Origin of the sequence: Lentilactobacillus senioris DSM 24302 = JCM 17472 (genome assembly GCF_001436555.1) — a bacterium.
Taxonomy (GTDB): Bacteria; Bacillota; Bacilli; order Lactobacillales; family Lactobacillaceae; genus Lentilactobacillus; species Lentilactobacillus senioris.
The window spans coordinates 1-57,671 of sequence record NZ_AYZR01000007.1 but is presented as its reverse complement, the minus strand read 5'-3'; the positions used below and the strand labels follow the sequence as shown (position 1 = coordinate 57,671).

Sequence of the window (57,671 nt, the reverse complement as noted above, 5' to 3'; positions counted from 1 at the left end):
AAGGTCACCGATATGTTTGGTTGGGATGACTACGAAACAGTTAAAGTAGTGACTGGTAAAGACTTAGAATATATTGTGGCTCAACATCCATTGGATGAATCCCGAGAACTATTAACTATGCTTGGTGATTACGTTACCTTAGATGCCGGAACTGGCTTAGTTCATACTGCTCCTGGATTTGGGGAAGATGACTTCCGGGTTGGAAAACAATACGGCCTAGATATTTTTGTACCAGTTGACGATAAGGGCTACATGACTGAAGAAGCGGGTCCTGATTTTGCTGGTGTCTTTTATGAAGACGCTAACCAAATCGCTTTGGATAAATTAAAAGAAGCTGGATTGTTACTTCACTACATGCCTTACGAACACAGTTATCCATTTGATTGGCGAACTAAAAAACCAATCATTTTCCGGGCAACTCCACAATGGTTTGCTTCAGTGGATAAAATTAAGGAACCAATTTTAGAGGCCTTAAAAGACGTTAAATTCCATCCAGAATGGGGTAACCGTCGTTTAGCTAATATGATTAAAGGTCGTGGCGATTGGGTTATTTCACGGCAACGGGTTTGGGGTGTACCACTACCAATTTTCTATGCAGAAGATGGTACTGCTATTATTACTCCAGAAACCATTGAACACGTGGCTAATTTATTTGCAGAACACGGTTCAGACATTTGGTTTGAAAAAGATGCTAAGGACTTATTACCAGCTGGATTCACTAGTGAACATTCTCCTAATGGTGAATTTACTAAAGAAAACGACATTATGGATGTGTGGTTTGATTCTGGTACTTCTCACCAAGGCGTATTAGCTCAACGAGATTACCTCACTTACCCAGCTGATCTAAACCTAGAAGGTTCTGATCAATACCGTGGCTGGTTCAACTCTAGTTTAATTACCAGTGTTGCTGTATCTAACCATGCTCCTTACAAGGAAATTATTTCCCAAGGATTTACGTTAGATGGTAACGGCCATAAGATGAGTAAGTCCCTTGGTAATACCATTGCTCCTGAAGATGTGATCAAGCAAATGGGTGCTGAAATCGTCCGGTTATGGGTTACTTCAGTTGATACTTCCGCTGACGTTCGGGTTTCTATGGAAAGCTTCAAGAAGGTTTCTGATATGTACAAGAAGATCAGAAATACAATGCGTTACTTGCTAGCTAATACTTCTGACTTTGATGCTAAAACTAACGCAATTGATTTTGCTGATTTAGAAGCTGCTGATCAATACATGTTAGTTCGGTTAAACCAATTTATTGAAACTGCCACTGATTTATACGATCATTACAATTTCTTAGAATTGAATAAGCGGTTAATGAGCTTTATTTCTAACGATTTATCTGCCTTCTACTTGGATTTTGCTAAGGACGTGGTTTACATTGATAGTACTGACGGTCATAAACGTCGTTCTATGCAAACAGTTATGTACGCAATTGCGGTAGCTTTAACTAAGTTAATGACACCAATTTTGCCACATACCACTGAAGAAATTTGGACGTTCTTAAATGAACCAGAAGAATTTGTACAATTAGCTGAAATGCCTAAGGTTAACCATTTTGCCGATGAAGCTATGATCTTAAGCAAGTGGGATCAATTCTTAGAATTACGAGTTAACGTTTTAAAGGCGTTAGAAGAAGCTCGGGATGCTAAGTTGATCGGTAAATCTTCTGAAGCAGCATTAACATTGTATGTTTCTGACGAAACAAAGGCATTGTTAGACAGTTTACACACTGATTTAGCTACCATTTTGATGGTTTCTGAATTAACTATTGCACCAATTGCTGACGCTAGTGATGATAGCGAACGCTTTGACGATAATTTAGCTGTTTTAGTTGCTAGAGCTACCGGAGAAGTGTGCGAACGGTGTCGTTTAGTTCGTAAAGATATTGCTGCTGATCCTGATTATCCAACTCTATGTGCCTCATGTGCTCATATTGTTAGATCAGAATTTCCAGAAACTGCTACTGAAGGTTTTGAAGAATAATTAATATAAAGTAAATGACTCTCATGGATTTCCATGGGAGTCATTTCGATAGGAGAAGTAATGTTAACTGGAACGGTAAAATCATATAGTAACCAAAACGCCTTTGGCTTTATTGAACAAGACAATGGTAATAAAGATCTTTTCTTTTTTAAAACGGGGTTGCTAGATCATCATATTGTAGAACCTGGTCAGCGGGTAGAATATGTAATTGTGGAAGGGCAAAAGGGTCCTCAAGCTGCTAAAATTAGTTATATAGATTAAGGTTTACTAGCGATAATTGCATTGACCTAGCAAGACCGTTAAAATGAATTTAATTAGTAAAATTATGGATGGAAACTTATGAACTTAGAAGAACGTGTCTTAAAATCTGAATCAATTTATAATGGAGCCATTATCAGTGTAGAACGCGAATTAGTGGAGCTACCTGATAAGCAAACTGCCCATCGAGAAATTGTCCACCACGCGGATGCCGTGGGAATTTTGGCAATTACTAACGATAATAAAATTATCTTAGAGAAACAATGGCGAGAACCAGTTAGAAAGCCAACAATTGAAATTCCTGCTGGAAAATTAGATCGACGGGATGGTAATTTTGTTGATGCGGTAAAACGAGAACTTAACGAAGAAATTCGCTACGAGGCTAATAACGTAGAACGAATTACAGGTTTTTATTCTTCAGTTGGTTTTAGTGATGAATATATGGAACTATATTTAGCAACGGATTTACACCCCGTTGGCCAAGAGTTACCCCGGGATAAGGGTGAATTTTTAGAAATTCAAGAAAAAACCTTGGAAGAAGCAATGGCAATGGTTGATAGTGGCGAAATTGAAGACGCTAAAACAATCATGGCAATTTGGTATTGGCAGCTGAAAACAATTAAGTAGGTGAGATAAATGCCAGAGACTGATTCTGATAACACCCCGAAGACAAGAGAAGAATATCGTAAGCAACAGCAACAACAAGAAGCGGAATTTGCTCAGCGAGATAAAAAACGAGTAGAAGCGGAACGTGAATATGCTAAAACGCATAGAAGAGCTGGTAGTCCCTCAGAGCAGACCGCTACTGACACAGCGGACTATAAAACTCCGCAGTGGCGTAAAACTAGATCGCGTTTAATTTGGGCAATTGGCATTTTAACGGTGTTATTGATTGGTGTATATTTAATCTTGTTTTTTGTAAATTAAGGAGAGATAGCGTGACTTATGGAATTATTTGCGCAATGGACGAAGAAATTGCGATTTTAAAAGCGAATTTAAAAAATGAAGCAACTACTAAAATAGGACCTATTGAATTTTTTAAGGGTCAAATTGCTAATTCAGATGTTGTTTTGGTTAAATCTGGAATTGGTAAAGTCCAAGCAGGAATTACGGCTGCTTTAATGCTAACTAATTTTAAAATTGATTATCTTGTAAATACCGGTTCAGCTGGTGGAATTGGCACCGACCTTAAAATTGGAGACGTAGTAATTTCTACCGAAACTGCCTATCACGATGTTGACGTGACTGCTGCGGGTTATGAAATTGGTCAACTCCCTAATTGTCCTGCTCGTTTCCCAGCTTCTAGAGATTTAGAAGCACAAATCACTAAGGCAGCTGAAGCAGCTAACTTAGAAACTCATTCCGGCTTAATCGTTTCTGGGGACCAATTTGTGGCTAGCAAAGAAGTCATTGACCACATTAAGGATAACTTCAGTGATGCCTTATGTGTAGAAATGGAAGGCGCAGCAATTGGTCAAGTAGCATATGATTTTGATGTTCCGTACGTAGTGATTCGGGCAATGTCTGATGTTGGTGATGAAGATGCCAACACCAATTTTGATGAATTTATCATCGAAGCAGGTAAACGCTCTGCGGAAATGATGATGAATGTTTTTCAGTCAAATTAGTAATTGGAGTGAAGTATTTTGAAGGAAATTTATTTAGATAATGCGGCTACCACACCTATTTCCCAGTCCGTCTATGAAGAAATGATGGATAAATACAAAAACGTTTATGGTAATGCGTCAACGCTTTATGGATTGGGACGAGAAGCCCATACTCTAATGGAAAATTCAAGGGAAGTAATTGCTAAAAGCATCAATGCTGATGTAGATGATATTATTTTTACTAGTGGGGGAACTGAAGGTGATAATACCGCAATCGTTCAATCCGCGCTAGCTCGACAAAGTTTAGGTAAGCACATTATTACTACGGCTATTGAACACGAAGCCGTGTTAAAACCATTGGAATACTTGGAAGGCTTAGGGTTTGAAGTTACCTACTTACCAGTTGATGAACATGGTAATATGTCTATTGATGATTTCAAGGCTGCTCTACGAGATGATACCATTTTGGTTACCATTATGAGTGGTAACAATGAAGTGGGGACGGTAATGCCAATTCATGAGATTGGTGAAATTTTGGCTGATCATCAGGCCTGGTTTCACACGGATGCGGTTCAAGCATATGGTCTTAAAGACATTGATGTTCAACATGATCACATTGATTTATTATCTACTTCGGCTCATAAAATTAACGGTCCCAAAATGATTGGATTCCTTTATAAGCGAAATGGGATTAACTTCACCAGTTTTGTAAAGGGTGGCGACCAAGAAACTAAGCGGCGGGCCGGAACCGAAAACGTTCCAGCCATTGCTGGTTTTGCTCGTGCAGTAGCTGATATTACTCCAGAGGTAAAGCAAGAACGACAAGCTAAGTATTTTGAATTCAAACAATATTTAGTAGAACAGCTAACTGCGCGAGGAATTGATTTTGAGATTAACGGTGAATTAAATCCTGATGGGCTCAATCATGTTTTTAATATTTGGCTAAAGGATATCTCGACTTACGTGATGCAAACCAACTTAGATTTAGCTGGAATCGCAGTGTCGGGTGGTTCTGCATGTACTGCTGGTAGTATTGAGCCATCTCATGTTTTAACAGCAATGTTTGGTGAAGACAGTCCCCGAATTAGCGAATCTATTCGAATTAGTTTTGGGATTGAAAATACTAAGGAAGACTTAGATAGATTGGTTGATGCGATTGATAAAACCGTTCAACGACTAAAGCGCAAGGAGGCTTAATCATGGCATTTTCTAAGGAAGTTAAGTTAACAGGAGACAAGCATAACTATGCAATTAGCCCAGCCATTAAACGTTATGCACTAACTGACGTGGGCTTTATAGTAACTAAGGCGGGAAATTTTGCCTTAGAACGTAGCTTAAGTGGTAGTTCACCTTATGAAAAAGGTTACAAGTTAAAGGTAACGGTTGCTAAAGACTTTTCAGGGTTTAAATTAGCAATTACGACGGCTAATGGTTTGCAGTCAGTTAATATTTTTAACGACCCTAGTAAATCCGACAACGTAACTCAATATAACTTTATTATGGATAACTTGGTGAGTCGTGATATTTTAGTTAGAGATGACCAAGGTAAATAGTAATGATGACTAATTGTCTTTTTTGCAATTTTGCGGTATTATATTAATTACTGGAAATTGCGACCTTCACTCGTAGATTCTCCAGAATCTAATTGAAATGATGGTGATTTTATGCAAGACAACAGTCAAACTCGAGTTGTCGTTGGCATGAGTGGCGGAGTTGATTCTTCCGTTGTAGCATACCAACTAAAGCAACAGGGTTACGATGTTGTTGGAGTTTTCATGAAGAATTGGGATGATACCGATGAGAACGGAGTTTGTACCGCAACCGAAGATTATAAAGACGTTGCTAAGGTAGCTACTCAAATCGGGATTCCATATTATTCAGTTAACTTCGAAAAGGAGTACTGGGACCGAGTCTTTACTTATTTCTTGGATGAGTATAAGAAGGGTAGAACTCCTGATCCAGATGTAATTTGTAATAAAGAAATCAAGTTTAAGGCCTTTTTAGACTACGCACTTGATTTAGGAGCTGATTACATCGCTACTGGGCATTACGCTCAACTTACTCGGGATGAAAATGGTCATAACCATTTACTTCGTTCCGTTGATTTGAATAAGGATCAAACTTATTTCTTGAGTCAACTTTCTGCCGATCAACTAGATCGCGTTATGTTCCCAATCGGTAACATGACTAAGCCAGAAGTTCGCCAAATTGCGAAGAAGGCTGGCTTAGCAACTGCTGAAAAGAAAGATTCCGTGGGAATTTGCTTTATTGGCGAAAAGAACTTTAAAGAATTTCTAGGCCACTACTTACCAGCTACTCCAGGTAAGATGATGACTGTTGATGGTGAAGTTAAGGGCCAGCATGCTGGTTTGATGTACTACACTATTGGTCAGCGTCGTGGTTTAGGAATTGGTGGTGACGGTGTCGATAATCAGCCTTGGTTTGTTATCGGTAAAGATTTGAAGCAAAATATCCTTTACGTTGGTAAGGGTTATGAAAATGATTTGCTTTATGCTGATTATTTGGACGCTTCTGACATTTACTGGGTTAACAATCTAGATAAGGGTAATGATTTTCATTGCACTGCTAAGTTTAGATACCGGCAAGTTGATAGTGGCGTTACCGTTCACATTAGTGATGATGGTAAGTCAGTTCGGGTTGTCTTTGATGATCCTGTTCGAGCAATCACTCCTGGTCAAGCAGTTGTCTTCTATGATGGTAAGGAATGCTTAGGTTCTGCCATTATCGATGCGGCTTATAAGCAAGATAAGGTACTTCAATACGTATAAAACTAAAGGACGGCTATTGAGCCGTCCTTTTTTGATAAAGTTTTGAATTTTAATTGGCAAACTGTCATAATATTGTAGTAAGAAATAAAGCGAGGGTGACGTTTTGGTTAATTTATATTTTATTAGACACGGAAAAACGGAATGGAATCTTGAAAGTCGCTACCAGGGAGCGGGTGGGGATTCGCCGTTACTTCCAGAAAGCTATGAAGAAATGGCTCAATTAGCTAGTCACTTAGCTCCGATTGAGTTTGAGCATGCGTATGCTAGTCCAATCAAACGGGCAAGAATTACTGCAGAAACGATTGTAAAGCAACTAGATCAAAATATCCCCCTTAGTTTACTTAGTAGGCTAGAAGAATTTAACTTGGGAAAGATGGAGGGCCAATTATTTACCGAAGTGGCTCAACAGTTTCCCAAGGAATTTGATGATTTTCGTAATCATCCCGAACGCTACGATCCTCACCAAAAAATTGGGGGAGAATCATTTCCAGAATTGATTGCGCGAATGACGCCCGCTATTGAACAAATTGTGGCGGCGGCCAGTCTAGATGCTAATATCTTAATTGTTAGTCATGGGGCAGCTTTAAATGCGGAAATTAATTCTTTACTTGGGGTGCCGTTAGCAGATTTACGTAAACGAGGTGGAATTGCTAACACTAGTACCACTGTGTTACAAACTAATGGTAATGGTCACTATGAATTAGTTAAATGGAACGATACTAGTTATTTACAACGACAACTAACTGATTCAGATACAATTTAGGTGAGAGTATGACTGAAAATAAGACAACCAAACGAGAACAACAAACACAAAAAATGAACCAATTAGTCCATGAATTAGTCCAAAAAATTGATCGAAATCCTGAAGAGCCACAAAATTATTACGATTTGGCAACAGTGTTGGTAGATGGTAATGATTATGAACAGGCCGAAGAACTATTAATGAAGGCTTTAGGCTTATTTGATAATGATGAAGTGACAGTTAAGGATAAACTGATTTATGGTTTAGCCAATGTTTATTATGCTGCTGAGGAATATCCCAAGGCTATTCAATGGTTTGAAAAAATTACTAGTCAACAATTAAAAACGGATGCATATTTGATGTTAGCTCAAAGTTATTTGGCATTAGGAGATAATAAGCGGTCAATGGCTTTTGCACTAACAGCTCAAGGAAAGCAAATAATGAAGCCAGAAATTAGTAACCTAATCGGAGACAATTTATTGGCATTAGGGGACTTTGAACAGGCAGGTAGCTTTTATGATCAAACTTTAGCCGTAGATCCTGATAACGGACCGGCTAATTTTAATCGGGGATTAGTGGCGATGGTTCAGGCAGAACCATATGCTATTTACTTTGATAAGGCTAAGAAAACAGATCCCGATTATTTTCAAAAGAGTCAACAAAAGCTCACCGATATTGAAAAGTTTTTGAAAACCAAACAAGAGTAAGGAGGATGCCCGTGGCACAATCGGTAAATTTGTTTCAACAGGCAGATAATAATCAGGCAAAATTTATTGATGGCCAAGTCGCGGCCATCTTTTTTGAGAGTCCGGATAGTTTTTATAAAGTCGCCTTAGTAAAGGTAGACGATACTAATACCGATTGGCAGGAAAGTGAAATTGTAGTTACTGGTAATTTTGGTGAGTTAGTCGAAGAAGCTAACTATCATTTTATTGGCAAAATAGTCGATCATCCTAAATATGGAACTCAGTTTCAGGTTAGTAATTATGCTAAGCAGATGGCAACTACTAGTGCTGGTGTAGTTAAGTACCTATCTGGTGATAATTTTCCTGGGGTGGGGATAAAAACGGCTGAAAAAATTGTTGATTCTCTGGGAATTGATGCTCTTCAACAAATTAATGCTGATAACAAAGTCCTAGATAAAATTGGTATTTCTGCTAAGGTAAAAGCAACTATCGTTTCCAATCTGGATATCGGTAATGATGTCGATCAAATTATTATGGGCTTAAATAGTTACGGCTTCGGTAGTCAATTAGCGGAAAAAATTTATCAAAAATACCACCAGGATGCCATGAAAGTTATCCAGGAAAATCCTTATCAGTTAATGGAAGATATTGACGGAATCAGTTTTAAAAAAGCAGATGCAATTGCTTCAGAATTAGGCATTGAATTTGATTCCGATCAACGATTAGAAGCAGGATTATTATTTGCTTTAACAGAACTTAGTTTAAAAAATGGTGATACGTACGCTACGTCAGAGCCCCTGCTTAATGAAACCCTTAAGATCTTAAATGAGGCTCGTCCAGGGCAAATCTCTGGAGATAAATTAGCGGCAGCACTAGTGGAATTAGCAAAAACTAACCGAGTAGTAGGACAAGAAGAACGAATCTATCTTTCTCGTTTATTTTGGGCGGAAAAGCAAATTGCGGAACATTTACATCGAATTATGGCAAACGTGGAGTTAACCGAGTTTAAGCCGGAGCTTTTGCGAAAGAAAATGAAAACGGTGGAAAAACAAAATGGTATTGATTATGATGAATTCCAAGAAGAAGCGATCGCACAAGCCCTTAAGTCACCGATTTTTATTCTAACTGGGGGACCGGGAACTGGTAAAACCACTATTATTAATGGAATTGTGCATACTTTTGCAAACCTTAATGATTATTCGTTAGACGTTAATGCGTATAAGGATAAACCCTTTCCGATCGTGTTAGCGGCGCCAACCGGAAGAGCAGCTAAACACATGAGTGAGTCGACGGGGTTACCTGCTAGTACCATTCACCGGTTGCTAGGGCTTAACGGTCAAGAAGATGCTGATTTTAGTGGTGTTAAGGATATTGATGGTCAATTATTGATTATTGATGAAATGTCAATGGTGGATACGGATCTCTTCAAAACCCTATTAAAGGCGGTTCCTAATCACATGCAAGTTATTTTAGTAGGAGATCAGGACCAACTGCCATCAGTGGGACCGGGACAAGTATTTCATGATTTGATTAGTTCCAATACTTTACCCAAAATTGAATTAGAACGTATTTACCGTCAAGATGAAGGATCTTCTATCACTGAGTTAGCTCATGATATTCATAACGGAATTTTACCAGCTGACTTTACTGAGAATCAGGCTGACCGATCATTTATTGCCTGCAACGAAAATCAAATATTGTCAGTGGTTAAACAAGTGGTTTCCCATGCTCACGATAAGGGATTTGAGTTAATGGATACTCAGGTTTTAGCACCAATGTATCGTGGCACCGCTGGTATCAATGCCATCAATGATACAATTCAAAACGTATTAAATCCGAATCCCCAAAATGAAGTAACGGTGAAAGATCATCTATATCGAATTGGGGATAAGGTATTACAGCTGATCAATAGTCCGGAAGAAAATGTCTTTAATGGTGATCTAGGGATTATTACCGGAATTGAAAAGCAAAAGGGGCAGACACAACCTACTAAAATTGTGGTTGATTTCGATGAAACTCAGGTAATTTATGATCGTAGTAACTGGAATCAGTTTACGTTAGCGTACTGTACTTCCATTCATAAGGCCCAAGGAAGCGAGTTTAAATTAGTGATTTTGCCATTGGTAAGACGCTATTCTAAAATGCTTAAGAGAAATCTATTGTATACTGCTGTAACCCGTGCCAGTGATTTCTTAATTATGGTAGGAGACCCAGTAGCTTATCAGATGTGCGTAGAAAATAATTCTGTTAACCGAAAAACAACCCTCATTCAGCGTTTAGCGGAAGTGTTAGAACCAGCAGAATCAAGCGCTATTGATTCTAAAAATGATGGAGATATTGCTCCTGATGAAGTTAAGCAACCAACCGTATTGACCGCTGAGCTGATTCAAACCGAACAAATTGATCCTATGATTGGGATGCAAAAAGTGAAACCGAATGATTTTATGAAATAATGATAAAATAGTAAGTGTAATGGTGTTAAGACCCCATTTTATGGTATTATTTTGATAATAAATATTTGTGGAGGACAAAATGGCCGAACTAAAATCTAGCCCGAATTTAAAAATTTTTTCCCTTAATTCTAACCGTCCCTTAGCTGAAAAAATCAGCAAAGCAGTGGGAGTGGAATTAGGAAAGGCAACCATTCAAAAATTTAGTGATGATGAAATTAAGATTAGCGTTGATGAAAGTATTCGTGGAGACGAAGTGTATGTAATTCAATCCGTTTCTGATCCGGTAAATACTAATTTGATGCAATTATTAATTATGGTAGACGCTCTAAGACGTGCCAGTGCCGGAGCTATCAACGTGGTAATTCCTTATTATGGTTATTCTCGGGCCGATCGTAAAGCTCGTTCGCGTGAACCAATCACTGCTAAGTTAATTGCGTCCTTTTTAGAAATGGACGGAGTTGATCGGGTAATTGCCCTTGATCTACATGCTGACCAAATTCAAGGTTTCTTTGATATTCCAGTTGATCACTTAAGAGCAGAGGATCTATTAGCCGGCTACTTTACCGATGCTGGATTTAAGGATGCTGATGATGTGGTAGTTGTCTCTCCTGACCATGCTAGTGTTTCACGTGCCAGAGCATATGCCGAACGATTAGATTCTCCGATTGCGATTATTGATAACCGGGCACCTGAAGATATTCATACTATTCCGGAATCCGTAATTGGTAACGTTAAGGGGAAGCGGGCAATTTTAGTTGATGATATGATTGATACTGGAATTAAGCTCCAAATTTCGGCTGAAACCTTAATTGAAGCCGGAGCAACAGAAGTTTATGCAGTGGCTACACACGCAGTTTTCTCTGGAGATGCGGCTTTAAGACTCCAAGAAGCACCAATTAAGAAAACCGTAGTGACTGATTCAATTGATATTCCAGCTAATAAGCGATTTGACAAATTAGAAATTGTTTCCGTGGATGAATTATTTGGAGAAGCAATTACTTTAATTCATAATCAGCAATCAGTAGGGAAGTTATTTGGCCGGACTAAGTAATTAAATGAACGGAGGAAATAAAATGTATAAAGCAAATGATGATCGTTATGAAAAAGCAACTATTCGTCGAGCAGGAAATACGGGCCTTCAATTACCAGGAATTTCCTTTGGTATGTGGCATAGTTTTGGCGATGACGCCAACTATAGTGATAGTGAACGAGTTATTTTAGATGCATTTGATTCTGGGATATTTAGTTTTGATCTTGCTAATAATTATGGGCCCGGTTCCGGAGCCGCTGAAAGAATGTTTGGTGAGGTTTATAAAGCTAACTTAAAGCCTTACAGAAACGAATTAGTGATTACTACTAAAGCCGGTTACCATATGTGGCCTGGACCTTATGGTTCATTCTCTGGTCGTAAAACGTTGATGAACGCTATCGACGTTAGCTTGGAACGTATGAACCTTGATTATGTTGATATCTTCTATAGTCATCGATTTGATCCTAATACTAGTTTGGAAGAAACTGCAGTGGCCTTAGATGATATTGTTAAGTCAGGTAAGGCATTGTATGTTGGGATTTCTAACTACAATAAGGAACAAACCGCAGAAATGATCAAGTACTTTAAGGAATTGCATACTCCATTTGCAGTCAACCAGTTATCTTACAACATGCTTAACCGGGATGTTAAAGAAGACGGTGTGGTAGACTTACTTAGAGAAGAACAGAAAGCTGTTGTTGCTTATGGACCTTTAGCTGAAGGACTATTAACTAACAAATACCTCAATGATTTACCAGCAGACATGAAGTTACATCCAACTAATAGTGGTGTACTAAGTGGTGGTGCCAACGATTTAAAGGCTAAGTTAAATCAATTAAATGATATTGCCCAAAATCGTGGCCAATCTTTGGCCCAAATGGCCACTGCCTGGTTATTAAATGATCCTACTGTGGTAAGTGTAGTTACTGGAGCTTCCAAGGTAGAACATCTTCAAGACAACATTAAAGCAATGGAAAATTTAGATTTTACTTCAGATGAATTAGAAGCAATTGATAAGATTGTACTAGGCTAATTAAATTAGTTCGAACAGAAAAAGACCGTAAAATTGATTTTTTATCAATTGCGGTCTTTTTATTTTGTTATAATGTTAACAAGAATTTCTTTGAACGGAGAATGCCAGATGATAAAAAAAGTAACCATTACTGACCTAGCAAAACGAGCTAACGTTTCTGTTACTACCGTTTCTCAAATCCTAAATGGAAAAGAAGAACGTTTTAGTGACAAGACGGTAGCGAGAGTAAAAGAACTTCAAAAAGAAATGGGTTATGTCCCAGACTTTAATGCTCAAAGCCTGATTCGTAGATCCGGACAAACTATTGGAGTATTGGTTCCTAACTTAAATAACCCCTTTTTTGCGGAATTTAATCGTGGAATTGAAGCTTATGGGATGAGCCAGGGATACACCCCCTTAATTTTTGGCTCTGATGATAGTCCTGAGATCGCTGGTCATTATATGTTAGAAGCCATCCGAAGAGCTGCTGATGGAATGATTATTGCTTCAGCGGTGGAAGATGTTAACCAAATTGATCACATGTTACAACAAAATGGCTTACCATACCTATTGATTGACAGAAGTCGTCCCGAAAAAGGTGACGAAGTTGATATGCAAAATGAGCAGGGTGGTAAAATGGTCGCTGATTATTTACACCAAATGGGACATCAAAAAGTGGCAGTAGTAATAACTTCTGAATTAACTCTTAATTTAGAACACCGTTTAGCAGGCTTCATGGAACGAATGACGGAGTTACAAATTCCAGTTCCGGAAGAATTAATTTTTACGACTCAATTGTCTAAGCAGGGTGGTGTTGATATTAGCGCAGCTATTTGGGAAGCTAAGCCAACAGTGGTGTTTGCAATTAACGATGAAATTGCCATTGGCCTTAACCGCGGCTTTAATGATATGGGATTACAAGTCCCAGAAGATATTTCTATTATGGGCTATGATAATATTGACATGGCTGAATATACGATTCCAGCACTAACTACAATTAATCAACCAGCATTTGAAATGGGAGAAACGGCGGCCCAATTAATTATTGAGCGAATTAAAAACCGAGATAAAGCGCCACAGCACGTCACGTTGCCAATTAATTTGGTTGAACGGCAAAGTGTTCGAAAAATTAAATAAGAAGAGGGATTGTAACTTTTTCACGATTCTGATAAAATTTTAGGTGAAAGGTTTTAATTAAACGTTTTCAATACTAAAGATGAATACAAAAGAGGAATAATTTCTATGAAAAATAAAGTCGTTGTTTTAGGAAGTTTAAACGTTGACACTACTTTACACGTTGCTAACATGCCTCAACCTGGCGAAACCATCTCAGCTCAAAGTAAAACTAGCTCTCCAGGTGGTAAGGGAGCAAACCAAGCGGTTGCTGCTGCCCGTTCAAATGCAGATACTTGTTTTATTGGACAAGTTGGCGATGACCAATCCGGCCAAATGATGATTAAAGCTTTAAAGGATAACGGAATTGATACTGCTCACATTAACATAGTTGAAGACCAAGGTACTGGATCTGCCGTAATTTTATTAGATGAAAACGGCCAAAATAGTATTATGGTATATGGTGGTGCTAACCAAAGTATGGGCAGTGCTGTAATTAAGCAAGCTGAAGAACTTATCAAGTCAGCTAACTTTATTGTGGCTCAATTTGAAACTCCTCAAGAACGGACTTTAGAAGCTTTTAAGATTGCTAAGGAAAATGGTGTAGTTACCGTATTGAACCCAGCGCCTGCTGCAACCATTATGCCAGAATTATTAGCTGTTACTGACTTAGTTATTCCTAATGAAACTGAAAGTGCTACTCTTACTGGTATTGAAGTTACTGATGAAGCTTCTATGGATGCTAATGCCGCTAAATTCCAAAAAATGGGCGTTAAGAACCTAATTATTACCGTTGGGGATAAAGGTGCCTACTATTCAACAGAAGCTGCTCACGGCTTTGTACCAGCATTTAAAGTAGACGCTGTTGATACCACTGCTGCTGGTGATACTTTCATCGGTGCTCTTTGCTCACAATTGAGTGGTGATTTAAGCAACATTGCTGAAGCTTTGACTTACGCTCAAAAGGCCTCATCCATCACAGTTCAATCAATGGGAGCTTTACCTTCTATTCCTACTACTGACCAAATTAATGCTACTTACAAAAATTAGAAACTATTAGTTGCATTCTGAGAAACAATTTGATAGAATTCTTGTCGTTAGTTAGTTCTACAAAATAGAATTAACAAAAATCAATGGAAGTGTTATCTTTTAGGTGAGAAAACTTCATTTTACTTAAGGGAGCAAATGACAATGAGTAATAAAACAGAAATTTTGGAAGAATACGTTGCAGCTACCGATAAACTTAATGATTTGAAGTCTAAAGAGGCTCAATCGGCATGTCCGGCGACTGATGAAACCATCGTTATTCAACCACAATTTGGCGATGAGATGAACGAATTGACTAGAAAATGTGCTCAATTAAATATGATTTTGGAAGCCATGGAGGCTTCTGAAGACTAATAAAAAAGGACTAACTTTTCATTAAGTTAGTCCTTTTTTGTTAGTTAAAAATTAGGTGATAGCAAGGCAATAGAAACGCTACTTTTGATTTGGTTACGACCCTTAAGAATGTCCAACCATTTAGTTGGAAAGGATACCGGAGCATATAATAATGATGCTAGCATAGCTGTAATTGAGCCAATGGTATCGGCATCGTTTCCTAGATTAACTGCTTTTTTTACCGCGGCATAAAACTGCTCTGAGTTCATTAAGCACCAAAAAACTGAATCTAACGTATCTACTACATAACCAGAACTTTGAATTTTTGATTCTGGCTGCTTATAAAAAGATAATTCTCCCAGGTGAGTAAAGTAGTCAACTTGATCTTTAAACTTTGGTTGGTTTTGATAATATTTTAAAGCTTCTCTAATAGCTGCCAACATAGTGTATTGATTCGGGTTTTGAATTAATCTCACAGTAGCATTGGCCAAAATTCCGGCCGCTACCAGACTACGAGGATGACCATGGGTTAACGAGGAATAGTCATGGACAATTTTAGCCGTTTGGTCATCGAATTTATAGTTTCCAGGAAGAGAAACTATGTAAAATGCGATGGGGACGATACGCATTAAAGCTCCATTGCCATTATCATATTCATCTGTTCCACCACATAGTAATGGGTCCACTCCAGCTGCAAAACGTTCAATAGAACGTTGAGTAGTTCTACCAATATCGAATGACTTGCCATAGGGGGTATAATCTCCGAAATAGTACCATTGAGCAAAGCGAGACATCATATCATAGTAGTTTAACCCCAGAGAAAGACTGATTAAGGCTGCAATGGTTAACGAGGTATCATCCGACCAAGTGCCGGCTGGGACGTTAAAGGTTTTGTACCCCTCCATTTGACTAACGGGGTGTTTTGCAAAAAAGTCCCGGTTCTTAAATTGATAGGGGACTCCTAAAGCGTCGCCAATGGCTACTGCAGTTAAAGACTGAAATAGTAAATATCTTGTGGAATACATAATACTAAATACCTCGTTTACAGATTATTTAAGCCAAAAAGGATAAGTTGAAATTCCAAAAGAAATATCAAAAATCCGATCACCGGTTTCCTCACCATCAATTTGTCCAAACTGAGGATTACTGGTAGTTAAGCGAAATTTATCACTAACTAAATGGTGAACATACTTTAAACTTAAGTGTTTTCTTAAAGGTAACATAATTAAAAATAAAATCAATTGAAGAAACGATGGTTTTTCAACAATTATTAACTCTAACTGCTGATTAAAAATAGATGCTTGGGGCAAAATTTTAACCCCACCACCAAAATAAGGGTGATTAGAGGTTGTTACTAAAAATGCTTTTTGATAGGTAGTAGTCTTATCATCAACAGTCAATTTTAAAGGAAAAGCCTTAAAATATGTCAAGACTCCTAATACTGCAAAAATATAACTAAATTGTCCCAAAAATGGTCGTTTTTTAATTTTTGAGTGATTGGCTTTAGAGACAATGGTTGCATCAAATCCAATCCCAAAGTTATTGACGAAATATCCTAATTCTTTGTCTTGATGGTTGTCAAAAGTAGCAATACTAATGGGTCTATCACTATGACAGCTTAGAATTTGTTGAATGGCTGTTTTCCAATTAAGAGAAAGGCCGGCCGCTCTGGCGAAATCATTGCCGGAGCCGATTGGCAGATAAGCAATCGGAATGGGAGTTTCATCGGGGTGATTTGTAAAATATTTTTTCATTCCCGTTAAAGTTTCATGGAGAGTACCGTCACCACCAACAGCTAGAATAACATTTTCTTGATTGGTAGCCGATTTTAATTCAGCACATAACTCTTGAGCTAGTTTGATGGCATGACCAGAATAGATAGTTTTTTGAAACTGGTAGTTTACGGATAAAGAATTCAGTTCGGACTGAATTTGCGGCCATTCCTGTTTGACTTTACCACCACCAGCAGCTTCATTTACGATGATGTAAAATTTAGTTTGCATTATCGCATCCTCCGTTAATAAAAATAATAAAAGCTGTAGAACAAAAGTATGTTCAACAGCTTTTAAAGCTTAAAATGATAACTATTTTGCAACGTGATTATTCATAATCAACATTGGTAAAATTAGCGGATGCCGCTCAGTTTTGTCAAACAAAAATTCCTGTAAATCATCAATTATAGCGCTACGAATAGATGCTTCAGTAGGCTTTTTAGCATGCATTTCTTTACGAATAGTTCGGAAAACAAGTCGGCGACCTTCATCTAATAATTCACCAGATTCACGCATATAAACGAATCCGCGAGATAAAATATCAGGTCCAGATTGAATTTCTTCATTTTCAAGATTAATAGTTGCCACTACAATGACAATTCCTTCTTCAGAAAGCAATTGGCGATCATGAAGGACAATACTACCAATATCACCAATTCCGTTACCATCAATGTAAACATCGCCAGCCTGGAAATGACCAGCAATTCGAGCGGTGTCTTTAGAAAGGGCAAGAACATCACCATTTTGCATGATGAAGCTGTTTTCCAAAGGCACTCCACATTGTTCAGCTAATTCAGTATGAATTTTAAGCATCCGGTATTCACCATGAATAGGCATGAAGAACTTAGGTTTCATCAACCGCAACATCAATTTTTGTTCTTCTTGACCACCATGACCAGAAGTATGAATGTTATTTACTTTACCGTGGATAACGTTAGCGCCGGCTTCTTCTAATTTATTGATAACGGCGTTAACACTGGTAGTGTTTCCAGGGATTGGGTTACTTGAGAAAATAACGGTGTCCCCAGGTTGAATAGTAATCTGGCGATGAGTACCGTTAGCAATTCTAGATAAAGCAGCCATTGGTTCACCTTGAGAACCAGTACATAAAATCATAGTTTTGTTGGCTGGTAATGATTGTAAATCAGAAGAATCTACAAAAGCGTCAGCCGGGATGCTTAGGTAACCTAATTCTAAGCCGTTATTAATGGCGGCTTCCATACTTCGGCCAAAGACCGCAATTTTTCTACCATGAGCTAGGGCATTATCACAAGCGCTTTTAATTCTAGAAATATTAGAAGCAAAAGTAGCAAAGATAATCCGATCTTCAATTTGATCAAAGATTCGTTCAATAGAGTTGGCTACCCATTTTTCTGATTTAGTCCAAACAGGGCGTTCAGCATTGGTACTATCAGACATTAAACAAAGAACGCCTTCTTCACCTAGCTTTGCCATTGCTTGAAGGTTAGGTGGCATATTGGTTACTGGGGTTAAGTCGAATTTAAAATCTCCAGTTTCCACAATCACCCCAACTGGCGTATGAACAGCAATTCCTAAGGTATCTGGAATTGAGTGGGTAGTTCTAAAGAAGGTGACTTTGGTCTTTCTGAACTTAAGAACCGTATCTTCACCAATTTCATGAAGTTCGGCTGAATTTAAAAGACCATGTTCTTCTAATTTATTTTTGATTAAGGCCATCGCAAGTGGTCCGGCGTAAATCGGTACGTTTAAAGTCTTTAGTAAATAAGGAACTCCCCCAATATGATCTTCATGACCATGGGTGATAACTAAGGCTTTGATTTTTTCTTTATTATCAACTAAGTATTGATAATCTGGAATAACGTAATCAACACCTAAGAGGTCATCTTCAGGAAACTTAATTCCGGCATCAATCAAGATAATTTCATCTTGAAATTGAACCCCATAGGTATTTTTTCCGATTTCGCCAAGGCCACCGACACCGTAAATTGCGGCTTCGTTATTCTTGACGTTTAATTTTTTCATGTTTAGTTAAACTCCGTTAATTTAAAATCAGGTGATTGTTGTTCATATTCTAAATGTTTGCCTTGAAGAGGTTCAATGTATTCGATGTTATAATCGGTATTTTCTTGAACGATGCTTCTAGCGTCTACTTCTGTTTCGGCTTCTAAATATAAAGATAGGGTAGTTTCTCTACGGGGAGTTTCGATCTTGTCTTTTTGGTATAATACTTTGAAAATCATGGTGTAGCTCCTTTAATAATTAATTAGTTTCAGTTCGTTCGAGTGGTTGTGAAAACACAACTGATAGTAATACTGTACCATAATGTTGTAAATAAGTATAGAAATCGTGCTGGCAATTATTTTACTAAATAACATGGTAGAATGGTTGATAATAATTGAAATAGGGGGCAAGAAGATGAACCTATTTACGGAAGTGATCATTGGTTTAATTTTAGCGGGGTTAGTTTATTTTGGAATTCATTATTTTGTTGTTAATCGTCAGACTAAACGTTTAAGTCTTAAGACACAACCAATTGTAGACGCGGCTACTAATTATGCTGTTAAGCAGCAGAAGTTGATTGCTAGCGATTCCACAATTATATCTAGTTATAATGCTGGTGTTTGGGGAAGAGGAGTAATGGCCTTTGAATATCACTTGGATGCTGTAAACGTAGTAAAAAATGATTTGCCCATCGTTAAATCAAAGTTGGAAAGTTCATTAAATCAATTCGGAATAGATAATGATTTAGAAAGCGTTGATTCCTCCAAATATTTTGCCATTACAGATATGTGGTTAATGGAAACGCAATTATATTTTGACGTTGCCTATTTAAGAAATCGGGTAACCTTAGAATACGTTGAAGATTTGAAAAGATTAGATGAATAAAAAGCACCGGGCTATTTGCCCGGTGCTTTTTATTTTAGTAGATAAAAACTTCGTCATCTTCTCTATGAAATGGATCATCTTTGTTTATATGATCATAAAATAGAGTTCCGTGCAAGTGGTCGATTTCATGTTGGCAAACAATGGCAGGATAGTTCTTAAGTCGAACCTTATGCTCAACACCATCAACATCTTGGTACTTTAGTGTAATTCTAGCTGCACGAGGAACATATCCAGGGATTTCTTTATCAACTGATAGACAACCTTCGCCTTCGGTTAATGCTCCTCGTTGAACAGAATTAGACACGATTACGGGATTAATGATTACATCTTTGAAAATTGGCTTTTCATTTTCGTCTTCTGCTGGGACCAATACTGAAGCCATCATTTTGGATACTCCAACTTGCGGAGCAGCTAATCCTACTCCAGCTCTTAGTTGGTACTTTTCGCATAGTTCTGGGTTTTGACTAACTTCTAAGTATTCCATTAGGTCAGCAGCTAATTGTTTGTCTTCTTCCGAGAGAGGAAACGATACATTTTGAGCCTGTTGGCGTAGCACTGGATCGCCGTCTCGGACAATATCTTTCATTAAAAACAAGATTAAGTTCCTCCATTAGTAAAGTTAAATAGTTACCTTTATTCTACCGTATATTTAAAAAAAAGACTAATCATGCAATATTTTCAATGAAAAGTGAAGCTCATAAATTCACAAAAATAATTTTATGAAAGCGCAAACATTTAGAGCGGCAAGGGTTTTGTCAATATTTGAGAAATTGTTCATTTCACAATAATGAAAGGGCTTGCAAACACTCTGAAAAGATGCTAAATTGATGTTGTGGTTAAGAAGTGATGCAAAGCATTACTTAAATTTGCTTAAAGGAAAGGAAAGTGTTTTTTATGGCAGCAAAGAGTAAGCAGATTGTTGATTTCGACAAAATCAAATCAACAATGAGCGATCCATATAACAAACCTGTTCAAATCGTTAACGAAAAGGGCGAAATTGTAAACAAAGAATTGTTTGACCAATTTAGCGATGACCAATTAGTTGATTTCATGGAAAAAATGGTTTGGGAACGTACCTTGCATGAACAAACAATGAGTTTCTCTCGTCAAGGACGTCTCGGATTTTATGCTCCTACCTTTGGTGAAGAAGCAAGTGAAATGGGAATAGCTTCAGCAATGCAGAAGCAAGACTTTATTTTCCCTGCTTATCGTGATCTTCCTCAACTTATCCAACATGGTATGACTGTAGAACAAGGATTCTTATGGTCAAAAGGTCATGTTAACGGCAATATGTACGCTGAAGGCGTTCGAGCAATGTTCCCACAAATCATTATTGGTGCCCAATACGTAGAAGCCGCTGGTGCTGCTTTGGGTATTAAAAAGAATGGCGAAAAGGATGCTGTAGCATACTCATTCACTGGTGATGGTGGTACTTCACAAGGTGACTTCTATGAAGGTGTTAACTTTGCTAGTGCATTCCAAGCACCTGCTGTCTTCTTTGTTCAAAACAATGGTTTTGCCATTTCCGTTCCTCGTTATAAGCAAACTGCTGCTGAAACTTTGGCACAAAAAGCTGTGGCCATGGGTGTTCCATCCGTTCAAGTTGACGGTATGGATATTTTAGCTACTTACTTAGTTGCTAAGACAGCTCGCGAATATTCTGCTAACGGTAACGGACCAACATTAATTGAAACATTAACTTACCGGTTCGGTGCTCATAGTTCAGCTGGTGATGATCCTAGTCGTTACCGGACAAAAGAAGAAGAAAAACCTTGGTTCGATCGTGACCCATTAATTCGAATGAGAAAAGTTTTAGGTGACAAGGGTCTCTGGTCACAAGAAAAAGAAGATAAATTAGTAGATCAATATAAGAGTGAATTCAAGGAAGCTATGAAGAAAGCTGAAGCTGCACCTAAGCAAAAAGTTTCTGATTTCTTGAAAGACACATTCGAAGTACCAACCCCTAATGTGGCTCGCGATATTAAAAAATTCGAAGCAAAGGAGTCTAAGTAATCATGGCTAAGATGACTTATATTAAAGCAATTACTGATGGATTGAACCAAGTATTACAAGATGATCCTAAGACACTAATCTTTGGTGAAGATGTTGGTAAAAACGGTGGTGTTTTCCGAACTACCGAAGGCTTACAAGATAAATATGGTGAAGACCGAGTATTTGATACTCCTTTAGCTGAATCTGGTATTTTAGGTTTGTCAATTGGGTTAGCTCTTACCGGTTGGCGTCCAATTCCAGAAATTCAATTTATGGGATTCACATTTGAAGCTGTAGATTCAATTGCCGGACAAATGTCACGTAACCGTTTCCGCTTTGGTGGTACTGTTTCAATGCCTGTTACTATTCGGACTCCATTTGGTGGTGGTACCCATACTGCTGAAATGCATTCTGACTCTTTGGAAAGTTTCTTCACTGATATTCCAGGTTTACGTGTAGTTACTCCAAGTAATCCATATGATGCTAAAGGATTAATTATTTCTGCTGTTGAAAATAACGATCCGGTTATGTTCATGGAAAACTTGAAATTATATCGTTCAATGAAGGATGAAATTCCAGAAGGTCATTACACTGTTCCGCTTGATAAAGCTAAGGTAGTTCGCGAAGGTTCAGATATTACACTTGTTGCTTACAGTGCTGAAGTTAACGAATCATTAAAAGCCGCTGAAAAACTTGCTGAAGACAATATTTCTGCTGAAGTTATTGATTTGCGTTCACTTTCACCAATTGATACTGACACAATTTTTGCTTCTATTGAAAAGACCCACAAAGTGGTTGTTGTTCAAGAAGCTCAAAAGATGGCAGGTGTGGGTGCAGTAGTTGCTTCTGAAATTGCTGAAAACAAGATTATGTCATTAGATGCACCAATTGGTCGAGTTGCTGCTCCAGATAGCGTTTATCCATTTGCAATGGCTGAAAATGACTGGTTGCCAAATGCTAACGATATCGAAGAAAAAGCACGTGAAATCTTAAATTATTAAGCTTAATAAATAGTAACTTTGGAAAGGAAGTAAAAGTAATGGCTTTTAACTTTAAACTCCCAGAACTTGGGGAAGGAATGGCCGAAGGTGAAGTAGCTTCATGGCTAGTAAAGCCAGGAGATGCTGTTAAAGAAGACGACATCTTGGTTGAAATTCAAAACGATAAATCAGTTTCTGAATTACCTTCACCAGTTGACGGTACAATTAAAGAAATTAGAAAACAAGAAGGGGAAACTGCTGAAATTGGTGACGTTTTAGTTGTAATTGATGACGGATCAGCTGATGATCCTGAAGATGCAGCCCCTGCAGAATCAAAAGAAGCTGCTGCACCAGCAGAAGCTCCTAAAGAAGAAACAGCTGCTCCAGCAACTAGCAGTGCTATTCCAGCTGCTTCAGATCCTAATAAATTAGTTCTAGCAATGCCATCTGTACGCCAATACGCTCGTGACAAAGGTGTTGATATCACTGTGGTTCCAGCTACTGGTAATCATGGTCAAGTAACTAAGAGCGATGTTGATAACTTTGATGGTTCTGCAGCCCCAGCTCCAGCTGCTAATTCAGCAACTGCTTCTGCTGCAACTCCAGCTGCTAAAGCTAGTGGACAGGCAATTAAACCTTACACATCTGCTCAAGCTGACATGGAAACTAGAGAACCAATGTCACCAGTTAGAAAAGTTATTGCTAATGCAATGCGGACATCTAAAGATGTTTCTCCACACGTTACTTCATTCCAAGATGTTGAAGTTACAGCATTAATGGCTAACCGGAAGAAGTACAAAGCAGTTGCTGCTGAAGAAGATATTCATCTTACTTTCTTACCATATGTTGTTAAGGCTTTAGTAGCAGTTCTTAAAAAGTACCCAGAATTCAATGCTTCTATTGATGATAGTACTCAAGAAATTGTTTACAAACACTACTACAACATTGGTATTGCAACTGATACTGATCATGGTCTTTACGTTCCAAACATTAAGAATGCAGATTCTAAAGGTATGTTTGAAATTGCTAAAGAAATCACTGAAAATAGTCAAGCAGCATACGATAACAAGCTAAGCGCAGCTCAAATGAGCGGTGGTTCAATTACTATCAGTAATGTTGGCTCAATTGGTGGTGGCTGGTTTACCCCAGTTATTAACCAACCTGAAGTTGCTATTTTAGGTGTTGGTAAGATTGCAAAAGAACCGTTTGTTGATGAAGATGGTGAAATTAAAGTGGGTAACATGCTTAAGTTATCACTTAGTTACGATCACAGATTGATTGATGGAGCTTTGGCTCAACGTGCATTAAACTTGATGACCAAATTACTTCACGATCCAGAAATGTTAATGATGGAAGGATGATTTTCAAATGGCTGAAGCTGAAAAAAAAGAAACAGTGATTATCGGAGCAGGTCCTGGTGGGTACGTTGCTGCCATCAGAGCTTCAGAACTGGGACAAAAAGTAACGGTTATTGAAAAGTCAGATACAGTTGGTGGCGTATGTTTGAATGTTGGCTGTGTGCCTTCAAAAGCTTTAATTGCTGCTGGACATCGTCTTCAAGAAGCCAACGATGGTTCTACTTGGGGTATTGCTACTCAACCTGCAACTATTGACTTTGCTAAAACTCAAGATTGGAAGCAACATAAAGTTGTTGACCGAATGACTAATGGTGTCAACATGTTGCTCAAGAAGCACAATGTTGAAGTCATTAACGGTGAAGCTGTCTTAGATAGTGATACTCAACTTCGAGTTATGCCTACAGGACCACAACAATTTATGACCGCCAATAATGGTCAAGTTATCGAATTCGATAATCTAATCATAGCTAGCGGCTCACGGCCAATTGAAATTCCTGGATTTAGTTTTAAAGACCGCGTTGTTGATTCAACCGGTGGGTTAAATCTTCCTGAAATTCCAAAAGAATTTGTTGTTATCGGTGGCGGTTATATTGGGACTGAATTAGCGGGAGCATATGCTAACTTAGGTTCTCACGTAACTATTATTGAAGGTACAGATTCTATCCTAGCCGGATTCGACAAGGATATGGTTGCAGTTGTTCTTAAACAATTGAAGAAGAAAGGGGTAACTGTAATTACCTCTGCCAAAGCTAAAACTTCATCACAAGATGCTAACAGTGTTACCGTTACTTATGAAGTTGATGGTAAGGAAGAAAATGTTAAAGCAGATTACTGCATGGTAACTGTTGGTCGGAAGCCAAATACTGACGATTTAGGCTTAGAATATACAAAAGTAGAATTAACTGATCGTGGGTTAGTTAAGACTGACGAACAAGGTCGGACTGCTTCTGAACATATCTTTGCAATTGGTGATATCGCTTCTGGTCCTGCTCTTGCTCATAAAGCGTTCTTCCAAGGTAAAGTAGCCGCTGGTGCTATTTCTGGCGAAAAGACTGCTAATGACTATATTGGGGTTCCAGCAGTTTGCTTCTCAGATCCAGAATTAGCTTCTGTTGGTTTAACAGAATCACAAGCTAAGGAACAGGGACTAGAAGTAGCTACTGCTAAATTCCCATTTGCCGGAAATGCTCGAGCAGTTTCTTTGGATGAAGCTGAAGGATTTGTTCGTTTAATTTACACCAAGGATGATAAAACTATTCTTGGTGGGGAAGTTGTTGGCCCAGGTGCCAGTGACCTAATTGCTGAACTTAGCTTAGCAGTTAATGGTCGCATGAATGTTGAAGATATTGCTTTGACCATTCACCCACATCCAACATTAAGTGAACCAATTCAAGAAGCAGCTGATATTGCTCTAGGATTCCCAACTCACATTTAATCTAAAAAAGGCGAATTATTCGCCTTTTTTTGTTTGTTGGAAGAAAATTAGTTATACTTAATAAGGTAGAGAAATTAAATGAATGGAAGATTATAATGCAAAATAATTATTCTTATCCTCTTATGGAAGACTGGAATCAATCTGAATTATTAGCGGTAATAAATTTTTATCAACTAGTGGAACAAGCATATGAGAATTCTCAAGGAGTTTCCCGAAGCGAATTTTTAAATGCTTACAAGGAGTTCACTAATATTGTCCCTAGTAAAATGGAACAAAAACAATTAGAAAAAGAATTCAAAGCGGTATCCACTTATGATGCTTACCAAGTTTTTAAAGCAACTAAAAATTCTGAAGCTAAGTATATTAAAATGTGAGGCCAAACATGCAAGATCTTAAGTATGTAAAAATTGATAGACAAGTTTGTCAGTGGTTGCGAGAAGCTAGGGAGATTGTTCTTAGTGAACTTAATTCTCAACTAACGGTTGAAACCAAAAGTGGACGAAAAGATTTAGTGACCAACGTTGATAAGCAAGTGGAACAATTTTTAACTAATAAAATTAAAACACAGTATCCAGAAAGTCATATTCTTGGAGAAGAAGGCTTTGGCGACAAGGTAGATGAAAATACCGATGGGATCATATGGATAGTAGACCCAATTGATGGCACTATGAATTTTGTTAAGCAACGAAATAATTTTGCAATTATGATTGGAGTTTATAAGGATCAAGAACCAATTCTGGGTTATATTATGAATGTGGTAACTGGCGAATTACTTCATGGAGGCCCCTTAACCGGCATTAAACTTAATCAAGCCGAAATTTCTAATATTGAAAATCAAGGGCTATCTGAAGGGTTAATTGGTTTAAGTGGACCGCTATTAGTTCATAATGAGTATAATATGCAAACAATTGGGGACAGCGCATTAGGGATGAGAATATACGGTAGTGCTGGTTTAGAGATTATGGCGGTTATAAAGGGAGAATTAGTTGGTTATATTTCTTATTTACGCCCCTGGGATTTTGGTGCTGGAAAAATCTTGGCAGAATGCTGTGGTTTGTCATTTACAATGGTTGACGGCCAGCCGTTAAATATGCTATCATCAGGCGTAGTGCTGATAGCAACGAAAAGAGCGCATAGCGACATTCTTACAATAGTAAGTCAATAGTCATACTGTGACGGTTGTCACAGTTTTTTTATTGATTAAGCTATCTAAATTAGTCCAATTAGGAGGAAGCAAGTAACTTGAAAACTAGAGATGACATTCGTAACATTGCCATTATTGCCCATGTCGATCATGGTAAGACCACATTAGTTAACGAATTATTAAAACAATCAGATACTTTAGATGAACACGTTCAAATTGAAGACCGTGCCATGGATACTAACGCTATTGAAAAGGAACGTGGGATCACGATTCTTTCCAAAAATACCGCTGTTCGTTATGGTGATCGCCAAATCAATATCCTGGATACCCCAGGACATGCCGATTTCGGTGGAGAAGTAGAACGAATTATGCGAATGGTTGACGGTGTTTTGTTGGTTGTTGATGCCTTTGAAGGTACCATGCCACAAACTCGATTTGTTCTTAAAAAAGCTTTGGAACAACATTTAACTCCAATCGTAGTAATCAACAAGGTTGACCGTCCGGGTGCTCGTCCTGAAGAAGTAGTGGACGAAGTTCTTGATTTATTTATTGAATTAGGTGCGGATGAAAGTCAATTAGACTTCCCAGTTGTTTACGCATCTGCTATGAACGGAACTTCAAGTTATGATCCTGATCTTGATACTCAAGAACATACTATGAAGCCAGTCTTTGACACTATTGTTAAGACTATTCCAGCACCAATTGATAACTCTGATGAACCATTGCAATTCCAAGTTGCTTTGTTAGATTATAACGACTTCGTTGGTCGAATTGGTATTGGCCGAGTATTCCGTGGAACTATTAAAGTTGGGGACACTGTTTCAGTTCTTAAGCTTGATGGTTCAAAGAAAAACTTCCGTGTTACTAAATTAATGGGATTCTTCGGACTTAAACGTGAAGATATTGAAGAAGCTAAAGCCGGTGACTTGATTGCCGTTTCTGGGATGGAAGAAATCAGTGTTGGTGAAACTGTTACTGATGCTCAACATCCAGAACCACTTCCAGTACTTCGTATTGATGAACCTACTTTGCAAATGACTTTTGCAACTAATACATCACCATTTGCTGGTCAAGATGGTAAGTTTGTTACTTCTCGTCAACTTGAAGATCGTCTTAAGCGAGAATTGCATACCGATGTTTCTCTTCGAGTTGAAGATACCGATGATCCAGGTGCATGGACTGTTTCTGGTCGTGGGGAACTTCATTTGTCAATCTTGATTGAAACTTTACGTCGTGAAGGTTACGAATTACAAGCTTCACGTCCAGAAGTTATCTATCGTGATATTGATGGTGTTAACAGTGAACCATTCGAATCAGTTCAAATTGATACACCAGATGAATATACTGGTTCAATCATTGATACTTTGTCACAACGTAAAGCAGAAATGCAAAACATGGAAAGTGTTGGTAATGGCCAAACTCGGTTGACATTCCTTGCACCTTCTCGTGGCTTGATTGGTTATTCTACTGAATTCCTTTCAATTACTCGTGGCTATGGTATTATGAACCACACCTTTGAAAAGTACATGCCAGTAATTAAAAACTGGAACCCCGGTCGTCAAAAGGGTACTTTGGTATCTATGAATGCAGGTAAGGCTACTACTTACGCAATGATGGGTATTGAAAGTCGTGGTACTTTGATGATCGATCCTGGTACTGAAGTATATGAAGGAATGATCGTTGGTGAAAACAGTCGTGAAAATGATATCACTGTTAACATCACTAAGGGTAAGAACTTAACTAACGTCCGGGCTGCTGGTTCAGATGATATGGCTAAGATCAAAACTCCAGATCACTTAACTCTAGAAGAATCTCTTGAATTCCTTAACGATGATGAATTATGTGAAGTTACTCCTCACTTTGTTCGTCTCCGAAAGAAGACTTTAAACACTAGCGCTCGTGAAAAAGAAGCTAAAAAGCGTAAGCGTAACTAATATATTTTTTAAAAGCGAAGAACTGTATAAGTTCTTCGCTTTTTTATTGGCAAAAATTGCAAAATCGCTATGATATAATAGAGTTGTTTTTGTTTGAAGTCTTAACTTGGAGAGTAAGAAAATGAAACGTTTAAAGAAATTGGACTATTTTATCGTAATTCCATATTTAATTATGTCGATTATTGGAATCATTATGGTTTATTCGGCAAGTGCTAATATCGGAACCCAAAATGGTGGTAGCCCTACAAGTTATTTGATTAAGCAGTCAGTTTTTGTAGTCTTAAGTTTAATTATTGTCACCTTTATGATGTTTTTTAATTTAAATAAATTAAGAAATCAAAAACTTTTGCAATGGATTGAAATTGCTTTTTACATAGGGTTAGTCTACCTGTTGATGTTTGGACAATCAATTAACGGAGCTTCTGGCTGGATTAATTTGGGGCCCGTTAATTTACAACCAGCAGAATTTTTAAAGTTCTTTTTGATTATCAGAATCGCTAATTTTGTTGACCTCAAACAAGATGAACTGATGGATCCTGATGATTCCTGGTGGCTTACTATGCGCCCGACGTTAATTAGAACCGGGCTCTTGTTGCTATTGGTCTTGGCTCAACCGGATTCTGGTGGATTTGCTATTAACTTTATGATTGTAGCTATTATGTTGTTAGCCAGTGGTATTCCTTGGCGTCGTTCGGTTACTATTTTGGGTGGTTTTATTTTAGCTATCATCTTGTCGTTAATGTTTGTAATTGAACCTCTTTCCAAAATGGACTTTGCCAAATCCTCTTATCGGATTCAACGTTTTGTGGCTTTTTTGGATCCTTTTGGTCATGCAACCGGCACTGGTCAGCAACTAGTTAATTCCTACTATGCAATTAGTAATGGTGGTTTGTTTGGGGTAGGGCTAGGCAACAGTATTCAAAAAACTGGGTATTTACCTGAACCTAATACTGATTTCATCATGGCTATTTTAAGCGAAGAGCTCGGAGTATTAACGGTGATTATGATCTTATTTTTGCTGATGGTAATTGTTTGCCGGTGTGTTTTACTAGGGATTCGCAGCAACGACACTTTCCAAAGTTTAGTATGTTATGGAGGAGCTACCTATTTAACGGTCCAATCCTTATTTAACATTGGTGGTGTAATCGGTGCGCTTCCTATCACTGGGGTAACCTTTCCGTTTATTAGTTACGGAGGATCAAGTATTTTGACACTATCCTTATGTATTGGAGTTATCTTAAACATTAGTGATAAACAGCGTCAAGAACGTCAACGAGTGATTAAGGAGTAATTAATGTAATGGATAATACAACAAGGTGTGGATTAGTGGTATACGTTCATACGCCCAGACATTTAAAAGAACTGCGTAAGTACGGTACCATTTATTATTTTTCCCGTAAAATGCGTTACGTGGTAATGTACGTTGATAAAGAAAACAAGCAACAAATTGTTGAAGAAATTAGTGAGTTGGGGTTTGTTAAACAGGTAATTGATTCTCATATGTCTGAACTGCGAGAACAATTAATTTCACGATCAGCAACTGATTTGATTGAATTTGATAAAAGAGATGATGAGGAAGAACCATGAGAATTGTATCCGGAAAATTTGGTGGTATTCGCTTAGAAGGAGTAAAGGGAGATAAAACCCGACCCACCACTGATAAAGTTAAAGAATCATTGTTTAGTATGCTAGGAGCTTATTTTGACGGCGGCAGCTTTTTAGATCTTTATGCAGGCTCTGGAGCTGTTGGGTTGGAAGCTATCTCTCGAGGTATGGACTCCGCCGTCTTAGTTGATCGTCAGTATCAAGCCGTTAAGACCATTAAGGATAATTTAGCCAAGATACACGCAGAGGATCAGGTTCGAGTAATTAAGGGTGCTGCTGAAAAAGTGTTGATTGATTTAGCAACGGAAGGTCAACGCTTTGATATAGTATTTTTGGATCCACCATATAAATTACAAAAAATGGTGGTAGTGATGGAACAACTGCAGCAGTTAAACTTGTTAGAGGACGGTGCAACGGTAATTTGTGAAACCGATAATGAAACTGAATTACCTGAGCAGTTTGCTAATTTTAAGAGAACTAAGCAAAAAGAATATGGGCTAACTAGGTTGAACTTTTATCGATTTGAGGTGAAATGATGAAAAATGCAGTTTATGCAGGTAGCTTTGATCCAATAACTTTGGGTCACATAGAAGTTATAGAGAAATCTCATAAATTATTTGATCATTTATATGTAGTTATTGCGCAAAATACTCAAAAGAAGGGGCTTTTTACGGTCGCTGAACGTCAAAGACAAATTGCTACTGCTGTAGCTCGATTCGAAAATGTTTCGGTAGTTGTTTCTGATCGTTTGACTGTTCAAGCTGCTCAAGAGTTGCAAGCTCAATACCTAATTAGAGGGGTCAGGGGTAACGTTGATTTGGAGAGTGAAATGGCAATTGCTGAATTAAACAGTACCTTGGATGAGAGCATTCAAACGCTTTTTATTCCGGCCAGTTCTCAAACCAGAGCAATTTCTTCTAGCATGATTAAAGAAATTGCTAGTTTTGGTGGTGATGTAACCCAGTTCGTTCCCCAAAACGTTGTTCAAGATTTTAAACGAAAGTTTGAGGAACAAGAATAAATGAAACGTAAATGGCCTAAATCTGTTTTCTGGTGGCTGATCGGCATCTTGTTATTAGCAGCGTTTTTATTTTGGCCACTTCCTAAATATATTGAAGGACCTGGTCAGGCTTCTGACATTAATAACTTCGTGAAGATTAAAAATCATCCTGATAAACGAAAAGGTTCCTTTATGCTTACTTCTGTTGGAATATCTCAAGCCAGACCGCTAACCTATTTGTGGGCTAAAATGGTTCCGTATTACACTATCGAAGATGCAAATGATGTCACTAGTGGACAAAATATGGTGCAGTACGAACAAGTGCAGAAATTTTATATGCAAAGTTCCATTAATGAGGCCATTTTTACTGCGTACAAATCTGCGCACCAAGATGTTGAACGAAAGTACAATGGTATCTACGTGTTAGACGTTCAAAAAAACTCTAAATTTAAGTCAAAATTGGCAGTTGGTGATGTAGTTACCGCTATCGATGGCCACCATTTTAAAAACTCTAGCGGATTTGTAAATTATATTAAAGGCAAAAAAGCTGGAACAGAAGTTACGATTTCTTATGAACGAAATGGAATTAATAAAACGGCTAGAGAGCCATTAGTTAAGATTAGCAAGCAGCGAGCAGGCATTGGTATTATTTTGACTGATAATATGACAATCCAGACTAAAATCCCCGTTAAGGTAAATCCTGGGGATGTGGGCGGCCCATCAGGTGGAACAATGTTTGCGTTACAAATTTATGGTCAACTGACTAACCAAGATCTTCGTCATGGACAAAAAATTGCAGGAACAGGAACCATAGATGCTGAAGGAAATGTTGGTGAAATTGGGGGAATAGATAAAAAGATTATTGCTGCCAAGCGTAGTGGGGCTAAAATTTTCCTAGCACCGTATATTAAGCCAACTAAATCAGTTTTGAAATTTGAACCTGATCATCTAACCAATTATCAATTAGCTAAAAAAACTGCTAAAAAATACGCTCCTAATATGAAAGTCGTACCTATCAGTACTTTTGAACAGGCAGTTTCATACTTAAGAAACCAAAAGGATTAATTTAATTAATCCTTTTTTTCGTACTTAAATTTAAGAAAGGAGCGAATTAATTATGGAACGAATTAAGGAAGTGGTGGAGGAGTATCTGTACCATATTTTGTTTATTATGTTAGTAATAATTGGACTGTTGATTGGCGGGTTAATTATTACTAATAATCATCCTCGAAATGTTAGTGGATCGTTGCCCTCATCTTCGGTTACTAAAAGTGATTTAATGAAAACCAAACCGTCAGTTAAAAGCAGTTCTAGCACTCCGGCGGCCAAAGAAACGGAACAGTTATATGTAGATGTTAAAGGAGCGGTTAAGCGCCCAGGAGTTTATCAGGTAACTAAGAACATGCGAACTCAGGATGCGGTTAACTTAGCAGGAGGGTTTACTAAGTCAGCAGACAAAAAGCAAATTAATTTAGCTGGCAAATTAGCTGATCAACAGGTCATCTATGTTCCATTAAAGGGAGAAATACAAGGTAATGCTTTGAAACAAGGAATTACACCTCAAGAACCGCAGAATGCTAGTGAAAGCACGAATGTTAGTAGCGAGACTTCCAGCGACTCTTCTAGTTTCTCAGTTACTAATTCTAGTAGTGGAAAAATTAATCTGAATACAGCTGATAAGAATAAATTGCAGGAGCTAACTGGTATCGGAGAAAAGAAGGCTGAACAAATTATTGCCTACCGGGAATCTACCGGACAATTTAAGCAGATTGAAGACTTAAAGAATGTATCCGGATTTGGTGATAAAACGTTTGAAAATTTAAAGGATAGTATTTGTGTCTAAACAACTAGTCAGAAAAGCTCCCAAAATAAAAAGCAAATACGTTGCTAATACCATGTTTTTTCCGGGATTATTTTTATTAGCCATTAGCATGTTATTATTTGGCAACTGGAAACTAGGTTTGGTACTAGTCTCATTAACCCTTATTAGAATAATTTGCTTGCGAGATAGCAAAATGTGGGGACTCATTGCATTGGTAGCGATTGGGTATCTTGGAGCTGCGTTTTGTTTTAATCAACGTTTAATTGAGCAGAACCAAATGATAGGAGAATATAATGGTAAATTAGATATTTACCCAGATCATTATCAGATTAGGGGAGATTTATTAACTGGAAGGGCTCATATTAGCTTTCAATCACAAAATCAGACGGTGATGGTGGTAATCCCCATTGAAAGTCTGAAAGAGCAACAATGGCTGTTATCTCAATCTCATCCGGTTCAATTACAAGTTACTGGAGTTATTGAGCCCGTTAAGAAACCGACCAATTTTAATCAGTTTGATTCGCAATTTTTTTATCGGGTACAAAGCATTTCTAACCGCTTAATAGTGCAGCACGTTAATTATTTCCAAATAAAGGAAGCTTTAAGTATAGTTGATAAAATTCATGTTATTAGAACCCAATTTAATCATTACTGTCAAAAGCTACCAGCTCATTTGAAGGTTTATGCATTGGGTTTAATAAGTGGCTATCGAGAAACTGATTTTTATGAAATGACTCCGGGGGTAACCCAACTGGGATTATTACATCTGTTTAGTATTTCTGGAATGCACGTAACCTATTTATTGATGTTAGTTGAGTGGGGATTAAAATGGTTACCGGATAAGTTGCGATCAGTGTTAGAAGCCGTAATGTTAATTATTTATTTCATATTCGCTGGAGCAAGTGTGGGGCTGTTAAGAGCAGTATTGAGTGCGGAAATTAAGATTTTAGGTCGTTTATTTAACTGGCAGATAAGTATGCTAGACGTATGGAGTGTTACTTTGATAATTAACCTTATTATCTTTCCAGCGGCATGTTTTTTGCTTGCCTGTCAATTTAGCTATGCGTTATCTTTTGGGCTTATTATTTTGCATAATCGGGGAACCATTTCTAAATCATTTTGGTTGAGCATGCTTAGTTTGCCAATTATTTTAGAACATATTTTCGAGTGGCACTGTTTGTCGCTGTTAGTTAATATTTTAATTTTACCAATTTTTAGTATATTAATTATTCCGCTAGTCTTGCTAGGAGTTGTGCTGAACTGGGCTAATTTGCCAGGGGTGACATTAATTAATTTTATTATTCGTGAGTTTAATACTGGCTTAAATTTTATTAGTAGTTTGCCAGGAATGATTACGTTTGGAAAACCTGGTTTAATCACTTCTTTGATGTTGTTTTCTTTAACTGTTGCGATTATCATTAAGAAACGAACTAAATTGGAAATTCTATTGTTGCTTGTTTTTTACAGCACTAGTTTTATTCGTATTCACTATCCGATTAATGGAGAAGTGACAATGTTTGATGTGGGGCAGGGAGATAGCTTTTTAGTCCGTACCCCTCAGAATCAGTCTGTTAACATTATAGATACGGGCGGCAGGTTAACGTTTAATGTCTCTAAATGGCAACGAAAAACAGATAATTATCAGGCAGAACGCACCGTCATTAACTATTTGAAAAGCATAGGTGTTAAAACAGTAGATAACATTTGGATTAGTCATCAAGATGCTGATCATTGTGGAGATTTACCAGTTTATCTACAGAAATTAAGGGTAAACAATGTTATTGTACCTGCAGGAATGGAAGAGAATCCTCATTTTTTGCAGCGGTTAAAGTCAGGTAGTTTTAAGCAACTAATTCCGATCACCGACCAAACTAATAGCCAACCAGGTATTTTTGAATGCTTTCATCCCAATACTTTAGGAACGGGTAAAAATGAAGATTCGTTAGTTTTAGGGGGAACCTTTGGCCAGCAAAGATGGCTATTTACTGGAGATTTAGATCGAGACAATGAATTAAAAATGTTGAGAAAATATCCTGAGCTTAAAACGGACGTATTAAAAGTGGGACATCATGGCAGTAAAACTGCTAGTGATCCACGCTTTATTCAACAGTTAAGACCGCAAGTAGCTTGGATTTCTGCCGGTAAAAATAATCGATATAATCATCCTAATCAAGAAACTATAGAAACCTTAACTAAAAATAACGTTAAAATTATGAACACCCAACATGACGGGATGATTCAATATTCTTATCAGGCTAACCAACCTGGAATTATTAAACGAGATGCTAAACAAAGAAGGGAAGCCACGCATGGATTACTTAACTTTTAAACAACAATTTGACCTTAAAAATCCGGAAAAAGTTTATTTAATACAAGGAGACCAGGATTATTTAACAGATCAAATTAAGCAACAATTCATTCAGTTAATTCCAGAAGAAGAACAGGAAATGAATATTGGTATTTATGACATGGAAGAAGAAGCTGTTGGCAATGCCATTGGGGATGCTAAATCCATTCCGTTTTTTGGAGAGCGCCGGTTAGTGATTATTAAACGACCATTTTTTTTAACTGGAGCTAAAACAAAATCTAAGGTGGATCATAACTTAGATGATCTAATAGAATATTTAAAATACCCAGAGCCTAGTACGGTTTTGGTAATCTTTGCACCCTATGAAAAATTAGATGCTAGAAAAAAGGTTACTAAAGCAGTTAAAACTGCCGCTCAGGTAATCGATATTAATCAAAGTTCAGAGCAGCAGGTAAAACGCCTAGTTGCTGAAATTGTAACTGATAATGGTTACCAAATTGAACCATCGGTTGTTGAAACTATTGTTCAACGTACCAGTGCTAATTTAACTTTAATTATGAATGGTCTGGAAAAATTATTTTTATATTATCAGGATACTAAAGTAATTGAAGCAGACGTAGTGGCTGATTTAGTAGGACAATCTATGGAACAAAATGTTTTTGATCTAGTGCAATTAGTACTTGCTAAAAAGGTGACAAAAGCTATTGAGTTATATCATTCTCTATTAATTGAAGGTGAAGAGCCTTTAAGAATTAATGCGGTTTTAGTCCAACAATTTAGGTTATTATTGCAAGTAATGATTTTAAAAAAACACGGATATTCTCAAGGCAGCTTAGCAACCAGCCTAAAAGTTCATCCCTACAGGATTAAATTAGCACTACAAGTCGGAAATAAATTTAATTATCAGGATTTAAGACGGGGATACTTGGGATTAATTGACTTGGAGACCTCTTTAAAGTCAACTTCTCAAGATCCGCAATTCTTGTTTGAATTGTTTTTACTTAAATTTGCGGACGTTAAAGCGAGTGCATAAAAAAGAGCCACTGCTAAGAAATTTCTTAACAGTGGCTCTTTTAGAAAATAAAAAAACAGTCGTTAGTGCAGCTAACAACTGTTGGTTTAATTATTTAGCTAATTTAGTTAAACGTGACTTGTCACGAGCTGCTTTATTAGCTTTGATTAATCCTTTTGATTTAGCGTGATCAACGGCACTGATTGCTTTAGTGTAAAGTTCACTAGCATCGCTGGCACCAGCTGCTTGAGCTTTTTCAAACTTCTTAACAGCAGTACGCATAGTACTTAGTTGAGCTGCATTACGACGGTTAGCCTTTTCGTTGGTTTTAACACGTTCGATCGCTGATTTAATGATTGGCATATATTTCACCTCCGATACTTATGTATCTAAATACAAATTGAAATTCAACAAAGATTATTATACAGAACCTAGAGATTCAATGCAAGAAAAAACGGGAATCTAGCTGATTAGTTCTTGTCTTTTGATAATTTTTCGGCTATACTGGGTTTTGTGCTTCTAGCACAGACCATCACTTAGTTTGTCGGGATCACCATTGCCGCTTACTCAGTGACTGGAAATAATAAATAAGGTGGTACTATCATGGCTCTTACACAAGCAAAGAAAAATGAAATTATCAAGCAATACGCTCGTCACGAAGGTGACACTGGTTCTGCTGAAGTTCAAATCGCAGTTTTAACTGCTGATATCAACGAAATCAACGAACACATGCGTACTCACAAAAAAGATTTTCATTCACAACGTGGATTGATGAAGAAGATTGGTCACCGTCGTAACTTGTTGGCATACCTTCGTAAGGAAGATGTACAACGTTACCGTGAACTTATCAGAAGCTTAGGTCTTCGTCGTTAATATTAATTTTTCAAGGACTAACAATTGTTGGTCCTTTTTCTTTTGCCAAAAAATGATGGAAATATTTCGAACCGGAATTAAATTATGGTACACTGTAAGAAGCTGAAACGAACGGAAAAAAATAAAACCAAATTTTTGAGGTGGAACATGAAAAATGATATTAAACTAATTACTCTTGGCGGAGTCCGTGAAAACGGAATGAATATGTATGTTGCCGAGATTAATAACAATCTTTATATTTTAGATTGTGGGTTAAAGTACCCAGAAAATGAATTGCTAGGAATTGATGTAGTTATTCCTGACTTTACGTATTTAAAAGAACACGAAGACCAGATTGTAGGGGTCTTCTTAACTCATGGACATGCAGATGCGATTGGGGCATTGCCTTATTTCTTATCAGAGTTCAACGTGCCAGTATTTGGTTCTGAAATGACTATTGAATTAGCTAAGTTAAACGTTGAAGATAACCCTGAATCTGCTGGATTTGATGATTTTCACGTAATTAGTGATCAAAGCGAAATTGAGTTTGAAGATGTTAATGTTACTTTCTTCAAAACTACGCATTTAATTCCTGGTTCTATGGGGATTGCTCTGCATACTACTGATGGGGCAGTGGTTTACACTGGTGATTTCAAGTTTGATCAGACATCTTTACCTGCTTACCAAACTGATTATTCAGCTTTAACTAAGTTAGGCAGTGAAGGAGTATTGGTCTTATTAAGTGATTCTAGCAATGCTGAAAATCCTGCTCCTAGTGTAACTGAACAAACTATTGGTCAGTATATTTACGATACGTTTAACTATCATCATAGTAGAATTATCGTGGCTAGTGTTGCATCTAACATTATTAGAATGCAACAAGTTTTTGATGCTGCCGCTAAAACAGACAGAAGAGTTTATTTAGCCGGTCACGACTTAGAACGGGTAGTAAGAACCTCAATGCGGCTTAATGACTTAGTATTGCCAACTGAGGATCTATTGATTGATTCTAAAAAAGAATTAAAAGATATGGATCCCGATAAAGTAGTTATCATCCAAACTGGTAAAATGGGTGAACCGATTAAGGCTATCCAACGAATGGCTAATAAAGAGCAAAATGATATTAACATTGAGCCTAATGATTTAGTCTTTATTACGACTACTCCTTCTACTGCGATGGAGACTACTGTAGCAAAAACTAGGGATATGGTTTATAGAGCTGGTGCAGAAGTTCGAATGATTTCTGATGAAATGAACTCCTCTGGAGATGCTAGTCAAAATGATTTGCAATTGTTAATGAACTTATTAAAGCCTAAGTTCTTAATTCCAGTTCAAGGTGAATATCGTTTGCTGGACGCTCACTGTGCATTAGCTCGCCAAGTGGGGATGAAGTCAGATCAGATTTACTTACCTGCTAAGGGTGATGTAATTGCTATCAATCAGGATGATATGAACGTGGCTGACAGTGTCCCTGCATCTGATACCATGATTGATGGTATTGGGGTTGGCGATATTGGTAATATTGTACTGCGGGATCGTAAAGTCTTGTCAGAAGACGGAATTTTTGTAGCCGTAGTAACTATTGATCGGAAAAAGAAGAAAATCATCGCCAAGCCTAAGTTGACCTCACGGGGATTTGTTTATGTTAAGGCTAATAAAGACTTGATGCGCGAAGCTTCCGACATCATCGAAAAAACGGTGACTGATAATTTAACTAATAAAGAATTTGACTGGAGCAACTTAAAGCAAGATGTTCGTGAAAGTCTTAGTGATTACTTGTACGAACAAACTAAACGCCGACCAGTTATTTTGCCAGTGATTATGGAAGTTAATCAACACCATAAAAGAACTAACAAGAAAAAAGCGAAAAAAAGCACTAGTAAACCAGAAAATACTAAAAAACAAGAAAATTAAATGAGACGACCCTTCGGTACTTGAAGGGTCGTTTTATAACTGTGAGGATAAATTAATGAATAGTAAGTTACCAGAATGGTATTTTCAAGAGTTAGAGCAAATTCAATCCAATTTTGATGAACGGCAAGTAGATTTAGCATTACCTAGGGCTTTGAAACTATATGAACAATATCAAACTTTTGATGCTAATAAATTATTAGTTCACGCGCTATTATTGAATGGTGAAGACGATGTAGCCGTTAGTTACTTAACCGATTTTGAACACCAATATCAAGTTAATACGGCGTTAATTACGGATGTTTTAAATACTTTGTTAACCCATCATGCATTTGTATTGGGGTGGCAGTTAAATTATAAATTGGACCTACAAAAAGACGATATTATTGAGACTGCTGAACAGAGTTATCAATTGAGTAATGCTAAAAAAATTGCCGGATTAACTAGAAAAGTTAGTTCAGTAGGAACATTAGCATTAGAAGAGCAATCTGTTGTTTTAAAGCAAGCCAAATATCTGCCTCTCAGTAGTTATCGTGTTGCGGTTCAATTAGTTTTGCAAGATCCCGATGTATGGCAGCCGGTAAAAAGTGATGTTTTGCAAACCCTTAAGTTAGCTGGGGTGACCGGATCGATTATTGTGACTGGTAAATTTCAATCTACTGGAGCTGTTAAGCTAGCGACTATTCCTACAGACATTCAAGGCCCCGTATTTCAACAAATTAAGGAAGTTCTTTGGAAGAAGGTAGGTGCCATTGATCCGGTTCAGTGGCAAATAGCAGAAAAAGAATTATTTTTACAAAGTGCTTATTTATATCCTAATGCTGATCAAATTATCCAAGATCCGGATGTGTGGGCGGAATTATTAGTTCAAAAATTAAGAGGGGAACGCCCAGTGACTACTGATGAATCGGCCGAGAAACTTTTAAATGTGCAAGATCAGTTGGATCAAAAAATTCATGAAGACCTAGGATTTTAATAAATATTATTGGTAAAAATTAAATAATCTGTTTACAAACGATTTTACTTTGAATATAATGTTTAGGAGTTCTTCAATATCAGGCTTAATTTATTTGGTCTTTTGGAGAAGATGTAGTATAATTCTTAATAGAAATGCATCGAATAAATTTGGTGTAATTCTTGAAAACACAGGAGGTTTCATTAATGGCAAAAGAACATTATGAAAGAACAAAACCCCATGTAAACATTGGTACTATTGGCCATATTGATCATGGGAAAACTACTTTAACTGCTGCAATCACTAAAGTTTTAGCTTCAAAAGGTTTAGCTAAAGCTGAAGACTACGCTGATATCGATGCAGCCCCAGAAGAACGTGAACGTGGTATTACGATCAACACTGCCCACGTTGAATACGAAACTGAAAACCGTCACTACGCTCATATTGATGCCCCAGGACATGCTGATTACATCAAGAACATGATCACTGGTGCCGCTCAAATGGACGGTGCTATCTTGGTTGTTGCCGCAACTGATGGTCCTATGCCACAAACTCGTGAACATATCCTTCTTGCTCACCAAGTTGGTGTTGAATACATCGTTGTATTCTTGAACAAGACTGATTTAGTTGATGATGATGAATTGACTGACTTGGTTGAAATGGAAGTTCGTGAATTACTTTCAGAATACGATTACCCTGGAGATGATATTCCAGTTGTCCGTGGTTCAGCTCTTAAAGCCCTTGAAGGCGACGCAGAACAAGAACAAGTTATCCTTAACTTGATGGACATCGTTGACGAATACATCCCAACTCCAGAACGTGACGACAGCAAGCCATTCTTGATGCCTGTTGAAGATGTCTTCACTATCACTGGTCGTGGTACTGTTGCATCTGGTCGTATCGAACGTGGTGTTGTTAAGATTGGTGACGAAGTTGAAATCGTTGGTTTGACTGACGAAACAACTAAGACTACTGTTACTGGTTTGGAAATGTTCCGTAAGACTCTTGACGAAGGTCAAGCCGGCGATAACGTTGGTGTACTTCTTCGTGGTGTTGACCGTGACCAAGTTGTTCGTGGTCAAGTGCTTGCTGCACCTGGTTCAATCCAAACTCACAAGAACTTCTCTGGTCAAGTTTATATCTTGAGCAAAGAAGAAGGTGGCCGTCATACTCCATTCTTCTCAAACTACCGTCCACAATTCTACTTCCACACTACTGATGTTACTGGTGTGATTGAATTGCCAGAAGGCGTTGAAATGGTTATGCCTGGTGATAACGTTACATTCACTGTTGAATTAACTAAGCCAGTTGCCATCGAAAAAGGTACTAAGTTCACCATCCGTGAAGGTGGTCATACTGTTGGTGCCGGTGTTGTTGGTGAAGTTCTAGACTAATTTCTCAACACACAATAAAGAGTTACGGTTATGCCGTAACTCTTTTTTTATGCAAAAATACGATAAATATTTTACTTTTAGCTGTTGATACGTTAAACTAATACTGTTATGCAATCAAGAATTGTAAAAAATAATCTTTTCGTCTCGGAGGGAACAAAATGTCTGCAAAATGGGAAAAGAAAGGTACTAATGATGGAGAATTAACTTTCGAAATTAGTGCCGACAAGATCAGTGAAGGTTTAGACAAAGCCTTCAACCGTAACAAAAAAAATATTAGTGTACCTGGCTTCCGAAAAGGAAAAGTTTCACGCCAAGTATTTAACAAAATGTATGGTGAAGAATCATTGTACGAAGATGCACTTAACATCTTACTTCCAGAAGCTTACTCTGCAGCCGTAACTGAAGCTGCTATCGAACCAGTTGATCAACCACAAATTAACGTTGAATCAATGGAAAAGGGTAAAGACTGGGTTATCAAAGCTGTTGTTTCTGTTAAACCAGAAGTTAAGCTTGGTGAATACAAAGGCTTAAGTGTTCCAAAGCAAAATACTCGCGTTTACCAAAAAGACATTGAGGCTGAACTTGAAAAGCGTCGTGAACAACAAGCAGAATTAGTTCTTAAAGAAGATAAGGCTGCTGAAAATGGTGACACCGTAGTTATTGACTTCGATGGTTACGTAGATGACAAGCAATTTGATGGTGGTAAAGCTGATAATTACTCACTTGAATTAGGTTCTGGATCATTTATTCCTGGTTTTGAAGACCAATTAGTTGGTCACAAAGCTGGTGAAGATGTTGACGTTAAAGTTACTTTCCCAGAAAACTACCAAGCTGAAGAATTGGCTGGTAAGGATGCTATCTTTAAAGTTAAGATCCATGAAGTTAAAGCTAAGGAACTTCCTGAACTTGACGATGAATTTGCTAAGGATGTCGACGAAGATGTAGATACCCTTGACGAATTAAAAGACAAGATTAAAGAGCAACTTAAGGAAGACAAGAAGGCTGCTGCTCACGATGCTATCGAAGATGCTGCCCTTTCAGAAGCCGTTGATAACGCCGAAGTTAAGGATATTCCACAAGCTATGATGGATGAAGACATCCAACGTCAAATGGATCAATACTTAGCTGGTATGCAACAACAAGGTATCAACGCTCAAATGTACTTCCAATTGACTGGAACTACTGAAGACGACCTTAAGAAGCAATTTGCTGATGGTGCTGAAAACCGCGTTAAGACTAACCTTGTTTTGGAAGCTATCGTTGCTGCTGAAAAGATTGAACCTTCAGAAGAAGATGTTGCTGCTGAAGTTAAAGATCTTGCTCAACAATACGGTATGGAAGAAACTGCTGTTCGTAACGCTTTAACTGATGACATGTTGAAGCATGATATTGCTATCAAGAAGGCAGTTGATATGATCGTTGATTCTGCTAAACAAGATAGTAAAGCTAAAGACGATTCAGAAGATAAGTAATTAACCTCGAAGATCCGTTTTTATAACGGATCTTTTTTCGATAAGGGCTAATATTTGCTTTTTAAAGTAAACGTGGTAAAGTACCTCCTAGTTGAGGATTGAAATTTATTTAATTTGAATTGATTAAAGGAGGAAAACAATTGTTTGACGATAACGAATCAAGTGGCACGATCACTTGCTCCTTCTGTGGTAAAACCCAAGACCAAGTTCAAAAAATTGTAGCTGGCCCTGGTGTTTATATTTGTAATGAATGTATAGATCTTTGTAAGGAAATTATTGACGAAGAATTAGTTACTGAAAGCAAGAATATTAGTGATGCACCATTAAATGTTCCTACTCCAGCTGAAATTTTACAGGAGCTAGATCAATTTGTAATTGGTCAAAATGATGCTAAGCGAACTCTCTCAGTGGCTGTATATAATCACTATAAGAGAGTTAATGAACTAGCTAAGCATAGTGATGACGATGATGAATTGGAATTACAAAAGAGTAACATCGCTTTAATTGGACCTACTGGTTCAGGGAAAACTTATTTAGCCCAAACCTTAGCGAAAATTTTGAACGTTCCGTTTGCGATTGCAGATGCAACCACCTTAACCGAAGCTGGTTATGTGGGTGAAGACGTTGAAAATATTCTTCTCAAACTCTTGCAAAGTGCTGATTATGATGTTGAACGAGCTCAAAAAGGGATTGTTTATATCGATGAAATCGATAAAATTGCCAAAAAATCAGAAAACGTGTCAATTACTCGAGACGTTTCTGGTGAAGGAGTTCAACAGGCCTTGCTTAAGATTTTAGAAGGTACGATTGCAAGTGTGCCACCTCAGGGTGGTCGAAAGCACCCACAACAAGAGCTAATTCAAATTGACACTACTAACATTTTATTCATCGTTGGTGGGGCGTTTGATGGAATTGAAAGTATCGTTAAAGGGCGCTTGGGTGATAAGACGATTGGTTTTGGAACTAATTCTGATGCCGCTCCTGACTTGGATGATGATAGTATCATGCAAGCGGTAGTGCCAGAAGACCTTTTGAAGTTTGGGTTAATTCCGGAATTCATTGGCCGATTACCAATTTTGACTGCACTTAACAAATTAACTCAAGCTGACTTAGTTCGAATTTTGACTCAACCTAAGAATGCGTTGGTTAAACAATATACTAAGCTCTTAGAGTTAGACGGAGTACAATTAGAATTTACCGATGATGCTTTGGATGAAATGGCTCAATTAGCTATCTCTAGAAAAACTGGGGCTCGTGGGTTACGTTCCATTATCGAAGACGTAATGCGTGATATTATGTTTGATTTACCTAGTCGTGATGACGTTGAAAAGGTAATTATTAATGGAGCTACGGTTACTGAACAAATTGAACCCAAATTAATTTTAAAAGCGTCATAGCCCAATCATAAGAAGAGAAGAAGCCGAATATTAAATTCAGGCCTCTTCTTTTTTTATGGAACTATGTGTTATAGTGTTTTAGGATCTTGAAATCAGAAAGGGTGGCAGTAATGGACGTCCATAATGTCGAATTAACAATTAGTGCGGTAGCACCGAAACAATACCCGAGTGGTAACTTACCAGAAATTGCTTTGGTTGGTCGTTCCAACGTAGGCAAGTCATCATTGACCAATACCTTAATCAACCGGCGTAGTTTTGCTAGAACGTCCAGTCAACCTGGAAAAACTCAGACGCTGAACTTTTACCAAATTGAACAGCAATTATACTTCGTTGACGTTCCAGGATATGGGTATGCCAAAGTATCTAAAGTGGAACGGGAAAAGTGGGGGCAAATGATTGAAACCTACCTAACTAGTAGGGATCAATTAAAAGGAGTTATTACCCTAGTGGATGGTAGACATGCTCCTACGGAAGACGATATTGCCATGCACGAGTGGTTAAACTACTACAATATTGATACGTTAGTGGTAGCCACTAAAATGGATAAAATTGCTAAGAGCAAGTGGAATAAGCAGGAAAAAATTATTCGACAATCTTTAGAAATGAGTGGAACAGAACCGTTAGTCCTCTTTTCTGCCGTATCTAAAACCGGAAAAGATGCTGTATGGGACTGGATTGAAGAAAGGACGAAGTAATTTGGATTTAAATGAATATCAAAAAGCAGCTAACCGAACCTTATTAGGAAAGGAACAGGTATTGACTAACTGTGCTTTAGGGCTAAGTGGTGAGGCAGGAGAAGTTGCTGATCTAGTTAGAAAATACACTTTTCAAGGATCTGATCTAGATAAAGATCAACTGGTCAAGGAGCTCGGCGACGTTTTATGGTATTTGTCTCAAGTTGCTCAATGGGCTGATATTCCTTTAGAAGACGTTGCTCAAGATAATATTGAACGGTTAACGGCTCGTTATCCAACTAAATAAGTCGCTAAAAAGCCCCCTAGTAAAATTACTAGGGGGCTTAACTTATCTGGATTATTTCTTGCGACCAAAAAGAGAATGTTTTTTGGTTTTATCTTTTTTAGGAGCTTTTTTATCTTCGTCTCGTTTTAAGAAACGGTCTCGTTGATTATCTTCAGTTTCCATTTCGGCAAACTTCCCGAAGGAAGCACTGAGGTCATCTTTTCGTTTTACGGTTAATCCCACTTTTGCCATCTCCTTACTTTTAATTAATTCTAGCAAAAAAATTTTTGCTTGTCATCTCTTGATGACCAATGATACCAAATTAAAACATTGTCATATTTAATTAATAAATGACAATGTTTGAAACCAAATATTATTCAGAGTATAATTTAGCAAGCGTTTTGTAGGGAGGACTATTTATTGGCATCTGAATATTTAGAGCATAAGTTAAGTTTATTGCCTGATTTGCCCGGCATTTACTTAATGAAAGATATCAATGGGCAAATTATTTACGTAGGAAAAGCCAAAAATTTAAAAAATCGAGTGCGGTCTTATTTTAAGAGTAGCCATGAAGGCAAGACAGCAAAATTAGTTGCTACAATTGCTGATTTTGAGACGATTATTACCTCTACAGATAAGGAAGCCTTTTTATTAGAAATTACAATGATTCAAAAACACCGTCCTTATTTCAATATTCGTTTGAAGCAAGGTAATGGTGGTTATCCCTATATCAAAATTACTAATGAACGAGATCCTCAAATTAAAATTGTTAATACAATTAGTAAGGATGGAGCTTACTACTTCGGTCCTTATCCTAACGTTTATGCAGCCGATGAAACGGTTAACTTTTTACAAAAAGTGTATCCACTAAGACGGTGTAATGGATATCAGGGACGACCATGTTTGTACTATCATATGGGACAATGTCTAGGGGCTTGTTTTAGAGAAGTACCAGAAGAGGAGTACGCAAAACAAATCCAACACATTAAATCATTTTTAAACGGTAATGTGGGAAGAGCTAAAAAGATGCTCACTAATCGTATGCAAGAAGCTGCTCAACAGATGGAGTATGAACGAGCTGCCGAAATTAGAGACCAAATCAAATATATCGAGATGACGGTGGAAAAACAAAAGATTATTTCCACCGATAACACTCCCCGTGATATTTTTAATTACTATGTTGACAAGGGATGGTTATCTATTCAGATCTTCTTTATTCGACAAGCTAGATTAATTAAACGGGAAAAACGGTTATTTCCGATTATTAATGATCCTGAAGAAGAAATGGTAAGCTTTATTGCTCAATTCTATCAACAGAAGAATCAAATTTTACCTAAAGAAATTTTAGTACCGAAAACTTTACCAACGGATTTAGTTAGTCAGTTGGTAGAAAACACGCCGGTTAGGACACCAGTAAGGGGCGAAAAGCGTGATTTGCTGGAAATGGCACAAAAAAACGCCCAGTTAGTGTTAGAAGAAAAGTTCAGATTACTAGAATTAGATGAACGTAAAACTACGGGAGCGATGAAAGAGTTAACCGATGCGATGGGAATTGCCCCGGGAAGTAAAATTGAAGCATTTGATCATTCTCACATTCAAGGAGCTGATCTAGTTTCAGCCATGGTGGTTTTTATAGACGGTCAGCCTAACAAAAACTTGTACAGAAAATATAAGCTTAAAACGGTAGACCATGCAGATGAAGCTGCTAGTACTAAAGAAGTAATTCGCCGCAGATATACACGGCTATTAAAGGAACACGCGGAAATGCCGGATTTAATTCTAATGGATGGTGGCGAAATTCAAATGAACGCCGCTAAAGATGTATTAGAAAACGAATTAGGACTGCATATTCCGGTAGCGGGAATGGTCAAAAATGATCATCACCAAACAGCGGATTTATTGTTCGGTCACGGTGATGAACATTTGTATTTAGATCCTAAGAGTCAGGGATTTTATTTACTCCAACGTATCCAAGATGAAGTACACCGATTTGCAATTAGTTTTCATCGGAAAGTTCATTCTAAGAATTCATTGAGCTCTCGCTTAGATAATATTAAAGGGGTAGGTCCTAAAACCCGGAATAAACTGTTACGACAATTTGGTTCCGTGAAAAAAATCTCACAAGCGTCACTTCAGGACCTAAGAGAGCTAGGAATTTCAGAAACAGTGGCTCAAACTATTAAGCTTTCTTTAAGTAAGGTTGATTCTGAAACAAAATAGGATATCTCTTTGACCGATCAGAATTTCATCGGTATACTCAAATACGAAGCACGTAAGTACAAATTATGAAAGCAAATGGTGATAAAGCATGTTTGTAGATCAAGTAAAAATTCAAGTAAAAGCCGGAACCGGCGGAAATGGAATGGTAGCTTTTCGTCGTGAAAAGTACGTTCCTAATGGTGGTCCAGCTGGTGGCGATGGTGGCCGAGGTGGTAACATCATTTTTAAAGTAGACTCAGGAATGAGCACTTTGATGGATTTTCGTTACCACCGAAAATTTAAAGCCGATAATGGTGGCAATGGTGGTAATAAGCAAATGACTGGCCGAGGGGCTGAGGATACCATTATTCCAGTTCCAGAAGGAACCAGTATTTATGATCAAGAAACTGGAGTGTTGTTAGCAGATTTAGTGGATGTAGACCAAGAAGTGGTTATTGCTCACGGTGGTCGAGGCGGTCGAGGTAATATTCACTTTGCTAGTCCTAATAATCCAGCTCCGGAAATTGCTGAAAATGGCGAACCAGGTGAAGAACGGGCCTTGCAGCTAGAATTAAAGGTTTTAGCTGATGTGGGGTTAGTTGGTTTTCCATCTGCAGGTAAGTCTACGTTATTAGCTACTTTGACCAGTGCTAAGCCTAAGGTGGCAGGGTATCACTTTACTACTTTAGTTCCTAATTTAGGGATGGTTAGATTAGATGATGGCCGAGACTTTGTAATGGCTGATTTACCTGGTTTGATTGAAGGAGCTTCTGAGGGGGTTGGTTTGGGAATTCAATTCCTACGTCACGTTGAACGTACTCGAGTTATCTTGCACGTCGTGGATGTTTCTGGAGAAGAAGGTCGCAACCCTTATGAAGACTACGTAACAATCAACGAAGAATTAAGAAAGTATGATCCTAGTTTGTTAGAGCGGCCCCAAATTGTGGTGGCATCTAAGATGGATATGCCAGATTCAGCAGCTAACTTGGAGCAATTTAAGTTAGATCTCGCAAAAGAATTAGGGGATAAGCAACCAGTAGTAATTCCTATTTCAGCAATTACCCATACTGGTTTGGATGAATTGGTTAATAAGACGGCTGATATGTTAGCAACTGCTAAACAACAAGCACTAGAAGTTGCTGATGAACCAGATACCCATAAAGATTATGAGTTTGCAGAAACTGCTGAAGAACCATTTACTATCTCTTACGATGATGAGTACGAGACTTGGGTACTATCTGGAAGTCAGATCGAAAAATTATTTAAGATGACAGATACTACTCATGATCAAAGTATGCTTAGATTTGCTCGTCAATTGAAGGGCATGGGTGTTGATCAAGCGTTGCGTGAAGCCGGAGCCAAAGATGGGGATACCGTAACTATTTTAGACTTTACTTTTAGTTACGTGGAATAACAAACATAAGGGGATTTATCATGGAGAACGAGAATTCGCGTGTTGACCTGCATGCTAATGGTGTAAAAGCTAAGAAAGCAAGGTATATTACGGGAATTGATGGTATTAGAACTTTGGCAGTTTTGGGGGTCATTTTCTATCATTTATTACCATTTTCAATTCCAGGTGGTTTTGCTGGGGTATCAATCTTCTTTGTTATTTCTGGGTATTTAATTACCGCTTCCTTGTTAAATGAAAATCAGCGTAATGGCAGAATCAATTTTGGGCAATTTAGTTTAAGGCGAATTAAACGATTGTACCCAACGTTAGTGGCAATGTTAGTTGCCACTGGGGCTTACATAACAATGTTTGCTCATCAATTTTTAGTGAATTTACGGGTAACAATTGGTAGTAATCTGGTTTATTTATATAATTGGTGGGAAATTAGTCACGGTCAAAATTACTTTGATCGGTTTAATGGTGAATCGCCATTTACCCATCTCTGGTCATTATCAATTGAAGGTCAATTTTATATTATTTGGCCGTTAATACTGATTGCAATGTTAGCGTGGGGTGCTAAGAGTAAACATTTTGGTTGGTTATTAACGGGACTTACAGTTATCTCAGTTTTATTAATGGCATTTCTATATGATCCTAGTAATATTAATCGGGCTTACTACGGGACTGATACTCGAGCCTTTTCTATTACTATTGGGGCCTGGCTAGCATTTTATTGGCCACAAGCTAAATTAGCTGAAAATATTCCTAATTCTGATCGTACGATTTTGGATGTGACGGGGATTATTTCTTTTCTAGTTTTGGTTGGTTCATTCTTCGTCTTAAATGGTCAAAAAGCGTTTGCCTACCGGGGAGGATTACTGATTGTCTCGTTGGCTGCTGCTCTTTTGCTGTCTGTCTGTGTGCATCCCAGTAGTCATGTTAACCGGTGGCTGACCAATCCCGTCTTTAGTTGGGTAGGACAGCGTAGTTACGGAATTTATCTATATCAATTTCCGGTAATGATCTTTTACGAAGCTGCAGTTAAGCAAATTGCTGCTCATCCGGTAATCAATATGGTGATTGAAATTACACTGATTTTATTACTTAGTGAATTATCATATCGATTTATTGAGCAACCATTTAGAAAAATTACCTGGCAACAATTTACCGGTTGGTTTAATCCTAATGATGCCAAGCAGCGAATGCACTTTGCTTTGGCATCTGCGGCGGTAGTATTTACCTTGATTTGTTCATATGGAATGATCACTGCACCTAAGGCAGATGAGGCTAAGCCAGATCATTTACAACAAAACATTAAAAATAATGAGGCGGCTACTGAAGCTAAGAATAAGGAACTAGCCAAAAATCAGGCAGCTACCGGTAAAAAATTGAAGCATAACAATAGTTATGTGGTGAGTGGTCCAGTTAAGTGGAATAAAAAGAACCTTAAAATTGCCAAGAAGTATCATTTGAAGAAAAAAGTCTTAATGACCGTGCAAAATATTAAGATGACGGCAGTGGGGGATTCGGTTTTAGCTGATAGTAGCAAGGATCTCCAAACTGTCTTTCAACAGACATATGTTGCCGCTAAAGTAGGGATGCAGCCAGAGGCAGCTTATGATATCTTGGCCACTTTAAAGGCTAAGGACCAATTAGCACCTACAGTGTTGATTAATATTGGAACTAACGGACCAATCACTACCGATCAAGTTCAACGTTACATGAAGTTGGTAGGCAAGAATCGGCAGGTCTTTTGGATGACCGCTCATGTCCCAACTCGTTCATGGGAGGGTCAGGTTAACCAAACTTTGGCAACCGCTAGTCGTAAATATTCGAATTTACATTTAGTCGATTGGCATCAAGCTAGTTTGAATAAATCTAGTTGGTTCTGGGAAGACGATGTTCATCCTAATCCGCTGGGAAATAAGAAATTTGTTAAAGTAGTAGCTGATACCATGTACCAAAAGCGTTAATTAAAAAACGTGTCAGAAGTCGTAAGGACTTTTGACACGTTTTTTTAATTGGGAATAATAGCATTAGGAATTCTTCTAAAGCCGTACATTGGTTGAGGGTTAGCATTGGTTAATTGAAAGTAGATTTGAGTGTTTGCTGGTAATGATTCACACGTAATCCAAAAATCAGATAAAGTAATGGGGGTATGAGTCTGTTCTGATTGGCTCAGGATTATTTGATTATTACTTATAGCGATCTTAGTGATAGGAGTGTAATGATAGCCACTAGGAAATAAAAATAAAGTTGATCCGGCTATACCCACCGTGGCTCTTTTAAATTCGTCAATTGTCATAAAACGCCTCCTGCTTATTTAAGCTAAACTATGCTACAATTGATAAGTAACTTTTGGTTTACGAAATTAAAAATAGTTAGGAACTAATTAAAATGCAGATTGAATTTTTAGGTACTGGAGCCGGATCTCCCGGCAAATTTCGCAATGTATCGAGTTTAGCTTTACGGCTACTTGATGAACGAAATTCAGTTTGGTTATTTGACGTTGGTGAAGGGACTCAACACCAAATCTTAAGATCGACAATTCGCCCCCGAAAAATAGAGAAAATTTTTATTACTCATTTACATGGCGATCATATTTATGGCCTTCCCGGACTTTTAAGTAGCCGCTCATTTCAAGGTGGCAATGAACCGCTAGATATTTACGGTCCTAAAGGGATTAAAGATTTTGTATCCGTTAGTATGCGGGTGAGTGAAACTCGATTAGCTTATAAAATTAGATTCCATGAATTTGGCCCTGAAGAGGACGGTTTAATTTTTGAAGATAAGACCTTTAGTGTTTATGTTAAGCCGTTAGACCATCGAATCTCTAGTTTTGGCTACCGGGTGGTAGAACACGATCATCCAGGAGAACTTCAGGTAGAAAAATTAAAGGAAATGCAGATTCCTTCGGGACCAGTTTATGGACAAATTAAAGCTGGTAAGACCGTTACCTTAGATGACGGGCGGGTAATTAACGGAGCTGAGTTTATTGGCCCCGCTCAAAAAGGTAGAACGGTAGCTATCTTAGGGGATACGAGACAGACTGATAATGCAATTACATTGGCTCAAGGAGCTGATGCGGTGGTTCACGAAAGTACTTTTGCTAAGGGTGAAAACAAGTTAGCTAGAAATTATTATCATAGTACTAATATTCAAGCGGCTCAAATGGCTAAAAAAGCTCACGCCGGGAGATTATTATTAAATCATATTTCCGCACGTTACAATGGATATCTAGCAAAAGAACTGGAAAAACAAGCCCGAGAAGTTTTCCCTCACACACATGTGGTGAAAGATTTAGAAGTAATTGATATTCCATTTAAAAAAGAATAAAAACTAACCGGTTAATGTTATTTTAGCACCGTTAGGACTTTCCAAAATATCAATTAAGGATTTACAGTGGACTATAATCATCGAAGCTTAAGCACTTTAAAGAGGATTAATAAATGTTAGATGCAACTTATAATTGGCAGACTGCGATTGAAACCATTTCAACAGAGGCAGAGCAGTGGGCTCAACAATTTAATATTAGCAAATTAGTAGCTGAAATTTTAATTCGGCAAGGATATGATGATGAAGAACAAATCAAACGGTTCTTAAATCCGGATGCTACTTCATTTTATGATCCCATGTTGATTAACGATATGGCTAAAGCAGTAGAACGAATTCAGACTGCCATTATGAATGATCAGGTGATTACGGTCTATGGTGATTACGACGCTGATGGAATTACTAGTACCAGTATTGTTTACGAAACTTTAGCTTCCATCGGAGCTAATGTAAATTTCTACATTCCTAACCGGTTTGATGAAGGGTACGGTCCCAATGAAGAAGCTTTTCAAAAGTTAATTAACGCGGGGACCCAGCTATTTATTACCGTAGATAACGGTATTGCAGGTAATCTGGCTATTCAGTTGGCTCAGGATCAAGGAGTGGACGTAGTAGTAACGGATCACCATGAAATTCCGGAAGTGGTGCCAAATGCTTATGCTCTGGTTCACCCACGATTGGGGAATGACTATCCATTTGGACAATTATCTGGAGCTGGAGTAGCTTTTAAATTAGTTTGGGCGTTAACGGAAGAATTTCCGGCGGAGATGATTGAGCTGGCAGCAATCGGTACGGTTGCCGATGTAGTGTCGTTGACTGATGAGAATAGAGCGATTGTTAGTGGGGGATTGCAGTCCTTAGCACAAACACCGAGACCAGGAATTATTGCTTTAGCTAAACGAGCCGGAGTTGATTTAGAAAAAATCAATGAAGAAGATATTGGCTTTGCACTGGCTCCTAGATTAAATTCATTAGGCCGAATGGGGGATGCTAATCCTGGGGTTAATTTGTTAACCACCATGGATGAGGAGATAGCTAAAGAGTTAGCTAAGAAAACTGAATCAGCTAACACTGATCGAAAATCTTTAGTAGACAAAGTTACTAAAGCAGCTGTAGAACTAGTTGATAACCAAGCTGAATCGTTGCCTGATGTATTAGTGGTAGCCGGTAGTGGTTGGCATCAAGGTGTTTTGGGAATTGCTGCTAGTAGATTAGTAGATCGTTACCAACGACCAGCGGTAGTATTAAGTATTGATGATCAGACCGGTCTTGCCAAAGGTTCTGGTAGAAGTATTGAACAGTTCGATTTATTTAAAGGTATTGATCCAGTTAGAGAAAAACTAGTAGCATTTGGTGGCCACCATTCTGCCGTGGGATTAACGGTTTCCACCGACCAAATTGATATGTTAAAAGAACAGTTACAAATGGCTGCAAAAGAGCAACAGGTGGACCTGAACGCTAAGCCAAGTTTAACCGTTACTACTAAAATAGATGTGGATGACCTAACACCTGATTTTTATCGCAATTTGCAAGTGTTAGCACCCTTTGGAGAAGACAATCCCAAGCCTATTTTTGAATTAAAATATCGTAATGTACAATCTATCCAATTGATTGGTAAAGATAAAGACCACTTAAAGTGTAGTATTACCGGTAGTAGACACCAAATATCCGCACTGGATTTTGGAACTGGTGATATTAGTAATCAATTAACTAATAAATCGGTTAAGACCAGAATTGTTGGCCAAGTTTCTACTAATACCTGGCGGGGAAAGACTAATTTACAGTTTATGATCTCTGATATTAGCCAAGAGCGTTTACCGTTTGTAGATCTTAGAACCAATCAATTACATGAATCAATGTTTCAAAAAAGTGGAGTATATGTTTTTTTCCATCAACACTTATTGAATCAATTACAAGGACACTTAAATGCTGACTCGGTAGGGGTAATGTTTGATCAAATTGATCAAATCACGGATGATTCCAACTATTATTTGGTTGATTGTCCGGATACTTCTAACGATCTATTGGAGGTATTACAGCATAGTAAACCCCAGCAAACCACCTTTTATTTATACAAAAAGAACTTAGTTTCAAATTTAGGGATGCCAGATCGACAACAGTATGCTAAACTATTTAAGTTCGTTAAAACTCATTCTAATATTCAATTGGACTCACAAAGTGAGCAATTGGCAAAGTACTTGAATTTACCTGTTACTACGTTAATTTTTATGATTCAAGTATTTTGGGAACTGGGTTTTATTAGTATCAACGACAAAGTAGTTAATGTTAATCCCAATTATTCTACTCAGAGGTTGGAGACAGCCCCGAGTTACCAGCTAAGACTAAAACAAATTCAAACTGAACATGAGCTATTAGAACCAGATACTCTGGGACTGGTAGACTTTGTTAAGCAAAATCTAGCTGGCTAGTGAAAGGAAGAAAAATTATGTCTTTAGATTTATCTCAATACATTGCATCTTATCCTGACTACCCAGAACCTGGCGTATTATTCCGGGATATTTCACCGTTACTAGAAGATGGTGCTGCATATGCTCAAGCTACTGATGAAATTGCTGACTTTGCTCGTGAACGTAACGTGGATATGGTGGTAGGTCCTGAAGCCCGTGGCTTCATTGTTGGCTGTCCAGTAGCTTATAAATTGGGAACTGGCTTTTCACCAGCTAGAAAAGAAGGCAAATTACCAGGCGAAACCCAAACGGTTACTTATGATTTAGAATATGGAACTTCCTCACTAAGTCTTCGCAAAAATGCTGTTAAGCCTGGCCAACGGGTCTTAGTTACTGATGATCTTTTGGCTACTGGTGGTACTATTGAAGCAACTATTGAACTAGTTGAAAAACTAGGGGGTGTAGTTGCGGGATGTGCCTTCATTATTGAACTTAATGAACTTAACGGCAGTGACAAACTTAAGGATTATGACGTTTTGAGTTTATTAAAATATTAAAAGATAAGCACTCTATTATTTTAACTGTAGGTTAATTTAGTAGGGTGCTTTTATTGTTTAAGGATTCCTAGGTTAACAATCAACTTTTGTTTTACATTTGATGATTTATTGCTATAATAGTATAGGTATCATTTGGAGAGTTGGCAGAGTGGTAATGCACCGGACTCGAAATCCGGCGAACCGGCTAATACCGGCGCGCAGGTTCAATTCCTGTACTCTCCTTAATTAAAAAAGCACACAAACTAATGGTTTGTGTGCTTTTTTATAAACATTATGGTCCTTAAAAGATTATGGTACGATAGTATAAAAAGTAAGTGACTCCCAGTCAACTTATATTAATTACTTAAGAAAGAAGCTAAGCTATTGGAAAATACAATTCAATTAATGCAAAATCACTCTTCTGTTAGAAGTTTTAAGAATGAAGCTTTACCTACTGAGGTAAAGAATCAATTATTAATCGCAGCCCTTGCGGGGTCTTCTTCGCATTTTATTCAAGCGACATCTATTATTGAAGTTACTGATAAAAAAATTAAGGATGAACTGGCAGAACTATCTAATAGCGCTTCATACATTAAAACTACGGGAGCTTGCTTTGTATTTGTAGCAGACCTTTATCGGGAAACCCAAATTTTAACGGCTAATAATCAATCGTTAGCATCGGTAGAAAACATGGAGGCTTTAATTTCTGGGATAGTGGACACAACTATTGCTGGTGAGAATATGGCGGTGGCAGCCGAGTCATTAGAATTAGGAATTTGTTTTATCGGTGGTATCCGTAATGACTTACGGCGGGTTAGTGAACTACTTAATCTACCCAAATTTACCGTTCCAGTGTTTGGAATGACGGTAGGGATTCCTACGCAGCATAATGGTGTTAAACCCAGATTGCCAAAAGCTAATACAGTATTTCAAAATCAATATAATCCAAGCACTGCGACTAACCTTCAAAATTATAATGAAGTTACCGCCAATTATTATGCTAAAAGAAATACCAATCAACAAGATACTAATTGGACACAGAAAATGCAGGACTTTTTTGCAGAGCCTAGACGTCAAGATGTTGCAGATTTTGTCCGTCAGCAAGGATTCAGACCTTAAAATATAAATAAAATCCCCCTCAGCCAGTATATGACTAAGGGGGATTCATTGGTTAAGCTTCTTTAGAAGTGGACATCTTTCCTTTAATAAGACCAATTACTGCTGGAATCAAAGAAATTACAATAATTCCTAACACTACTAGGGAGAAGTGTTCTTTTACAAATGGAATATTTCCAAAGAAGTACCCAGCACCGGTACAGATTAGAACCCAAGTTACACAGGCACTAACATTGTATTTGACGAATTTACTATATGAAAAATTGCTGGTAGCAGCTACGAATGGGACAAACGTTCTAATAATCGGCATAAAACGAGCTAAGAAAATCGCCATCGCTCCATACTTGTCAAAAAAGCCTCTGGCCTTGTTGAGATCGGATTGCTTGATGAATTTACCGAATAGTTGGTGAGTGGTAAGGACGTTACCCACTTTTTTACCAAAGAAGAAGTTCAATGAATCTCCTCCAATAGAAGCAATTAAGAAGATAGCAATGAAAATCCAAATGTTTAAATGGTATGTCGGATTAGCCGCTAAAGCCGCCGCTGCGAATAACAACGAATCTCCCGGCAAGAAGGGGAAGATGACCGCACCGGTTTCAATAAAGATAATTGCGAACAGTATAAGGTATGTCCATCCCCCAAAAGTGTTAACAATGTTTACTAAATGTGAATCAATATGCAGGACAAAATCAATAAGAGTTCCCAAGGTAAAATTTCCTTTCTCCAATAATTAATAATATGATACCTTATAACATAGAATGACAAAACGATTTTTAAGAAAAATTAGGTTATGTTAATTTAAATTAAGGAAGCGATACTTTGGATTATAAAATTGGGATGCAAGTAACTGGTAAAGTAATTGGAATCCAAAAATACGGAATTTTTGTGGGATTAGAAGGTACTCAACAAGCACTAGCCCACATATCTGAATGCAGTGAAAGCTATATTGAAGATATTAATGAAACTTTTCAGGCAGGAGATAAAGTGGAAGGCACCATAATTGATATAGATGAATATACCCACAATATTAGTTTATCACTTCGTCCTGTAAATACTCGGTTAAACGTTCAGCGGTGTAAAAAGCAGTTAGATGAAGTTAGAAAACACGAAAATAAGCGTTTTTGGACTAATCATAAACGAAATATTGGCTTTAAAACGCTGTTAGATCAACAAAAAAGACTGATGAAGGAAATCTAAATGAAATTTAGTTAAAATAATGCTTGACCGAAGTTAATGATCTTGATAGAATATATTCTGTTGTCAAATGTTGAACTGCTTCAGGAATACAGCGAAATATCATTTGATTTAATAAAAAATGTTATTAAAAAAAGCTTGCATTTAAGTTTAATATCTGATATACTTAAATAGTTGTCATGAGCTGATATGAAGCGCTTACGACAAGTGGTAGACCTTTGAAAACTGAACAAAATATTCGATGAAAACAAATGTGCTGGGCGTC

At 37.7% G+C, this 57,671-nt stretch carries 57 protein-coding genes and 1 tRNA gene (1 of these 58 running past the window's edge); 49 read left to right on the top strand and 9 right to left on the bottom strand.

The genetic code is table 11. From position 1 onward, the window contains the following. From ileS to FC56_RS02870, 16 genes are all read left to right on the top strand, one after another. Positions 1-1,986, top strand: partial view of an isoleucine--tRNA ligase gene (gene ileS / locus FC56_RS02945; RefSeq protein WP_056978009.1) — the 3' portion only. Its footprint begins 816 nt before the window's first position; only the last 1,986 of its 2,802 coding nucleotides appear in the window; the start codon falls outside the window, past its left edge; its stop codon occupies positions 1,984-1,986. 60 nt (positions 1,987-2,046) lie between these two features. Further along, complete coding sequence (locus FC56_RS02940; RefSeq protein WP_054670962.1) at positions 2,047-2,247, top strand: cold-shock protein; 201 nt, start codon at positions 2,047-2,049, stop codon at positions 2,245-2,247. 78 nt (positions 2,248-2,325) lie between these two features. Continuing rightward, positions 2,326-2,871, top strand: a complete 546-nt coding sequence (locus FC56_RS02935) for an NUDIX hydrolase (RefSeq protein WP_056978008.1) — start codon at positions 2,326-2,328, stop codon at positions 2,869-2,871. A 9-nt stretch (positions 2,872-2,880) separates the two neighbouring features. Continuing rightward, entirely contained in the window at positions 2,881-3,171 is a 291-nt protein-coding gene (locus FC56_RS02930; RefSeq protein WP_056978007.1) for a hypothetical protein, read from the top strand. 11 nt (positions 3,172-3,182) lie between these two features. Then, complete coding sequence (locus FC56_RS02925) at positions 3,183-3,872, top strand: 5'-methylthioadenosine/adenosylhomocysteine nucleosidase (RefSeq protein WP_056978006.1); 690 nt, start codon at positions 3,183-3,185, stop codon at positions 3,870-3,872. An 18-nt stretch (positions 3,873-3,890) separates the two neighbouring features. Further along, positions 3,891-5,048 carry a cysteine desulfurase family protein gene (locus tag FC56_RS02920; protein ID WP_056978005.1) on the top strand — a complete coding sequence of 386 codons (1,158 nt, stop codon included), beginning with the start codon at positions 3,891-3,893 and terminating at the stop codon, positions 5,046-5,048. A 2-nt stretch (positions 5,049-5,050) separates the two neighbouring features. Further along, on the top strand, positions 5,051-5,404 hold the full coding sequence (locus tag FC56_RS02915; protein ID WP_054670947.1) for a DUF1831 domain-containing protein: 354 nt from the start codon (positions 5,051-5,053) through the stop codon (positions 5,402-5,404). A 111-nt stretch (positions 5,405-5,515) separates the two neighbouring features. Further along, entirely contained in the window at positions 5,516-6,640 is a 1,125-nt protein-coding gene (gene mnmA, locus FC56_RS02910) for a tRNA 2-thiouridine(34) synthase MnmA (protein ID WP_056978004.1), read from the top strand. 103 nt (positions 6,641-6,743) lie between these two features. Next, positions 6,744-7,403 (top strand): histidine phosphatase family protein, encoded by a 660-nt coding sequence (locus FC56_RS02905; RefSeq protein ID WP_056978003.1) that lies wholly within the window; start codon positions 6,744-6,746, stop codon positions 7,401-7,403. 8 nt (positions 7,404-7,411) lie between these two features. Next, the gene (locus FC56_RS02900) at positions 7,412-8,089 is read left to right on the top strand and encodes a tetratricopeptide repeat protein (protein WP_056978002.1); all 678 of its coding nucleotides are present in this window, start codon (positions 7,412-7,414) and stop codon (positions 8,087-8,089) included. Between the two features lie 5 nt (positions 8,090-8,094). Next, positions 8,095-10,521, top strand: coding sequence for an SF1B family DNA helicase RecD2 (recD2, locus tag FC56_RS02895; protein ID WP_056978000.1), 2,427 nt, complete (start codon positions 8,095-8,097; stop codon positions 10,519-10,521). Positions 10,522-10,600: 79 nt separating this feature from the next. Further along, the gene (locus FC56_RS02890) at positions 10,601-11,572 is read left to right on the top strand and encodes a ribose-phosphate diphosphokinase (RefSeq protein ID WP_054670944.1); all 972 of its coding nucleotides are present in this window, start codon (positions 10,601-10,603) and stop codon (positions 11,570-11,572) included. Between the two features lie 22 nt (positions 11,573-11,594). Beyond that, positions 11,595-12,584: an aldo/keto reductase gene (locus tag FC56_RS02885; protein WP_054670941.1), complete on the top strand. Its 990-nt coding sequence runs from the start codon at positions 11,595-11,597 to the stop codon at positions 12,582-12,584. Positions 12,585-12,692: 108 nt separating this feature from the next. Further along, the gene (rbsR, locus tag FC56_RS02880; protein ID WP_056977998.1) at positions 12,693-13,700 is read left to right on the top strand and encodes a ribose utilization transcriptional repressor RbsR; all 1,008 of its coding nucleotides are present in this window, start codon (positions 12,693-12,695) and stop codon (positions 13,698-13,700) included. A 105-nt stretch (positions 13,701-13,805) separates the two neighbouring features. Further along, a complete protein-coding gene (gene rbsK, locus FC56_RS02875) occupies positions 13,806-14,726 on the top strand; it encodes a ribokinase (RefSeq protein WP_056977996.1) in 921 nt (306 codons plus the stop codon). A 141-nt stretch (positions 14,727-14,867) separates the two neighbouring features. Further along, a complete protein-coding gene (locus FC56_RS02870) occupies positions 14,868-15,077 on the top strand; it encodes a hypothetical protein (protein ID WP_054670937.1) in 210 nt (69 codons plus the stop codon). A gap of 44 nt (positions 15,078-15,121) precedes the next feature. On the opposite strand, the gene FC56_RS02865 is transcribed toward FC56_RS02870, so the two are convergent. The 4 genes from FC56_RS02865 to FC56_RS02850 form a co-directional block, all read right to left on the bottom strand. Further along, positions 15,122-16,081 carry an ADP-ribosylglycohydrolase family protein gene (locus FC56_RS02865; RefSeq protein ID WP_056977994.1) on the bottom strand — a complete coding sequence of 320 codons (960 nt, stop codon included), beginning with the start codon at positions 16,079-16,081 and terminating at the stop codon, positions 15,122-15,124. 24 nt (positions 16,082-16,105) lie between these two features. Continuing rightward, positions 16,106-17,059: a diacylglycerol/lipid kinase family protein gene (locus FC56_RS02860; RefSeq protein WP_056977992.1), complete on the bottom strand. Its 954-nt coding sequence runs from the start codon at positions 17,057-17,059 to the stop codon at positions 16,106-16,108. A gap of 81 nt (positions 17,060-17,140) precedes the next feature. Then, positions 17,141-18,832 (bottom strand): ribonuclease J1, encoded by a 1,692-nt coding sequence (rnjA, locus tag FC56_RS02855; protein ID WP_056977991.1) that lies wholly within the window; start codon positions 18,830-18,832, stop codon positions 17,141-17,143. A gap of 2 nt (positions 18,833-18,834) precedes the next feature. Then, positions 18,835-19,050, bottom strand: coding sequence for a DNA-directed RNA polymerase subunit epsilon (locus tag FC56_RS02850; RefSeq protein ID WP_056977989.1), 216 nt, complete (start codon positions 19,048-19,050; stop codon positions 18,835-18,837). Between the two features lie 175 nt (positions 19,051-19,225). On the opposite strand from FC56_RS02850, the gene FC56_RS02845 reads away from it, so the two are divergent. After that, a complete protein-coding gene (locus tag FC56_RS02845; RefSeq protein ID WP_056977988.1) occupies positions 19,226-19,696 on the top strand; it encodes a hypothetical protein in 471 nt (156 codons plus the stop codon). Between the two features lie 34 nt (positions 19,697-19,730). Here FC56_RS02845 and def read toward each other — a convergent pair whose 3' ends face one another. Beyond that, on the bottom strand, positions 19,731-20,291 hold the full coding sequence (gene def, locus FC56_RS02840; RefSeq protein ID WP_054670924.1) for a peptide deformylase: 561 nt from the start codon (positions 20,289-20,291) through the stop codon (positions 19,731-19,733). A 299-nt stretch (positions 20,292-20,590) separates the two neighbouring features. Between def and pdhA the strand changes: the two genes are divergently transcribed. The 15 genes from pdhA to holA all read left to right on the top strand — a co-directional run bounded on the left by pdhA (position 20,591) and on the right by holA (position 36,307). Then, complete coding sequence (pdhA, locus tag FC56_RS02835) at positions 20,591-21,709, top strand: pyruvate dehydrogenase (acetyl-transferring) E1 component subunit alpha (protein ID WP_056977985.1); 1,119 nt, start codon at positions 20,591-20,593, stop codon at positions 21,707-21,709. 2 nt (positions 21,710-21,711) lie between these two features. After that, on the top strand, positions 21,712-22,689 hold the full coding sequence (locus FC56_RS02830; protein WP_054670917.1) for an alpha-ketoacid dehydrogenase subunit beta: 978 nt from the start codon (positions 21,712-21,714) through the stop codon (positions 22,687-22,689). Positions 22,690-22,727: 38 nt separating this feature from the next. Next, positions 22,728-24,029, top strand: coding sequence for a 2-oxo acid dehydrogenase subunit E2 (locus FC56_RS02825; RefSeq protein WP_056977983.1), 1,302 nt, complete (start codon positions 22,728-22,730; stop codon positions 24,027-24,029). Between the two features lie 7 nt (positions 24,030-24,036). Then, the gene (gene lpdA / locus FC56_RS02820; protein ID WP_056977981.1) at positions 24,037-25,461 is read left to right on the top strand and encodes a dihydrolipoyl dehydrogenase; all 1,425 of its coding nucleotides are present in this window, start codon (positions 24,037-24,039) and stop codon (positions 25,459-25,461) included. A 95-nt stretch (positions 25,462-25,556) separates the two neighbouring features. After that, positions 25,557-25,835, top strand: a complete 279-nt coding sequence (locus tag FC56_RS02815; RefSeq protein ID WP_082620564.1) for a UPF0223 family protein — start codon at positions 25,557-25,559, stop codon at positions 25,833-25,835. An 8-nt stretch (positions 25,836-25,843) separates the two neighbouring features. Then, positions 25,844-26,626, top strand: a complete 783-nt coding sequence (locus FC56_RS02810) for an inositol monophosphatase family protein (RefSeq protein ID WP_056977979.1) — start codon at positions 25,844-25,846, stop codon at positions 26,624-26,626. Between the two features lie 77 nt (positions 26,627-26,703). Then, complete coding sequence (typA, locus tag FC56_RS02805; protein ID WP_056977977.1) at positions 26,704-28,539, top strand: translational GTPase TypA; 1,836 nt, start codon at positions 26,704-26,706, stop codon at positions 28,537-28,539. 121 nt (positions 28,540-28,660) lie between these two features. Then, positions 28,661-29,830, top strand: coding sequence for an FtsW/RodA/SpoVE family cell cycle protein (locus FC56_RS02800; protein WP_056977975.1), 1,170 nt, complete (start codon positions 28,661-28,663; stop codon positions 29,828-29,830). An 8-nt stretch (positions 29,831-29,838) separates the two neighbouring features. Next, the gene (locus FC56_RS02795; protein WP_054670899.1) at positions 29,839-30,126 is read left to right on the top strand and encodes a DUF2129 domain-containing protein; all 288 of its coding nucleotides are present in this window, start codon (positions 29,839-29,841) and stop codon (positions 30,124-30,126) included. After that, positions 30,123-30,680, top strand: coding sequence for a 16S rRNA (guanine(966)-N(2))-methyltransferase RsmD (gene rsmD / locus FC56_RS02790; protein ID WP_056977973.1), 558 nt, complete (start codon positions 30,123-30,125; stop codon positions 30,678-30,680). The genes FC56_RS02795 and rsmD overlap by 4 nt, the downstream gene beginning before the upstream one ends. Continuing rightward, entirely contained in the window at positions 30,677-31,165 is a 489-nt protein-coding gene (coaD, locus tag FC56_RS02785; RefSeq protein WP_225425405.1) for a pantetheine-phosphate adenylyltransferase, read from the top strand. Before rsmD ends, coaD begins: the two co-directional genes overlap by 4 nt. Beyond that, complete coding sequence (locus FC56_RS02780) at positions 31,166-32,209, top strand: SepM family pheromone-processing serine protease (protein ID WP_056977969.1); 1,044 nt, start codon at positions 31,166-31,168, stop codon at positions 32,207-32,209. It begins immediately after the preceding gene. A gap of 52 nt (positions 32,210-32,261) precedes the next feature. Next, a complete protein-coding gene (locus FC56_RS02775) occupies positions 32,262-32,987 on the top strand; it encodes a helix-hairpin-helix domain-containing protein (protein ID WP_054670888.1) in 726 nt (241 codons plus the stop codon). Beyond that, the gene (locus FC56_RS02770) at positions 32,980-35,295 is read left to right on the top strand and encodes a DNA internalization-related competence protein ComEC/Rec2 (RefSeq protein WP_056977967.1); all 2,316 of its coding nucleotides are present in this window, start codon (positions 32,980-32,982) and stop codon (positions 35,293-35,295) included. The genes FC56_RS02775 and FC56_RS02770 overlap by 8 nt, the downstream gene beginning before the upstream one ends. After that, entirely contained in the window at positions 35,276-36,307 is a 1,032-nt protein-coding gene (gene holA / locus FC56_RS02765) for a DNA polymerase III subunit delta (protein ID WP_054670878.1), read from the top strand. The genes FC56_RS02770 and holA overlap by 20 nt, the downstream gene beginning before the upstream one ends. Before the next feature lie 90 nt (positions 36,308-36,397). On the opposite strand, the gene rpsT is transcribed toward holA, so the two are convergent. Continuing rightward, positions 36,398-36,649, bottom strand: coding sequence for a 30S ribosomal protein S20 (rpsT, locus tag FC56_RS02760; protein ID WP_054670874.1), 252 nt, complete (start codon positions 36,647-36,649; stop codon positions 36,398-36,400). Positions 36,650-36,889: 240 nt separating this feature from the next. Here rpsT and rpsO point away from each other — a divergent pair, with 240 nt between their 5' ends. The 8 genes from rpsO to FC56_RS02720 all read left to right on the top strand — a co-directional run bounded on the left by rpsO (position 36,890) and on the right by FC56_RS02720 (position 45,248). Next, positions 36,890-37,159, top strand: coding sequence for a 30S ribosomal protein S15 (gene rpsO / locus FC56_RS02755; protein WP_054670871.1), 270 nt, complete (start codon positions 36,890-36,892; stop codon positions 37,157-37,159). Between the two features lie 147 nt (positions 37,160-37,306). Continuing rightward, complete coding sequence (locus tag FC56_RS02750) at positions 37,307-39,052, top strand: ribonuclease J (RefSeq protein WP_056977965.1); 1,746 nt, start codon at positions 37,307-37,309, stop codon at positions 39,050-39,052. A 55-nt stretch (positions 39,053-39,107) separates the two neighbouring features. Beyond that, on the top strand, positions 39,108-40,025 hold the full coding sequence (locus FC56_RS02745) for a hypothetical protein (protein ID WP_056977963.1): 918 nt from the start codon (positions 39,108-39,110) through the stop codon (positions 40,023-40,025). Between the two features lie 185 nt (positions 40,026-40,210). Next, positions 40,211-41,398 carry an elongation factor Tu gene (tuf, locus tag FC56_RS02740; RefSeq protein WP_056977961.1) on the top strand — a complete coding sequence of 396 codons (1,188 nt, stop codon included), beginning with the start codon at positions 40,211-40,213 and terminating at the stop codon, positions 41,396-41,398. A gap of 158 nt (positions 41,399-41,556) precedes the next feature. Next, positions 41,557-42,870 (top strand): trigger factor, encoded by a 1,314-nt coding sequence (gene tig, locus FC56_RS02735; RefSeq protein ID WP_056977959.1) that lies wholly within the window; start codon positions 41,557-41,559, stop codon positions 42,868-42,870. Positions 42,871-43,010: 140 nt separating this feature from the next. Next, complete coding sequence (gene clpX, locus FC56_RS02730) at positions 43,011-44,267, top strand: ATP-dependent Clp protease ATP-binding subunit ClpX (protein ID WP_056977957.1); 1,257 nt, start codon at positions 43,011-43,013, stop codon at positions 44,265-44,267. 110 nt (positions 44,268-44,377) lie between these two features. Beyond that, entirely contained in the window at positions 44,378-44,962 is a 585-nt protein-coding gene (gene yihA, locus FC56_RS02725) for a ribosome biogenesis GTP-binding protein YihA/YsxC (protein WP_054670856.1), read from the top strand. Between the two features lies 1 nt (position 44,963). Continuing rightward, complete coding sequence (locus FC56_RS02720) at positions 44,964-45,248, top strand: nucleoside triphosphate pyrophosphohydrolase family protein (RefSeq protein ID WP_054670853.1); 285 nt, start codon at positions 44,964-44,966, stop codon at positions 45,246-45,248. A gap of 51 nt (positions 45,249-45,299) precedes the next feature. Here the strand turns inward: FC56_RS02720 and FC56_RS08195 are convergent, their stop codons facing one another. Beyond that, complete coding sequence (locus FC56_RS08195; protein WP_164477428.1) at positions 45,300-45,470, bottom strand: hypothetical protein; 171 nt, start codon at positions 45,468-45,470, stop codon at positions 45,300-45,302. A gap of 177 nt (positions 45,471-45,647) precedes the next feature. Here FC56_RS08195 and uvrC point away from each other — a divergent pair, with 177 nt between their 5' ends. From uvrC to FC56_RS02705, 3 genes are all read left to right on the top strand, one after another. Next, positions 45,648-47,447, top strand: a complete 1,800-nt coding sequence (uvrC, locus tag FC56_RS02715) for an excinuclease ABC subunit UvrC (protein ID WP_056977955.1) — start codon at positions 45,648-45,650, stop codon at positions 47,445-47,447. A gap of 88 nt (positions 47,448-47,535) precedes the next feature. Then, complete coding sequence (gene obgE, locus FC56_RS02710; RefSeq protein WP_056977953.1) at positions 47,536-48,840, top strand: GTPase ObgE; 1,305 nt, start codon at positions 47,536-47,538, stop codon at positions 48,838-48,840. 20 nt (positions 48,841-48,860) lie between these two features. Further along, complete coding sequence (locus FC56_RS02705) at positions 48,861-50,792, top strand: acyltransferase family protein (RefSeq protein WP_056977951.1); 1,932 nt, start codon at positions 48,861-48,863, stop codon at positions 50,790-50,792. 44 nt (positions 50,793-50,836) lie between these two features. Here FC56_RS02705 and FC56_RS02700 read toward each other — a convergent pair whose 3' ends face one another. After that, the gene (locus tag FC56_RS02700; RefSeq protein ID WP_056977949.1) at positions 50,837-51,124 is read right to left on the bottom strand and encodes a hypothetical protein; all 288 of its coding nucleotides are present in this window, start codon (positions 51,122-51,124) and stop codon (positions 50,837-50,839) included. Positions 51,125-51,216: 92 nt separating this feature from the next. Here FC56_RS02700 and rnz point away from each other — a divergent pair, with 92 nt between their 5' ends. The 5 genes from rnz (at position 51,217) to FC56_RS02675 (ending at position 56,215) form a co-directional block, all read left to right on the top strand. Then, on the top strand, positions 51,217-52,155 hold the full coding sequence (gene rnz, locus FC56_RS02695) for a ribonuclease Z (protein WP_056977948.1): 939 nt from the start codon (positions 51,217-51,219) through the stop codon (positions 52,153-52,155). Between the two features lie 113 nt (positions 52,156-52,268). Beyond that, positions 52,269-54,581, top strand: a complete 2,313-nt coding sequence (gene recJ, locus FC56_RS02690; RefSeq protein WP_056977946.1) for a single-stranded-DNA-specific exonuclease RecJ — start codon at positions 52,269-52,271, stop codon at positions 54,579-54,581. 17 nt (positions 54,582-54,598) lie between these two features. After that, complete coding sequence (locus FC56_RS02685) at positions 54,599-55,117, top strand: adenine phosphoribosyltransferase (protein ID WP_056977944.1); 519 nt, start codon at positions 54,599-54,601, stop codon at positions 55,115-55,117. Between the two features lie 134 nt (positions 55,118-55,251). After that, a tRNA-Ser gene (locus tag FC56_RS02680) sits at positions 55,252-55,339 on the top strand. A gap of 141 nt (positions 55,340-55,480) precedes the next feature. Beyond that, complete coding sequence (locus FC56_RS02675; RefSeq protein ID WP_054670845.1) at positions 55,481-56,215, top strand: NADPH-dependent oxidoreductase; 735 nt, start codon at positions 55,481-55,483, stop codon at positions 56,213-56,215. Between the two features lie 52 nt (positions 56,216-56,267). On the opposite strand, the gene FC56_RS02670 is transcribed toward FC56_RS02675, so the two are convergent. Continuing rightward, entirely contained in the window at positions 56,268-56,918 is a 651-nt protein-coding gene (locus FC56_RS02670; protein WP_056977942.1) for a VTT domain-containing protein, read from the bottom strand. Between the two features lie 113 nt (positions 56,919-57,031). Here FC56_RS02670 and FC56_RS02665 point away from each other — a divergent pair, with 113 nt between their 5' ends. Further along, positions 57,032-57,409 carry a S1 RNA-binding domain-containing protein gene (locus FC56_RS02665; RefSeq protein WP_054670837.1) on the top strand — a complete coding sequence of 126 codons (378 nt, stop codon included), beginning with the start codon at positions 57,032-57,034 and terminating at the stop codon, positions 57,407-57,409. Positions 57,410-57,671 lie beyond the last annotated feature (262 nt).

What these genes read in the sequence shown, in the direction of transcription:
- FC56_RS02940 (WP_054670962.1), top strand. Translation starts at nt 2,047, where the DNA reads ATGTTAACTGGAACGGTAAAATCATATAGTAACCAAAACGCCTTTGGC.
- FC56_RS02935 (WP_056978008.1), top strand. Translation starts at nt 2,326, where the DNA reads ATGAACTTAGAAGAACGTGTCTTAAAATCTGAATCAATTTATAATGGA.
- FC56_RS02930 (WP_056978007.1), top strand. Translation starts at nt 2,881, where the DNA reads ATGCCAGAGACTGATTCTGATAACACCCCGAAGACAAGAGAAGAATAT.
- FC56_RS02915 (WP_054670947.1), top strand. Translation starts at nt 5,051, where the DNA reads ATGGCATTTTCTAAGGAAGTTAAGTTAACAGGAGACAAGCATAACTAT.
- mnmA (WP_056978004.1), top strand. Translation starts at nt 5,516, where the DNA reads ATGCAAGACAACAGTCAAACTCGAGTTGTCGTTGGCATGAGTGGCGGA.
- FC56_RS02900 (WP_056978002.1), top strand. Translation starts at nt 7,412, where the DNA reads ATGACTGAAAATAAGACAACCAAACGAGAACAACAAACACAAAAAATG.
- recD2 (WP_056978000.1), top strand. Translation starts at nt 8,095, where the DNA reads ATGCCCGTGGCACAATCGGTAAATTTGTTTCAACAGGCAGATAATAAT.
- FC56_RS02890 (WP_054670944.1), top strand. Translation starts at nt 10,601, where the DNA reads ATGGCCGAACTAAAATCTAGCCCGAATTTAAAAATTTTTTCCCTTAAT.
- FC56_RS02885 (WP_054670941.1), top strand. Translation starts at nt 11,595, where the DNA reads ATGTATAAAGCAAATGATGATCGTTATGAAAAAGCAACTATTCGTCGA.
- rbsR (WP_056977998.1), top strand. Translation starts at nt 12,693, where the DNA reads ATGATAAAAAAAGTAACCATTACTGACCTAGCAAAACGAGCTAACGTT.
- rbsK (WP_056977996.1), top strand. Translation starts at nt 13,806, where the DNA reads ATGAAAAATAAAGTCGTTGTTTTAGGAAGTTTAAACGTTGACACTACT.
- FC56_RS02870 (WP_054670937.1), top strand. Translation starts at nt 14,868, where the DNA reads ATGAGTAATAAAACAGAAATTTTGGAAGAATACGTTGCAGCTACCGAT.
- FC56_RS02865 (WP_056977994.1), bottom strand. Translation starts at nt 16,081, where the DNA reads ATGTATTCCACAAGATATTTACTATTTCAGTCTTTAACTGCAGTAGCC.
- FC56_RS02860 (WP_056977992.1), bottom strand. Translation starts at nt 17,059, where the DNA reads ATGCAAACTAAATTTTACATCATCGTAAATGAAGCTGCTGGTGGTGGT.
- rnjA (WP_056977991.1), bottom strand. Translation starts at nt 18,832, where the DNA reads ATGAAAAAATTAAACGTCAAGAATAACGAAGCCGCAATTTACGGTGTC.
- FC56_RS02850 (WP_056977989.1), bottom strand. Translation starts at nt 19,050, where the DNA reads ATGATTTTCAAAGTATTATACCAAAAAGACAAGATCGAAACTCCCCGT.
- FC56_RS02845 (WP_056977988.1), top strand. Translation starts at nt 19,226, where the DNA reads ATGAACCTATTTACGGAAGTGATCATTGGTTTAATTTTAGCGGGGTTA.
- pdhA (WP_056977985.1), top strand. Translation starts at nt 20,591, where the DNA reads ATGGCAGCAAAGAGTAAGCAGATTGTTGATTTCGACAAAATCAAATCA.
- FC56_RS02830 (WP_054670917.1), top strand. Translation starts at nt 21,712, where the DNA reads ATGGCTAAGATGACTTATATTAAAGCAATTACTGATGGATTGAACCAA.
- FC56_RS02825 (WP_056977983.1), top strand. Translation starts at nt 22,728, where the DNA reads ATGGCTTTTAACTTTAAACTCCCAGAACTTGGGGAAGGAATGGCCGAA.
- lpdA (WP_056977981.1), top strand. Translation starts at nt 24,037, where the DNA reads ATGGCTGAAGCTGAAAAAAAAGAAACAGTGATTATCGGAGCAGGTCCT.
- FC56_RS02815 (WP_082620564.1), top strand. Translation starts at nt 25,557, where the DNA reads ATGCAAAATAATTATTCTTATCCTCTTATGGAAGACTGGAATCAATCT.
- FC56_RS02810 (WP_056977979.1), top strand. Translation starts at nt 25,844, where the DNA reads ATGCAAGATCTTAAGTATGTAAAAATTGATAGACAAGTTTGTCAGTGG.
- FC56_RS02800 (WP_056977975.1), top strand. Translation starts at nt 28,661, where the DNA reads ATGAAACGTTTAAAGAAATTGGACTATTTTATCGTAATTCCATATTTA.
- FC56_RS02795 (WP_054670899.1), top strand. Translation starts at nt 29,839, where the DNA reads ATGGATAATACAACAAGGTGTGGATTAGTGGTATACGTTCATACGCCC.
- rsmD (WP_056977973.1), top strand. Translation starts at nt 30,123, where the DNA reads ATGAGAATTGTATCCGGAAAATTTGGTGGTATTCGCTTAGAAGGAGTA.
- coaD (WP_225425405.1), top strand. Translation starts at nt 30,677, where the DNA reads ATGATGAAAAATGCAGTTTATGCAGGTAGCTTTGATCCAATAACTTTG.
- FC56_RS02780 (WP_056977969.1), top strand. Translation starts at nt 31,166, where the DNA reads ATGAAACGTAAATGGCCTAAATCTGTTTTCTGGTGGCTGATCGGCATC.
- FC56_RS02775 (WP_054670888.1), top strand. Translation starts at nt 32,262, where the DNA reads ATGGAACGAATTAAGGAAGTGGTGGAGGAGTATCTGTACCATATTTTG.
- holA (WP_054670878.1), top strand. Translation starts at nt 35,276, where the DNA reads ATGGATTACTTAACTTTTAAACAACAATTTGACCTTAAAAATCCGGAA.
- rpsT (WP_054670874.1), bottom strand. Translation starts at nt 36,649, where the DNA reads ATGCCAATCATTAAATCAGCGATCGAACGTGTTAAAACCAACGAAAAG.
- rpsO (WP_054670871.1), top strand. Translation starts at nt 36,890, where the DNA reads ATGGCTCTTACACAAGCAAAGAAAAATGAAATTATCAAGCAATACGCT.
- FC56_RS02750 (WP_056977965.1), top strand. Translation starts at nt 37,307, where the DNA reads ATGAAAAATGATATTAAACTAATTACTCTTGGCGGAGTCCGTGAAAAC.
- FC56_RS02745 (WP_056977963.1), top strand. Translation starts at nt 39,108, where the DNA reads ATGAATAGTAAGTTACCAGAATGGTATTTTCAAGAGTTAGAGCAAATT.
- tuf (WP_056977961.1), top strand. Translation starts at nt 40,211, where the DNA reads ATGGCAAAAGAACATTATGAAAGAACAAAACCCCATGTAAACATTGGT.
- tig (WP_056977959.1), top strand. Translation starts at nt 41,557, where the DNA reads ATGTCTGCAAAATGGGAAAAGAAAGGTACTAATGATGGAGAATTAACT.
- yihA (WP_054670856.1), top strand. Translation starts at nt 44,378, where the DNA reads ATGGACGTCCATAATGTCGAATTAACAATTAGTGCGGTAGCACCGAAA.
- obgE (WP_056977953.1), top strand. Translation starts at nt 47,536, where the DNA reads ATGTTTGTAGATCAAGTAAAAATTCAAGTAAAAGCCGGAACCGGCGGA.
- FC56_RS02705 (WP_056977951.1), top strand. Translation starts at nt 48,861, where the DNA reads ATGGAGAACGAGAATTCGCGTGTTGACCTGCATGCTAATGGTGTAAAA.
- FC56_RS02700 (WP_056977949.1), bottom strand. Translation starts at nt 51,124, where the DNA reads ATGACAATTGACGAATTTAAAAGAGCCACGGTGGGTATAGCCGGATCA.
- rnz (WP_056977948.1), top strand. Translation starts at nt 51,217, where the DNA reads ATGCAGATTGAATTTTTAGGTACTGGAGCCGGATCTCCCGGCAAATTT.
- recJ (WP_056977946.1), top strand. Translation starts at nt 52,269, where the DNA reads ATGTTAGATGCAACTTATAATTGGCAGACTGCGATTGAAACCATTTCA.
- FC56_RS02685 (WP_056977944.1), top strand. Translation starts at nt 54,599, where the DNA reads ATGTCTTTAGATTTATCTCAATACATTGCATCTTATCCTGACTACCCA.